The sequence below is a fragment of the Bacillus sp. CGMCC 1.16541 genome (assembly GCF_003184905.1).
In the GTDB taxonomy this organism is placed as follows: Bacteria; Bacillota; Bacilli; order Bacillales; family Bacillaceae_H; genus Priestia.
This window is the reverse complement of record NZ_QFRU01000015.1, coordinates 1-56,307: the sequence shown is the minus strand read 5'-3', so window position 1 is coordinate 56,307 and position 56,307 is coordinate 1. Positions and strand designations below refer to the sequence as shown.

The 56,307-nt window shown below is 39.4% G+C and carries 66 protein-coding genes, 4 tRNA genes, 3 rRNA genes and 2 riboswitches (1 of these 75 only partly in view); of the genes, 68 read left to right on the top strand and 5 right to left on the bottom strand.

Annotation, left to right across the window (positions count from 1 at the left end):
• The 45 genes from rpoC to DIS06_RS14335 all read left to right on the top strand — a co-directional run.
• Positions 1-1,947, top strand: the 3' portion of a protein-coding gene (rpoC, locus tag DIS06_RS14560) for a DNA-directed RNA polymerase subunit beta' (protein WP_110113963.1). The gene continues 1,647 nt to the left of window position 1, outside the view; the window shows 1,947 of its 3,594 coding nt (coding positions 1,648-3,594); its start codon lies beyond the left edge, outside the window; its stop codon occupies positions 1,945-1,947.
• A gap of 130 nt (positions 1,948-2,077) precedes the next feature.
• On the top strand, positions 2,078-2,326 hold the full coding sequence (locus tag DIS06_RS14555; protein WP_110113962.1) for a 50S ribosomal protein L7ae-like protein: 249 nt from the start codon (positions 2,078-2,080) through the stop codon (positions 2,324-2,326).
• Between the two features lie 100 nt (positions 2,327-2,426).
• Positions 2,427-2,849, top strand: coding sequence for a 30S ribosomal protein S12 (gene rpsL, locus DIS06_RS14550; protein ID WP_110113961.1), 423 nt, complete (start codon positions 2,427-2,429; stop codon positions 2,847-2,849).
• A gap of 44 nt (positions 2,850-2,893) precedes the next feature.
• A complete protein-coding gene (gene rpsG / locus DIS06_RS14545; RefSeq protein WP_013054923.1) occupies positions 2,894-3,364 on the top strand; it encodes a 30S ribosomal protein S7 in 471 nt (156 codons plus the stop codon).
• 57 nt (positions 3,365-3,421) lie between these two features.
• Positions 3,422-5,500 carry an elongation factor G gene (fusA, locus tag DIS06_RS14540; RefSeq protein ID WP_110113960.1) on the top strand — a complete coding sequence of 693 codons (2,079 nt, stop codon included), beginning with the start codon at positions 3,422-3,424 and terminating at the stop codon, positions 5,498-5,500.
• Between the two features lie 119 nt (positions 5,501-5,619).
• Positions 5,620-6,810: an elongation factor Tu gene (gene tuf, locus DIS06_RS14535; protein WP_110113959.1), complete on the top strand. Its 1,191-nt coding sequence runs from the start codon at positions 5,620-5,622 to the stop codon at positions 6,808-6,810.
• 336 nt (positions 6,811-7,146) lie between these two features.
• Positions 7,147-7,455 (top strand): 30S ribosomal protein S10, encoded by a 309-nt coding sequence (gene rpsJ, locus DIS06_RS14530; RefSeq protein ID WP_110113958.1) that lies wholly within the window; start codon positions 7,147-7,149, stop codon positions 7,453-7,455.
• 40 nt (positions 7,456-7,495) lie between these two features.
• On the top strand, positions 7,496-8,125 hold the full coding sequence (gene rplC / locus DIS06_RS14525; RefSeq protein WP_110113957.1) for a 50S ribosomal protein L3: 630 nt from the start codon (positions 7,496-7,498) through the stop codon (positions 8,123-8,125).
• A gap of 27 nt (positions 8,126-8,152) precedes the next feature.
• On the top strand, positions 8,153-8,776 hold the full coding sequence (gene rplD, locus DIS06_RS14520; protein ID WP_110113956.1) for a 50S ribosomal protein L4: 624 nt from the start codon (positions 8,153-8,155) through the stop codon (positions 8,774-8,776).
• Positions 8,776-9,063 carry a 50S ribosomal protein L23 gene (gene rplW, locus DIS06_RS14515; RefSeq protein ID WP_110113955.1) on the top strand — a complete coding sequence of 96 codons (288 nt, stop codon included), beginning with the start codon at positions 8,776-8,778 and terminating at the stop codon, positions 9,061-9,063. Before rplD ends, rplW begins: the two co-directional genes overlap by 1 nt.
• 27 nt (positions 9,064-9,090) lie before the next feature.
• Positions 9,091-9,921 (top strand): 50S ribosomal protein L2, encoded by an 831-nt coding sequence (gene rplB / locus DIS06_RS14510; RefSeq protein ID WP_110113954.1) that lies wholly within the window; start codon positions 9,091-9,093, stop codon positions 9,919-9,921.
• Positions 9,922-9,978: 57 nt separating this feature from the next.
• Positions 9,979-10,257: a 30S ribosomal protein S19 gene (rpsS, locus tag DIS06_RS14505; RefSeq protein ID WP_110113953.1), complete on the top strand. Its 279-nt coding sequence runs from the start codon at positions 9,979-9,981 to the stop codon at positions 10,255-10,257.
• Between the two features lie 20 nt (positions 10,258-10,277).
• Positions 10,278-10,619, top strand: a complete 342-nt coding sequence (rplV, locus tag DIS06_RS14500; RefSeq protein ID WP_110113952.1) for a 50S ribosomal protein L22 — start codon at positions 10,278-10,280, stop codon at positions 10,617-10,619.
• Between the two features lie 3 nt (positions 10,620-10,622).
• Positions 10,623-11,279 carry a 30S ribosomal protein S3 gene (gene rpsC, locus DIS06_RS14495; RefSeq protein ID WP_110113951.1) on the top strand — a complete coding sequence of 219 codons (657 nt, stop codon included), beginning with the start codon at positions 10,623-10,625 and terminating at the stop codon, positions 11,277-11,279.
• Positions 11,280-11,281: 2 nt separating this feature from the next.
• The gene (rplP, locus tag DIS06_RS14490; RefSeq protein WP_110113950.1) at positions 11,282-11,716 is read left to right on the top strand and encodes a 50S ribosomal protein L16; all 435 of its coding nucleotides are present in this window, start codon (positions 11,282-11,284) and stop codon (positions 11,714-11,716) included.
• A complete protein-coding gene (gene rpmC, locus DIS06_RS14485; protein ID WP_110113949.1) occupies positions 11,706-11,906 on the top strand; it encodes a 50S ribosomal protein L29 in 201 nt (66 codons plus the stop codon). The genes rplP and rpmC overlap by 11 nt, the downstream gene beginning before the upstream one ends.
• 25 nt (positions 11,907-11,931) lie before the next feature.
• A complete protein-coding gene (rpsQ, locus tag DIS06_RS14480; protein ID WP_110113948.1) occupies positions 11,932-12,195 on the top strand; it encodes a 30S ribosomal protein S17 in 264 nt (87 codons plus the stop codon).
• A gap of 55 nt (positions 12,196-12,250) precedes the next feature.
• Positions 12,251-12,619, top strand: a complete 369-nt coding sequence (gene rplN / locus DIS06_RS14475) for a 50S ribosomal protein L14 (protein WP_110113947.1) — start codon at positions 12,251-12,253, stop codon at positions 12,617-12,619.
• Between the two features lie 48 nt (positions 12,620-12,667).
• Positions 12,668-12,979, top strand: coding sequence for a 50S ribosomal protein L24 (gene rplX / locus DIS06_RS14470; RefSeq protein ID WP_110113946.1), 312 nt, complete (start codon positions 12,668-12,670; stop codon positions 12,977-12,979).
• A gap of 31 nt (positions 12,980-13,010) precedes the next feature.
• Positions 13,011-13,550 carry a 50S ribosomal protein L5 gene (rplE, locus tag DIS06_RS14465; protein ID WP_110113945.1) on the top strand — a complete coding sequence of 180 codons (540 nt, stop codon included), beginning with the start codon at positions 13,011-13,013 and terminating at the stop codon, positions 13,548-13,550.
• A gap of 33 nt (positions 13,551-13,583) precedes the next feature.
• The gene (locus DIS06_RS14460; RefSeq protein ID WP_053217608.1) at positions 13,584-13,769 is read left to right on the top strand and encodes a type Z 30S ribosomal protein S14; all 186 of its coding nucleotides are present in this window, start codon (positions 13,584-13,586) and stop codon (positions 13,767-13,769) included.
• A gap of 30 nt (positions 13,770-13,799) precedes the next feature.
• Entirely contained in the window at positions 13,800-14,198 is a 399-nt protein-coding gene (gene rpsH / locus DIS06_RS14455; RefSeq protein ID WP_110113944.1) for a 30S ribosomal protein S8, read from the top strand.
• Between the two features lie 30 nt (positions 14,199-14,228).
• Positions 14,229-14,768 (top strand): 50S ribosomal protein L6, encoded by a 540-nt coding sequence (gene rplF, locus DIS06_RS14450; RefSeq protein ID WP_110113943.1) that lies wholly within the window; start codon positions 14,229-14,231, stop codon positions 14,766-14,768.
• Positions 14,769-14,806: 38 nt separating this feature from the next.
• Positions 14,807-15,169 carry a 50S ribosomal protein L18 gene (gene rplR / locus DIS06_RS14445; protein ID WP_110113942.1) on the top strand — a complete coding sequence of 121 codons (363 nt, stop codon included), beginning with the start codon at positions 14,807-14,809 and terminating at the stop codon, positions 15,167-15,169.
• Positions 15,170-15,189: 20 nt separating this feature from the next.
• Positions 15,190-15,690: a 30S ribosomal protein S5 gene (gene rpsE / locus DIS06_RS14440; protein ID WP_110113941.1), complete on the top strand. Its 501-nt coding sequence runs from the start codon at positions 15,190-15,192 to the stop codon at positions 15,688-15,690.
• A gap of 13 nt (positions 15,691-15,703) precedes the next feature.
• Entirely contained in the window at positions 15,704-15,886 is a 183-nt protein-coding gene (gene rpmD, locus DIS06_RS14435) for a 50S ribosomal protein L30 (RefSeq protein ID WP_110113940.1), read from the top strand.
• Positions 15,887-15,915: 29 nt separating this feature from the next.
• A complete protein-coding gene (gene rplO, locus DIS06_RS14430; RefSeq protein WP_110113939.1) occupies positions 15,916-16,356 on the top strand; it encodes a 50S ribosomal protein L15 in 441 nt (146 codons plus the stop codon).
• Positions 16,356-17,648: a preprotein translocase subunit SecY gene (secY, locus tag DIS06_RS14425; RefSeq protein ID WP_110113938.1), complete on the top strand. Its 1,293-nt coding sequence runs from the start codon at positions 16,356-16,358 to the stop codon at positions 17,646-17,648. The genes rplO and secY overlap by 1 nt, the downstream gene beginning before the upstream one ends.
• A gap of 71 nt (positions 17,649-17,719) precedes the next feature.
• Entirely contained in the window at positions 17,720-18,373 is a 654-nt protein-coding gene (locus tag DIS06_RS14420; protein WP_110113937.1) for an adenylate kinase, read from the top strand.
• Positions 18,370-19,116: a type I methionyl aminopeptidase gene (gene map, locus DIS06_RS14415; RefSeq protein ID WP_110113936.1), complete on the top strand. Its 747-nt coding sequence runs from the start codon at positions 18,370-18,372 to the stop codon at positions 19,114-19,116. Before DIS06_RS14420 ends, map begins: the two co-directional genes overlap by 4 nt.
• 247 nt (positions 19,117-19,363) lie before the next feature.
• Positions 19,364-19,582 carry a translation initiation factor IF-1 gene (gene infA, locus DIS06_RS14410; RefSeq protein ID WP_010285101.1) on the top strand — a complete coding sequence of 73 codons (219 nt, stop codon included), beginning with the start codon at positions 19,364-19,366 and terminating at the stop codon, positions 19,580-19,582.
• 37 nt (positions 19,583-19,619) lie between these two features.
• Entirely contained in the window at positions 19,620-19,733 is a 114-nt protein-coding gene (rpmJ, locus tag DIS06_RS14405; RefSeq protein WP_003156543.1) for a 50S ribosomal protein L36, read from the top strand.
• A 24-nt stretch (positions 19,734-19,757) separates the two neighbouring features.
• On the top strand, positions 19,758-20,123 hold the full coding sequence (gene rpsM, locus DIS06_RS14395) for a 30S ribosomal protein S13 (protein ID WP_110113934.1): 366 nt from the start codon (positions 19,758-19,760) through the stop codon (positions 20,121-20,123).
• 22 nt (positions 20,124-20,145) lie between these two features.
• A complete protein-coding gene (gene rpsK / locus DIS06_RS14390; RefSeq protein WP_110113933.1) occupies positions 20,146-20,535 on the top strand; it encodes a 30S ribosomal protein S11 in 390 nt (129 codons plus the stop codon).
• 180 nt (positions 20,536-20,715) lie between these two features.
• Positions 20,716-21,660, top strand: coding sequence for a DNA-directed RNA polymerase subunit alpha (locus DIS06_RS14385; RefSeq protein WP_110113932.1), 945 nt, complete (start codon positions 20,716-20,718; stop codon positions 21,658-21,660).
• Between the two features lie 52 nt (positions 21,661-21,712).
• Complete coding sequence (gene rplQ, locus DIS06_RS14380; RefSeq protein WP_110113931.1) at positions 21,713-22,075, top strand: 50S ribosomal protein L17; 363 nt, start codon at positions 21,713-21,715, stop codon at positions 22,073-22,075.
• Between the two features lie 172 nt (positions 22,076-22,247).
• Positions 22,248-23,087, top strand: coding sequence for an energy-coupling factor ABC transporter ATP-binding protein (locus tag DIS06_RS14375; RefSeq protein ID WP_110113930.1), 840 nt, complete (start codon positions 22,248-22,250; stop codon positions 23,085-23,087).
• Positions 23,063-23,932: an energy-coupling factor ABC transporter ATP-binding protein gene (locus DIS06_RS14370; protein WP_110113929.1), complete on the top strand. Its 870-nt coding sequence runs from the start codon at positions 23,063-23,065 to the stop codon at positions 23,930-23,932. The genes DIS06_RS14375 and DIS06_RS14370 overlap by 25 nt, the downstream gene beginning before the upstream one ends.
• Positions 23,929-24,726 carry an energy-coupling factor transporter transmembrane component T family protein gene (locus DIS06_RS14365; RefSeq protein WP_110113928.1) on the top strand — a complete coding sequence of 266 codons (798 nt, stop codon included), beginning with the start codon at positions 23,929-23,931 and terminating at the stop codon, positions 24,724-24,726. The genes DIS06_RS14370 and DIS06_RS14365 overlap by 4 nt, the downstream gene beginning before the upstream one ends.
• A 16-nt stretch (positions 24,727-24,742) precedes the next feature.
• A complete protein-coding gene (gene truA / locus DIS06_RS14360; RefSeq protein ID WP_110113927.1) occupies positions 24,743-25,486 on the top strand; it encodes a tRNA pseudouridine(38-40) synthase TruA in 744 nt (247 codons plus the stop codon).
• Between the two features lie 157 nt (positions 25,487-25,643).
• Positions 25,644-26,081, top strand: a complete 438-nt coding sequence (rplM, locus tag DIS06_RS14355; protein WP_110113926.1) for a 50S ribosomal protein L13 — start codon at positions 25,644-25,646, stop codon at positions 26,079-26,081.
• A 20-nt stretch (positions 26,082-26,101) separates the two neighbouring features.
• The gene (gene rpsI / locus DIS06_RS14350) at positions 26,102-26,494 is read left to right on the top strand and encodes a 30S ribosomal protein S9 (RefSeq protein WP_110113925.1); all 393 of its coding nucleotides are present in this window, start codon (positions 26,102-26,104) and stop codon (positions 26,492-26,494) included.
• A gap of 264 nt (positions 26,495-26,758) precedes the next feature.
• Entirely contained in the window at positions 26,759-27,202 is a 444-nt protein-coding gene (locus tag DIS06_RS14345) for a DUF2521 family protein (protein ID WP_110113924.1), read from the top strand.
• A 115-nt stretch (positions 27,203-27,317) separates the two neighbouring features.
• The gene (cwlD, locus tag DIS06_RS14340) at positions 27,318-28,025 is read left to right on the top strand and encodes an N-acetylmuramoyl-L-alanine amidase CwlD (RefSeq protein ID WP_110113923.1); all 708 of its coding nucleotides are present in this window, start codon (positions 27,318-27,320) and stop codon (positions 28,023-28,025) included.
• Positions 28,026-28,168: 143 nt separating this feature from the next.
• Complete coding sequence (locus tag DIS06_RS14335) at positions 28,169-29,236, top strand: Mrp/NBP35 family ATP-binding protein (RefSeq protein ID WP_110113922.1); 1,068 nt, start codon at positions 28,169-28,171, stop codon at positions 29,234-29,236.
• A gap of 77 nt (positions 29,237-29,313) precedes the next feature.
• On the opposite strand, the gene gerD is transcribed toward DIS06_RS14335, so the two are convergent.
• Positions 29,314-29,952, bottom strand: coding sequence for a spore germination lipoprotein GerD (gene gerD, locus DIS06_RS14330; protein WP_110113921.1), 639 nt, complete (start codon positions 29,950-29,952; stop codon positions 29,314-29,316).
• Positions 29,953-30,107: 155 nt separating this feature from the next.
• On the opposite strand from gerD, the gene DIS06_RS14325 reads away from it, so the two are divergent.
• Positions 30,108-30,719 (top strand): KinB-signaling pathway activation protein, encoded by a 612-nt coding sequence (locus DIS06_RS14325; RefSeq protein WP_110113920.1) that lies wholly within the window; start codon positions 30,108-30,110, stop codon positions 30,717-30,719.
• 108 nt (positions 30,720-30,827) lie between these two features.
• Here the strand turns inward: DIS06_RS14325 and pdaB are convergent, their stop codons facing one another.
• Positions 30,828-31,592, bottom strand: coding sequence for a polysaccharide deacetylase family sporulation protein PdaB (pdaB, locus tag DIS06_RS14320; protein ID WP_110113919.1), 765 nt, complete (start codon positions 31,590-31,592; stop codon positions 30,828-30,830).
• Between the two features lie 144 nt (positions 31,593-31,736).
• Between pdaB and DIS06_RS14315 the strand changes: the two genes are divergently transcribed.
• From DIS06_RS14315 to tsaD, 12 genes are all read left to right on the top strand, one after another.
• Positions 31,737-31,976, top strand: a complete 240-nt coding sequence (locus DIS06_RS14315; protein WP_110113918.1) for a hypothetical protein — start codon at positions 31,737-31,739, stop codon at positions 31,974-31,976.
• Between the two features lie 208 nt (positions 31,977-32,184).
• Positions 32,185-33,736, top strand: a 16S ribosomal RNA gene (locus tag DIS06_RS14310).
• A 130-nt stretch (positions 33,737-33,866) separates the two neighbouring features.
• Positions 33,867-33,943, top strand: a tRNA-Ile gene (locus tag DIS06_RS14305).
• A gap of 21 nt (positions 33,944-33,964) precedes the next feature.
• Positions 33,965-34,040, top strand: a tRNA-Ala gene (locus DIS06_RS14300).
• A gap of 126 nt (positions 34,041-34,166) precedes the next feature.
• A 23S ribosomal RNA gene (locus DIS06_RS14295) occupies positions 34,167-37,102 on the top strand.
• Positions 37,103-37,334: 232 nt separating this feature from the next.
• A 5S ribosomal RNA gene (rrf, locus tag DIS06_RS14290) occupies positions 37,335-37,450 on the top strand.
• The 16S, 23S and 5S rRNA genes sit together here with 4 tRNA genes alongside, the layout of an rRNA operon.
• 18 nt (positions 37,451-37,468) lie before the next feature.
• A tRNA-Met gene (locus DIS06_RS14285) sits at positions 37,469-37,545 on the top strand.
• A gap of 4 nt (positions 37,546-37,549) precedes the next feature.
• A tRNA-Asp gene (locus DIS06_RS14280) sits at positions 37,550-37,625 on the top strand.
• A gap of 231 nt (positions 37,626-37,856) precedes the next feature.
• A complete protein-coding gene (gene tsaE / locus DIS06_RS14275; RefSeq protein ID WP_110114005.1) occupies positions 37,857-38,342 on the top strand; it encodes a tRNA (adenosine(37)-N6)-threonylcarbamoyltransferase complex ATPase subunit type 1 TsaE in 486 nt (161 codons plus the stop codon).
• Positions 38,323-39,024, top strand: a complete 702-nt coding sequence (tsaB, locus tag DIS06_RS14270; RefSeq protein WP_110113917.1) for a tRNA (adenosine(37)-N6)-threonylcarbamoyltransferase complex dimerization subunit type 1 TsaB — start codon at positions 38,323-38,325, stop codon at positions 39,022-39,024. The genes tsaE and tsaB overlap by 20 nt, the downstream gene beginning before the upstream one ends.
• Before the next feature lie 11 nt (positions 39,025-39,035).
• Positions 39,036-39,485: a ribosomal protein S18-alanine N-acetyltransferase gene (gene rimI / locus DIS06_RS14265; protein WP_110113916.1), complete on the top strand. Its 450-nt coding sequence runs from the start codon at positions 39,036-39,038 to the stop codon at positions 39,483-39,485.
• A complete protein-coding gene (tsaD, locus tag DIS06_RS14260) occupies positions 39,485-40,498 on the top strand; it encodes a tRNA (adenosine(37)-N6)-threonylcarbamoyltransferase complex transferase subunit TsaD (RefSeq protein ID WP_110113915.1) in 1,014 nt (337 codons plus the stop codon). The genes rimI and tsaD overlap by 1 nt, the downstream gene beginning before the upstream one ends.
• A gap of 202 nt (positions 40,499-40,700) precedes the next feature.
• Here the strand turns inward: tsaD and DIS06_RS14255 are convergent, their stop codons facing one another.
• Positions 40,701-42,644: an ABC-F family ATP-binding cassette domain-containing protein gene (locus DIS06_RS14255; protein ID WP_110113914.1), complete on the bottom strand. Its 1,944-nt coding sequence runs from the start codon at positions 42,642-42,644 to the stop codon at positions 40,701-40,703.
• 351 nt (positions 42,645-42,995) lie between these two features.
• Between DIS06_RS14255 and DIS06_RS14250 the strand changes: the two genes are divergently transcribed.
• Genes DIS06_RS14250 through tatC form a run of 3 tightly spaced genes read left to right on the top strand, consistent with a single transcriptional unit; the run spans position 42,996 to position 44,630 of the window.
• Complete coding sequence (locus DIS06_RS14250; protein WP_481746869.1) at positions 42,996-43,628, top strand: redox-sensing transcriptional repressor Rex; 633 nt, start codon at positions 42,996-42,998, stop codon at positions 43,626-43,628.
• Positions 43,629-43,688: 60 nt separating this feature from the next.
• On the top strand, positions 43,689-43,865 hold the full coding sequence (locus DIS06_RS14245) for a twin-arginine translocase TatA/TatE family subunit (protein WP_110113912.1): 177 nt from the start codon (positions 43,689-43,691) through the stop codon (positions 43,863-43,865).
• 18 nt (positions 43,866-43,883) lie between these two features.
• Positions 43,884-44,630: a twin-arginine translocase subunit TatC gene (gene tatC, locus DIS06_RS14240; RefSeq protein ID WP_110113911.1), complete on the top strand. Its 747-nt coding sequence runs from the start codon at positions 43,884-43,886 to the stop codon at positions 44,628-44,630.
• Between the two features lie 26 nt (positions 44,631-44,656).
• On the opposite strand, the gene DIS06_RS14235 is transcribed toward tatC, so the two are convergent.
• Together DIS06_RS14235 and DIS06_RS14230 are read right to left on the bottom strand one after the other, a co-directional pair.
• Positions 44,657-44,872, bottom strand: coding sequence for a YdiK family protein (locus tag DIS06_RS14235; protein WP_110113910.1), 216 nt, complete (start codon positions 44,870-44,872; stop codon positions 44,657-44,659).
• Between the two features lie 2 nt (positions 44,873-44,874).
• Positions 44,875-45,600, bottom strand: coding sequence for a CPBP family intramembrane glutamic endopeptidase (locus DIS06_RS14230; RefSeq protein WP_110113909.1), 726 nt, complete (start codon positions 45,598-45,600; stop codon positions 44,875-44,877).
• A gap of 343 nt (positions 45,601-45,943) precedes the next feature.
• On the opposite strand from DIS06_RS14230, the gene groES reads away from it, so the two are divergent.
• The 7 genes from groES to DIS06_RS14195 all read left to right on the top strand — a co-directional run bounded on the left by groES (position 45,944) and on the right by DIS06_RS14195 (position 55,946).
• Positions 45,944-46,228, top strand: coding sequence for a co-chaperone GroES (gene groES, locus DIS06_RS14225; RefSeq protein WP_110113908.1), 285 nt, complete (start codon positions 45,944-45,946; stop codon positions 46,226-46,228).
• A gap of 115 nt (positions 46,229-46,343) precedes the next feature.
• Positions 46,344-47,975 (top strand): chaperonin GroEL, encoded by a 1,632-nt coding sequence (gene groL / locus DIS06_RS14220; RefSeq protein ID WP_110113907.1) that lies wholly within the window; start codon positions 46,344-46,346, stop codon positions 47,973-47,975.
• A gap of 176 nt (positions 47,976-48,151) precedes the next feature.
• On the top strand, positions 48,152-49,102 hold the full coding sequence (locus tag DIS06_RS14215; protein WP_239422069.1) for an AAA family ATPase: 951 nt from the start codon (positions 48,152-48,154) through the stop codon (positions 49,100-49,102).
• Between the two features lie 9 nt (positions 49,103-49,111).
• On the top strand, positions 49,112-50,323 hold the full coding sequence (locus DIS06_RS14210) for a DUF58 domain-containing protein (RefSeq protein WP_110113906.1): 1,212 nt from the start codon (positions 49,112-49,114) through the stop codon (positions 50,321-50,323).
• Positions 50,320-52,503 carry a transglutaminase TgpA family protein gene (locus DIS06_RS14205; RefSeq protein WP_110113905.1) on the top strand — a complete coding sequence of 728 codons (2,184 nt, stop codon included), beginning with the start codon at positions 50,320-50,322 and terminating at the stop codon, positions 52,501-52,503. Before DIS06_RS14210 ends, DIS06_RS14205 begins: the two co-directional genes overlap by 4 nt.
• A 38-nt stretch (positions 52,504-52,541) precedes the next feature.
• A riboswitch (purine riboswitch) is annotated at positions 52,542-52,643 on the top strand.
• A gap of 124 nt (positions 52,644-52,767) precedes the next feature.
• Positions 52,768-54,297 carry a glutamine-hydrolyzing GMP synthase gene (gene guaA / locus DIS06_RS14200; RefSeq protein ID WP_110113904.1) on the top strand — a complete coding sequence of 510 codons (1,530 nt, stop codon included), beginning with the start codon at positions 52,768-52,770 and terminating at the stop codon, positions 54,295-54,297.
• Between the two features lie 90 nt (positions 54,298-54,387).
• Positions 54,388-54,489, top strand: a riboswitch (purine riboswitch).
• A gap of 131 nt (positions 54,490-54,620) precedes the next feature.
• Complete coding sequence (locus tag DIS06_RS14195; protein ID WP_110113903.1) at positions 54,621-55,946, top strand: NCS2 family permease; 1,326 nt, start codon at positions 54,621-54,623, stop codon at positions 55,944-55,946.
• Positions 55,947-56,307: the final 361 nt, after the last annotated feature.

The following is a 56,307-nucleotide window of genomic DNA, read 5'->3' as shown; positions in this document are numbered from 1 at the left end:
ACTGATGAGCAAAACAAGCAATTGCTTGTGACAACAGTAGGTAAGTTAGTGTTTAACGAGATTTTACCAAAATCATTCCCTTACATTAACGAACCAACAAAACAAAACCTAGAAGTACAAACACCGCTTCAGTACTTCGTAGATAAAGGTGCAGACGTAAAGGCGTTCATTAAAGAACAACCAATCATTGCACCATTTAAAAAGAAAATCCTTGGAAACATCATTGCAGAAGTATTCAAACGCTTCAAGATTACTGAAACGTCTAAAATGCTTGATCGTATGAAAAACTTAGGATTTAGATATTCAACTAAAGCAGGTATTACAGTTGGTGTAGCTGATATCGTAGTTTTAGGTGAAAAAGAAGTAATTTTACAAGAAGCACAAGCGAAAGTTGATAATGTATTAAAACAATTCCGTCGTGGTTTAATCACTGAAGACGAGCGTTATGATCGCGTTATCTCTATCTGGAGTGCTGCAAAAGATGTAATTCAAGGTAAACTAATGGCGTCATTAGATAAGCGAAATCCAATTTTCATGATGAGTGACTCAGGTGCCCGTGGTAACGCGTCAAACTTCACTCAGCTTGCTGGTATGCGTGGACTAATGGCTAACCCATCTGGTCGTATTATTGAATTACCAATCAAATCAAGTTTCCGTGAAGGTTTAACAGTATTAGAATACTTCATCTCAACGCATGGTGCGCGTAAAGGTCTTGCCGATACAGCCCTTAAAACAGCTGACTCAGGTTACCTTACTCGTCGTCTTGTTGATGTTGCACAGGATGTTATCGTACGTGATGACGATTGTGGAACAGACAGAGGTATCCTTGCCGTTGCGATTAAAGAAGGAACAGAAGAGATTGAAAAACTTGATGAGCGTTTAATCGGTCGTTATGCTCGTAAAGCTGTTGTTCATCCTGAAACAAACGAAGTGTTAGTTGGTGAAAACGAACTAATCACAGAAGATATTGCTACAACAATTGTTGAAGCTGGTATCGAACAAGTTTGGATTCGTTCAGCGTTTACGTGTAACACACGCCACGGTGTATGTAAAAAATGTTACGGACGTAACTTGGCAACTGGTTCAGAAGTTGAAGTGGGTGAAGCTGTTGGTATTATTGCTGCTCAATCAATCGGTGAGCCAGGTACACAGTTAACGATGCGTACATTCCATACAGGTGGGGTAGCCGGAGACGATATCACACAAGGTTTACCGCGTATCCAAGAGATTTTCGAAGCGCGTAACCCTAAAGGTCAAGCTGTTATTACAGAGATTAACGGTACTGTTACTTCTATTACAGAAGGACGTGACCGTCAACATGAAATTACAGTTCAAGGTGAAATTGAAAGTCGCTCGTACACAGCGCCTTACAGTGCACGCCTAAAAGTTACAGAAGGCCAACAAGTAGTCAATGGTCAAGAGTTAACAGAAGGTTCAATTGATCCAAAAGAATTACTAAAAGTAAAAGACATGACGTCTGTTCAAGAATACTTACTACGTGAAGTTCAAAAAGTATACCGTATGCAAGGGGTAGAAATTGGAGATAAACACGTAGAGGTAATGGTGCGTCAGATGCTTCGTAAAGTACGTGTTATCGATGCTGGAGACACAGATGTATTACCTGGTTCTCTTCTTGATGTACATCAATTTACAGATGCAAATGAGAAAGTTCTACTAGAAGGGAAACGTCCTGCTACAGGTCGTCCAATCCTACTTGGTATTACAAAAGCATCGCTTGAAACAGATTCATTCTTATCTGCAGCATCATTCCAAGAAACAACACGTGTTCTTACAGATGCAGCAATTAAAGGTAAGCGTGATGAATTACTTGGTCTTAAAGAGAATGTTATCATTGGTAAGCTAGTTCCTGCTGGTACAGGTATGACTCGCTATCGTTTAACAGAACCTGTTGCGAAAGAGTCGGAAGAAGTTGTAACAGTAGACTAATTACTTTAAAATCATTTATCTAGAATGGGTGCCTATAAAAATATTTTTTCATAGTTGACATCCATTCTAGAGAATGATACTATATCAAAGGTGCTCCTATAAAACACCTGTTGCTTTGGAGGATATGAAAATGTCTTATGAAAAAGTATCACAGGCTAACAACATTGTTGTAGGAACTAAGCAAACAGTAAAGGCTCTTAAAAAAGGTATTGTTAAAGAAATCTTTATAGCAGAAGATGCTGATCCTCGTGTTACTCAAGTAGTAATTGAAACGGCACATGCGTTAAAGGCAAACTTAACATATGTTGATTCTACAAAAAAGCTTGGTAAAGCTTGTAAAATAGAAGTTGGAGCTTCATCTGTTGCAATTATACGTTAAAATGTTTTTGAGATTATTTGTTTCAAAAACTTTGTTTTTTGCTTAAAAATGAACCACCTGGATGTGTGGTCTTAAAAAAGCTCGAAAGGAGGAAAATGAAATGCCTACTATTAACCAATTAGTGCGCAAGGGTCGCGTGAGTAAAATCCAAAAGTCTGACTCTCCTGCGTTAAACAAAGGTTACAACAGCTTCAAAAAAGCTCAAACAAACCAATCTTCTCCACAAAAGCGTGGTGTTTGTACTCGTGTAGGTACAATGACACCGAAGAAGCCTAACTCAGCGCTTCGTAAATACGCTCGTGTGCGTTTAACAAATGGTATTGAGGTAACAGCTTATATCCCAGGTATCGGTCATAACTTACAAGAACACAGCGTGGTACTAATCCGCGGTGGACGTGTAAAAGATTTACCAGGGGTACGTTATCACATCGTACGTGGTGCATTAGATACTGCGGGTGTTGATGGACGTATGCAAGGTCGTTCTAAGTATGGTACGAAGAGACCTAAAGCAGCTAAAAAATAATTTTTAAAAAAATAAATGAATGATAGTGAAAGGAGGAAATCAGAATGCCACGTAAAGGACCTGTTGCAAAAAGAGATGTATTACCAGATCCAATTTATAATTCAAAGCTTGTTAGTCGTCTTATCAACAAGATGATGCTTGACGGTAAGCGCGGTAAATCACAAGCTATTCTATATAGAGCATTCGATCTAGTACAAGAGCGCAGTGGTAAAGAAGCTATGGAAGTATTCGACCAAGCTCTTAAAAACATCATGCCTGTATTAGAAGTTAGAGCACGCCGTGTAGGGGGTTCTAACTACCAAGTACCTGTGGAAGTACGTCCAGAGCGTCGTACAACATTAGGTCTTCGTTGGTTAGTAAACTACGCTCGTCTTCGTGGAGAAAAAACGATGGAAGAGCGTTTAGCTAACGAAATTTTAGATGCAGCTAACAACACTGGTGCAGCTGTTAAGAAACGTGAAGATACTCACAAAATGGCAGAAGCTAACAAAGCATTTGCTCATTATCGTTGGTAATTCTTTAACAAACTATACAATTAATCTAATTCAAATTAGGAAGGAGAAATACCGAACATGGCAAGAGAGTTCTCCTTAGAAAACACTCGTAATATTGGTATCATGGCTCACATTGATGCTGGTAAAACAACTACGACTGAGCGTGTACTTTATTATACTGGTCGTATCCATAAGATCGGTGAAACTCATGAAGGAGCTTCACAAATGGACTGGATGGAGCAGGAGCAAGAGCGTGGTATTACAATCACATCTGCTGCAACAACTGCTCAATGGAAAGGTCACCGCGTTAACATCATCGATACTCCTGGACACGTAGACTTCACTGTAGAAGTTGAACGTTCACTTCGTGTACTTGATGGTGCGGTGGCAGTTCTTGATGCTCAATCTGGTGTTGAGCCGCAAACTGAAACTGTATGGCGTCAAGCGACAACATACGGAGTTCCACGTGTTGTATTCGTTAATAAAATGGATAAAATCGGTGCGGACTTCTTATATTCAGTTAAAACAATGCATGATCGTTTAGGTGCAAATGCGCACCCAATTCAGTTACCAATCGGTGCTGAAGATCAATTCGAAGGTATCATCGACTTAGTAGAAATGGTTGCATATTTCTATGAAGATGATTTAGGTACTCGTACTGAAGCAAAAGAAATTCCTGAAGAGTACAAGGAATTAGCTGAAGAGTACCATGCAAAGTTAGTTGAAGCTGCTGCTGAGCTTGATGAAGAATTAATGATGAAATATCTTGAGGAAGGCGAGCTTACAAAAGAAGAATTGAAAGCTGCTATCCGTCAAGGTACAATCGACGTTAACTTCTACCCAGTTCTATGTGGTTCAGCATTCAAAAACAAAGGCGTTCAGCTTATGATTGATGCTGTTATCGACTACTTACCTTCACCATTAGATGTACCTGCTATCAAAGGTATCACTCCTGATACTGATGAGGAAGTTACACGTGAGTCTAGCGACGCTGCGCCATTCTCGGCACTAGCATTTAAAGTTATGACTGACCCTTACGTTGGTAAGTTAACGTTCTTCCGTGTATATTCAGGTAAATTATCTTCTGGTTCTTATGTACAAAACTCAACAAAAGGCAAGCGTGAACGTGTAGGACGTATCCTACAAATGCATGCTAACAGCCGTGAAGAGATCTCTGAAGTTTACGCTGGAGATATCGCAGCAGCTGTAGGTCTAAAAGATACAACAACTGGTGATACTCTATGTGACGACAAGAACCTTGTAATTCTTGAGTCAATGGAATTCCCAGAGCCAGTTATCTCTTTATCTGTTGAGCCTAAGTCAAAAGCTGACCAAGATAAAATGACAACTGCTCTTCAAAAGTTACAAGAAGAAGATCCAACTTTCCGTGCGGAAACTAATACAGAGACTGGACAAATCATCATCTCTGGTATGGGTGAGCTTCACCTTGACATCATCGTTGACCGTATGCGTCGCGAGTTCAAAGTAGAAGCAAACGTTGGTGCTCCTCAAGTAGCATACCGTGAAACTTTCCGCGCTGGTGCGAAAGTTGAAGGTAAGTTCGCACGTCAATCTGGTGGTCGTGGACAATTCGGTCACGTTTGGATTGAGTTCGAACCTAACGAAGAAGGTAAAGGTTTTGAGTTTGAAAACAAAATCGTTGGTGGTGTAGTACCGCGTGAATACATCCCTGCAGTACAAGCTGGTCTTGAAGATGCTCTTCAAAACGGTGTATTAGCTGGTTACCCATTAATCGATATCAAAGCTGCTTTAGTTGACGGATCATACCATGATGTTGACTCAAGTGAGATGGCGTTTAAAATTGCTGCTTCTATGGCTCTTAAAAACGCAGTATCAAAATGTAACCCAGCAATCCTTGAGCCTATGATGAAGGTTGAAGTTGTTATTCCTGATGAGTATCTAGGGGATATCATGGGTGACATCACTTCTCGTCGTGGACGTGTAGAAGGTATGGAAGCGCGCGGTAACGCTCAAGTTGTACGTGCATTCGTTCCACTTTCAGAGATGTTTGGTTATGCAACTGCATTACGTTCAAACACTCAAGGTCGTGGTACTTATTCTATGCACTTCGATCACTATGAAGAAGTTCCTAAAGCAATCTCTGAAGAGATTATCAAAAAAAATAAAGGTGAATAATTGATTTTCATCCTTTAATCAAGTATAACTACTTATGTAGGCTGTGAAAGTGGAGATTTATCTACCCTTTCACGGCATTATCATACTTAAACTAACTGAATTTCAAGGAGGATTTTCAAATGGCTAAAGAAAAATTCGACCGTTCGAAAACGCATGCCAATATTGGTACAATTGGTCACGTTGACCATGGTAAAACTACTTTAACAGCTGCTATCACAACTGTACTTGCTAAGCGCAGTGGTAAAGGTGCAGCTATGGCTTATGATATGATCGACGCTGCTCCAGAAGAGCGCGAGCGTGGTATCACAATCTCAACTGCACACGTTGAGTACGAAACTGAAACTCGTCACTATGCACACGTTGACTGCCCAGGACATGCTGACTACGTTAAGAACATGATCACTGGTGCTGCTCAAATGGATGGCGGTATCTTAGTAGTATCTGCTGCTGATGGTCCAATGCCACAAACTCGTGAGCACATCCTTCTTTCTCGTCAAGTAGGTGTACCTTACCTAGTTGTATTCTTAAACAAATGTGACATGGTAGACGACGAAGAGTTACTTGAATTAGTAGAAATGGAAGTTCGTGACCTTCTTTCTGAATACGACTTCCCTGGTGACGATGTACCAGTAATCAAAGGTTCTGCTCTTAAAGCTCTTGAAGGCGACGCTGCTTGGGAAGAGAAAATTGTTGAGCTAATGAACGCTGTTGATGAGTACATCCCAACTCCAGAGCGTGACACTGAAAAGCCATTCATGATGCCAGTTGAGGACGTATTCTCAATCACTGGTCGTGGTACAGTTGCTACAGGTCGTGTAGAGCGTGGACAAGTTAAAGTTGGTGACGTAATCGAAATCATCGGTTTAACTGAAGAGCCAAAATCTACTACTGTAACTGGTGTAGAAATGTTCCGTAAGCTTCTTGATTATGCTGAAGCTGGAGACAACATCGGTGCTTTACTTCGTGGGGTAGCTCGTGAAGATATCCAACGTGGACAAGTATTAGCTAAGCCAGGCTCAATCACTCCACACACAAAGTTCAAAGCTGAAGTTTATGTTCTTTCTAAAGAAGAGGGTGGACGTCACACTCCATTCTTCACAAACTACCGTCCTCAGTTCTACTTCCGTACAACTGACGTAACTGGTATTTGTCAACTTCCAGAAGGTGTAGAAATGGTTATGCCTGGAGACAACATCGAAATGACTGTTGAACTTATCGCTCCAATCGCGATTGAAGAAGGTACTAAATTCTCAATCCGTGAAGGTGGACGTACAGTAGGCGCTGGTGTAGTAGCTACTATCACTGAGTAATAGCCTTTTGAAAAGCAAGGATCCCATGATCCTTGCTTTTTTATTTGCGTGTTTCTTCTATATATAATAGAAAGAAAAGGAAACAAATCTTTTTGAAGCTTCTTCTTGCAAATAGTAGTCTTTTTATATATAATGAAAAAAGTGCGCAACAGTAAAAGAAAAATAATTTTATTGTTGCATTGAGAGCCCATTTTTAGTATAATAAAAATGTTGGTCTTTGACTGCGATGAAGTGGAAGGTTACCGACACACACGGCCGCTTTGCCATGGCGAGTGTGAGGAAAATTTCCACGGAGAATGTCTATTTATAAAAGTAGGCGAAAAAGGAGGGAAAATAATGGCAAAAGAAAAAATTCGCATTCGTTTAAAAGCGTACGATCATAGAATTCTTGATCAATCTGCTGAGAAAATCGTAGATACTGCAAAGCGTTCTGGTGCGACTGTTTCAGGTCCGATTCCATTACCAACTGAGAAGTCAGTTTACACAATTCTACGTGCGGTACACAAGTACAAAGATTCTCGTGAGCAGTTTGAAATGCGTACTCACAAACGCTTAATTGATATCGTGAATCCAACTCCACAAACAGTTGATTCATTAATGCGTTTAGACTTACCATCTGGTGTAGATATCGAAATTAAACTTTAATTAAAATAAAAATTATAGATTTATATAGGAGGTGTGACTTATGACCAAAGGAATCTTAGGAAGAAAAATCGGTATGACTCAAGTATTCGCAGAGAACGGTGAATTAATCCCTGTAACAGTTATTGAAGCTACTCCAAACGTGGTACTTCAAGTAAAAAATGCTGAAACAGACGGTTATGAAGCGATCCAATTAGGTTTCGAAGATACTCGTGAAAAATTATCTAACAAACCAGCTAAAGGACACGTTGCAAAAGCGAACACTGCTCCTAAGCGCTTCATTCGCGAATTACGTGATGTGAGCGTTTCGGAATACGAAGTTGGTCAAGAAGTCAAAGTTGATATTTTCGCGGAAGGCGACACAATCGATGTAACAGGAATTTCAAAAGGTAAAGGTTTCCAAGGTGTTATCAAACGCCACGGACAATCTCGTGGACCTATGTCTCACGGTTCTCGTTATCACCGTCGTCCAGGTTCAATGGGACCTGTAGCTCCAAACCGCGTATTTAAAGGTAAAGCTCTTGCTGGTCGCATGGGTGGAGATCGCGTAACAGTTCAAAACTTAACAATTGTTAAAGTTGATACTGAGCGTAATCTTTTACTAGTAAAAGGTAACGTACCTGGTGCTAGAAAAGCATTAGTATCTGTTAAGAGTGCGGTTAAATCTAAATAACTCTTATAGGAAAGGAGGAAACAACCAATGCCAAAAGTAGCATTGTTTAACCAAAACGGTCAAAACGTTGGAGAAATCGAACTAAACGCTGCCGTTTTCGGTATCGAACCAAACGAAAGCGTACTTTTTGATGCGGTAGTGATGCAACGTGCAGCTATGCGTCAAGGTACATCTAAAGTAAAGAATCGTTCTGAAGTAAGGGGCGGAGGACGCAAACCATGGCGTCAAAAAGGTACTGGACGTGCTCGTCAAGGATCTATCCGTTCACCACAATGGCGTGGCGGTGGTGTAGTATTCGGTCCAGTTCCACGAAGCTACAGCTACAAATTACCTAAGAAAGTTCGTCGCTTAGCGATTAAATCTGCATTATCTTCAAAAGTACTAGAAAACAGCATCGTTGTTGTTGAAGGTTTAACTTTCGAAGCACCAAAGACTAAGGAAATGGTGGCAGTTCTTAAAAACCTTTCAGTAGATCGTAAAGCATTAGTAGTAACTGCTGACCTAGATGGAAACGTTGCTTTATCAGCACGTAACATTCCTGGTGTAACTGTAGTTGCAGCTAACGGTTTAAGCGTACTAGACGTTATGAACCACGATAAGCTTGTAATTACTAAAGAAGCAGTTGAAAAAGTAGAGGAGGTGCTTGCATAATGAAAGATCCTCGTGATATTATTAAGCGCCCCGTAATTACAGAACGTTCAACAGACTTAATGGTCGATAAAAAATATACGTTTGAAGTTAGCGTGAAAGCTAATAAAACTGAAGTTAAAGATGCTATCGAAAAAATCTTTGACGTAAAAGTTGAAAAAGTTAACATCATGAACTACAAAGGTAAATTCAAACGTGTAGGTCGCTACAGTGGTCTTACAAACCGTCGTCGTAAAGCGGTTGTGACACTAACTCAAGACAGCAAAGAAATCGAATTCTTTGAAGCTTAAGTTTAATAGAAAAGGAGGGAAATTGAGATGGCGATTAAAAAGTATAAACCAACCTCAAATGGTCGTCGTGGTATGTCAGTATCTGACTTTGCTGAAATCACAACGAACCAACCTGAGAAATCATTACTTGCACCTTTAAAGAAAAAAGGTGGACGTAATAACCAAGGTAAAATGACAGTTCGTCACCAAGGTGGTGGACATAAGCGTCAATACCGTATCATCGATTTCAAACGTGATAAAGATGGAATACCTGGACGCGTTGCTACAATCGAGTATGATCCAAACCGTTCTGCTAATATCGCGTTAGTAAACTATGCAGATGGAGAAAAACGTTACATCCTAGCTCCTAAAAACCTAGAAGTAGGTATGGAAGTTATGTCTGGCCCAGAAGCCGACATTAAAGTAGGTAACGCTTTACCATTAGCAAACATTCCAGTGGGTACTGTAATCCACAACATCGAATTGAAACCTGGTAAAGGTGGACAATTAGTTCGTTCTGCTGGTACATCAGCTCAAGTACTTGGTAAAGAAGGTAAATACGTATTAGTACGTTTAACTTCTGGTGAAGTACGCATGATTCTAGCAACTTGCCGCGCTTCTGTTGGTCAAGTAGGTAACGAACAACATGAGTTAATCAACATTGGTAAAGCTGGACGCTCTCGTTGGTTAGGTATCCGTCCAACAGTTCGTGGTTCTGTAATGAACCCTAATGATCACCCACACGGTGGTGGTGAAGGACGCTCTCCTATCGGACGTAAGTCTCCTATGACTCCTTGGGGTAAACCAACTCTTGGTTACAAAACTCGCAAGAAGAAAAATAAGTCTGATAAATTTATCGTTCGTCGTCGTAAAAAATAACGGGATTGAGCTACGGTTCAAACGAACCGTAGAACAATCACGAAGGGAGGTTCACCTATGGGTCGCAGCTTAAAGAAAGGACCTTTTGTAGATGGTCATTTAATGAACAAAATTGAGAAGTTAAATGAAACTGATAAGAAGCAGGTTGTTAAAACTTGGTCTCGTCGTTCTACTATCTTCCCTCAATTTATTGGTCATACTATCGCTGTATATGACGGTCGTAAACATGTACCAGTATACGTTACTGAAGATATGGTAGGTCACAAGCTTGGTGAGTTCGCACCAACTCGTACTTACAAAGGTCACGCAAGTGACGATAAGAAAACAAGACGCTAATATGAGAGGAGGCTTTCTATATGCAAGCTAAAGCTGTTGCAAGAACAGTACGTATTGCTCCTCGTAAAGTTCGTTTAGTTGTTGATTTAATTCGAGGAAAGCAAGTAGGTGAAGCAGTAGCGATTTTAAATCTTACTCCAAAAGCTGCTTCTCCAGTTGTAGAGAAAGTATTAAAATCTGCAGTTGCAAACGCAGAGCATAATTATGAAATGGACGCTAACAACTTAGTGATTACAGAAGCTTTTGTTGACGAAGGTCCAACTTTAAAACGTTTCCGTCCACGCGCTATGGGACGTGCTAGCCAAATTAACAAGCGCACAAGCCACATCACTATCGTGGTATCAGAAAAGAAGGAGGGATAATTCGTGGGTCAAAAAGTTAATCCGATTGGTTTGCGTGTCGGCGTTATCCGTGATTGGGAATCAAAGTGGTACGCTGGTAAAGACTATGCAGATCTATTACATGAAGACTTAAAAGTTCGTGAATACATCGCAAAACGTTTAAACGATGCTGCTGTATCTAAAGTTGAGATCGAGCGTGCTGCTAACCGTTTAAATGTTACGATCCACACTGCGAAGCCTGGTATGGTAATTGGTAAAGGTGGTACAGAAGTAGAAGCACTTCGTAAAGCTTTAAACCAATTAACAGGTAAACGTGTACACATCAACATTCTTGAAATTAAGAGAGCTGACTTAGATGCTAAGCTAGTTGCTGAAAACATCGCACGTCAACTTGAAAATCGTGTGTCATTCCGTCGTGCTCAAAAACAAGCGATCCAACGTACAATCCGTTCTGGTGCACAAGGTATCAAAACAATGGTATCTGGTCGTTTAGGCGGAGCTGATATCGCTCGTTCAGAACAATACAGTGAAGGTACAGTTCCACTTCATACACTTCGCGCTGATATTGACTATGCTCACGCTGAAGCAGATACTACTTATGGTAAACTTGGCGTAAAAGTATGGATCTATCGTGGAGAAGTTCTTCCTACTAAAAAGAAAAATGAGGAAGGAGGAAAATAATTATGTTATTACCAAAACGCGTTAAATATCGTCGCGAACACCGCGGGAAAATGCGTGGACGTGCAAAAGGTGGTACTGAAGTACATTTCGGTGAGTTCGGTTTACAAGCTACAGAAGCTTCTTGGATTACAAACCGTCAAATCGAATCTGCTCGTATCGCAATGACACGTTACATGAAACGTGGCGGTAAAGTATGGATTAAAATCTTCCCTTCTAAGCCTTATACAGCAAAACCGTTAGAGGTGCGCATGGGTTCCGGTAAAGGTGCGCCTGAAGGTTGGGTAGCAGTTGTTAAACCTGGTAAAGTTATGTTCGAAATCTCAGGTGTATCTGAAGAAATCGCTCGTGAAGCATTACGTTTAGCATCTCACAAGTTACCTGTAAAATGTAAGTTTGTAAAACGTGAAGAAATTGGTGGTGAATCTAATGAAAGCTAATGAAATTCGTGATCTTACCACTGCTGAGATTGAACAAAAAGTAAAAGCATTAAAAGAAGAGTTATTTAACCTTCGCTTCCAATTAGCGACTGGACAATTAGAGAATACTGCACGTATTCGTGAAGTACGTAAAGCAATCGCTCGTATGAAAACTGTTGTTCGCGAAAGAGAGATTGCAGCTAATAAATAATTAAGTCTGAGAGGAGGCTTTCAGAATGAGTGAACGTAACCAACGTAAAGTTTACACTGGCCGCGTAGTTTCTGACAAAATGGATAAGACTGTTACTGTTCTTGTAGAAACGTACAAAAAGCATTCGCTTTATGGCAAGCGTGTAAAATACTCGAAGAAGTTTAAAGCTCACGATGAGCAAAACCAAGCTAAAGTGGGCGATATCGTGAAAATCATGGAAACTCGTCCGTTATCAGCTACTAAGCGTTTCCGTCTAGTAGAAGTTGTAGAAAAAGCTGTTATTATCTAATAGTTAAAGAGTTAAGATCGGATAAAGATGATTCATCCGAAGGGAGGTTTCGTACATGATTCAACAAGAATCTCGTTTGAAAGTTGCAGACAACTCTGGTGCTCGTGAAGTATTAACAATCAAAGTATTAGGTGGATCTGGTCGTAAGACAGCAAACATTGGTGATGTTATCGTTTGTACGGTGAAACAAGCAACACCAGGAGGCGTTGTTAAAAAAGGTGACGTTGTTAAAGCGGTTATCGTTCGTACAAAACGCGGTGTTCGTCGTAATGATGGTTCATATATTCGCTTTGATGAGAATGCTTGCGTAATCATCAAGGACGATAAGAGTCCACGTGGTACTCGTATCTTTGGACCTGTTGCTCGTGAATTACGTGATAACAACTACATGAAGATCGTATCATTAGCTCCAGAAGTTATCTAATTTGTATTAATAAATCTAAAGAAGGCCTTTTAAGGAGGTGCGACTCGGATGCATGTTAAAAAAGGTGACAAAGTGATGGTTATCTCTGGCAAAGACAAAGGTAAGCAAGGTGAAGTAATTGCAGCTTACCCTAAGAAAGATCGTGTACTTGTTGAAGGTATTAATATTGTGAAAAAACACTCTAAACCTTCTCAAGTAAATCCACAAGGTGGAATTATCAGCCAAGAGGCACCTATCCATGTATCTAACGTAATGCCATTAGACCCTAAGTCTGGTGAGCCAACTCGTGTTGGTTACAAAGTTGTCGATGGCAAGAAGGTACGTGTAGCAACAAAATCTGGTGAAGTATTAGATAAATAATAATTGAGATGTGAAGGGAGGTATAATTCACATGAACCGCTTAAAAGAGAAATACGTAAAAGAAATTACTCCTGCTTTAACAAGCAAGTTTAATTATAAATCTGTAATGCAAGCTCCAAAGCTTGAGAAAATCGTTATTAACATGGGTATCGGTGATGCTGTACAAAACGCAAAAGCACTAGATACTGCTGTTGAGGAATTAGCAGCAATTACAGGTCAAAAACCAGTCGTAACTCGCGCGAAAAAGTCTATCGCAGGTTTCCGTCTTCGTGAAGGTATGCCAATTGGTGCGAAAGTAACTTTACGCGGTGAGCGTATGTATGAGTTCTTCGATAAGTTAGTTTCTGTTTCACTTCCACGTGTACGTGACTTCCGTGGTGTGTCTAAGAAATCTTTCGATGGACGCGGTAACTACACATTAGGTGTTAAAGAGCAATTGATCTTCCCTGAGATCGATTATGATAAAGTATCAAAAGTTCGTGGTATGGACATCGTTATTGTTACAACGGCTAACACTGACGAAGAAGCTAGAGAGTTATTAACTCAATTCGGTTTCCCGTTCCAAAAGTAATAACTGCCAACGTTAAGCAGAGGAGGCGAAAATGTGGCTAAAAAATCAATGATTGCGAAACAAAAGCGCAAGCAAAAATTCCAAGTACAAGAGTATACACGTTGCGAACGTTGCGGACGTCCTCACTCAGTACTACGTAAATTCAAGCTTTGCCGTATTTGTTTCCGTGAACTTGCTTATAAAGGTCAAATTCCTGGTGTTAAAAAAGCTAGTTGGTAAACCCCAAGAATGGGAAGGAGGTAAAATCATATGGTAATGACTGATCCAATTGCAGATTTGCTTACTCGCATCCGTAACGCAAACATGGTACGCCATGAGAAACTTGAAGTACCTGCTTCAAACATCAAGAAGCAAATTGCTGAAATTCTTAAGCGTGAAGGTTTCGTACGCGATGTTGAATATATTGAAGACAACAAACAAGGTATTATCCGTATCTTCTTAAAGTACGGTGCTAACAACGAACGTGTAATCACTGGTCTAAAACGTATCAGTAAACCTGGTTTACGTGTATACGCTAAAACTGACGAAGTACCACGTGTACTTAACGGTTTAGGTATTGCGATCGTTTCAACTTCACAAGGTGTTTTAACTGACAAAGAAGCTCGTCAAAAACAAACTGGTGGAGAAGTATTAGCTTACGTTTGGTAATAATTTTTTGAAGTGAATGGAGGTGTAGTTATGTCACGTGTTGGTAAAAAGCCTTTAGAAATTCCAGCAGGTGTTACAGTTACTAACGAAAACAACGTTGTAACTGTAAAGGGCCCAAAGGGTGAATTAACTCGTACGTTCCACCCTGATATCGAAATTAAAGTTGAAGATAACGTAGTTACAGTTAGTCGTCCAAGTGATGCAAAGGAGCACCGTGCTCTTCATGGAACTACTCGTAGTCTTTTAGGTAATATGGTTGAAGGTGTATCAAAAGGATATGAAAGAGGTTTAGAGCTTATCGGTGTCGGTTACCGTGCTCAAAAATCTGGTAGCAAGCTTGTATTAAGCGTTGGTTACTCTCATCCTGTAGAAATCACACCTGAGCAAGGAATTGAAGTTGAAGTTCCTACTCAAACGAAAATTGTTGTTAAAGGTATCGACAAAGAACGTGTTGGTGCATTAGCTGCAAACATTCGTGACGTTCGTCCGCCAGAGCCTTACAAAGGTAAAGGTATCCGTTACGAAGGCGAATATGTGCGTCGTAAAGAAGGTAAAACTGCTAAGAAGTAATGCCGCGTAGGCATAGGTAAAGGAAAGGAGTGACCTAGATGATTACGAAGCTTGACAAGAATAAAGTTCGTAAAAAGAGACATGCTCGTGTACGTGCGAAATTATTCGGAACAGCTACTCGTCCTCGTTTAAACGTGTTCCGTTCAAATAAACACATTTATGCACAAATTATCGATGATACGAATTCAGTAACAATTGCAAGTGCTTCTACTTTAGATAAAGATTTATCTTTAGAAAGTACTAGCAATGTTGATGCAGCTCAAAAGATCGGTGAATTAGTTGCAAAGCGTGCAGTTGAAAAAGGCGTTAAAGAAGTTGTATTCGATCGTGGCGGTTATTTATATCATGGTCGTGTAAAAGCTCTAGCTGACGCTGCTCGTGAAGCTGGCTTACAATTCTAATTGTAAAAGGAGGGAAAATCATGCGTCGTGTTGATCCAAATAAATTAGAGCTTGAAGAGCGTGTTGTTACCGTTAACCGTGTAGCTAAAGTTGTAAAAGGTGGACGTCGTTTCCGTTTTGCTGCATTAGTAGTGGTTGGTGACAAAAATGGTCATGTTGGATTTGGTACAGGTAAAGCTCAAGAGGTACCAGATGCAATTCGTAAAGCAATTGAAGATGCAAAGAAAAACTTAGTTACTGTACCAATGGTTGGAACTACAATTCCACACGAAATTCTTGGTCGATTTGGTGCTGGCGAAATCTTCTTGAAGCCTGCTTCTGAAGGTACAGGAGTTATCGCTGGTGGTCCGGTGCGTGCGGTATTAGAACTTGCTGGTGTAAGTGATATCTTATCTAAGTCATTAGGTTCAAATACTCCAATTAATATGGTACGTGCAACAATCAACGGCTTAAGCGAATTAAAGCGTGCTGAAGATGTTGCAAAGCTACGTGGTAAGACTGTAGAAGAACTGTTAGGATAAGGAGGGAACAAGAATGGCAAAGAAATTAGCAATTACCCTCACTCGCAGTGTAATTGGTCGCCCAGAAGACCAACGTGTGACTGTACGTACACTTGGCTTACGTAAGTTAAACCAAACTGTCGTTCATGACGACAATCCTGCTATTCGCGGAATGGTTAACAAAGTAGCTCACCTTGTTACAGTAAAAGAGCAATAATAAATTGTCACTCTAAGGAGGTGCTCCGAATGAAACTTCATGAATTAAAACCTACTGAAGGTTCACGTAAAGAACGTAACCGTGTTGGTCGTGGTACTGGTTCTGGTAACGGCAAAACTTCAGGTAAAGGTCATAAAGGGCAAAACGCTCGTTCTGGCGGTGGCGTAAGACCTGGATTTGAAGGTGGTCAAACTCCTTTATTCCGTCGTCTTCCAAAGCGTGGATTTACAAATATCAACCGTAAAGAGTATGCTGTTGTAAATCTTGAAACGTTAAACCGTTTTGAAGATGCTACTGAAGTAACACCAGAATTATTAATCGAAACTGGCTTAGTAAGTAAAGCTAAAGCTGGAATTAAGATCCTTGGCAACGGTACATTAAACAAAAAGCTAACTGTAAAAGCTTCTAAATTCTCCTCAGCTGCCAAAGAAGCGATCGAAGCTGCAGGCGGTACAACTGAGGTGATCTAATGTTTCAAACAATCTCCAATTTCATGCGCGTAGGTGATATAAGAAACAAGATCCTTTTCACGTTATTAATGCTAATTGTTTTCAGGATTGGAACATTCATTCCTGTACCAAGTGTCAACACTGATGTATTAAGATTGCAAGATGAATTAAATGTATTTGGTGTCTTAAACACATTTGGTGGCGGTGCATTACAAAACTTCTCAATCCTTGCAATGGGTATTATGCCTTATATCACAGCATCCATCATTGTACAGTTACTACAGATGGATGTTGTGCCTAAGTTTACAGAATGGTCAAAGCAAGGTGAAGTAGGGCGCCGTAAATTAGCCCAAGTTACTCGTTATGGGACAATTGTGCTTGGATTTATCCAAGCTTTGGGTATGTCTATAGGGTTTAACAACTTATCTAATGGACAGCTAATCCAAAATCCTGGGCCTACTACGTATCTTCTGATTGCTACGGTGCTTACTGCAGGTACAGCATTCTTAATGTGGTTAGGAGAGCAAATTACTTCTAAAGGTGTTGGTAATGGAATTTCCATCCTAATCTTTGCAGGTATTGCTGCTGGTATTCCAACAACATTAAATCAAATATATGCGCAACAGTTTGAAGATGTTGGGGATCAATTATTTATCCGAATCGTAACAGTCGTTTTAATTGCTCTTGCAGTTTTAGCTATCATCGTGGGTGTTATTTACATCCAACAAGCGTTGAGAAAAATTCCGATTCAATATGCAAAACGTTTAGCTGGTCGTAATCCTGTTGGAGGACAATCAACTCATTTACCTTTAAAAGTAAATGCAGCTGGTGTAATCCCTGTTATCTTTGCGGTTTCATTTATCATTACTCCACCAACTATTGCATCGTTCTTTGGTTCGAATGATGTAACAGATTGGATTCAGAAGACATTTGACTATACCCAACCAATTGGTATGATTGTGTATGTAGCTTTAATCATTGCTTTCTCTTATTTCTATACATTTGTTCAGGTTAATCCAGAACAAGTAGCAGAAAATTTGAAGAAGCAAGGTGGTTACATTCCGGGTATACGTCCTGGTAAGAACACTCAAGAGTACTTGACGAAGGTGCTTTACCGACTTACTTTAGTTGGTTCACTTTTTCTTGCAGCTATCTCTGTTCTTCCTGTTTTCTTTATCAAATTTGCTGATTTACCACCATCTGCTCAGATTGGTGGAACAAGTTTGCTAATCGTTGTTGGTGTTGCTCTTGAAACAATGAAACAGCTGGAGAGTCAGTTAGTGAAACGCCACTATAAAGGATTTATTAAATAAAGAGTTGGTTAACAAACGGGAAGCAATTGCTTTCCCGTATTAACCACATAAGAGACTGAGGGGGAAATGAAATGAATTTGGTGTTAATGGGCCTTCCTGGTGCTGGGAAAGGAACACAAGCAGAACGAATCGTTGAAACTTATGATATCCCTCATATCTCAACAGGAGATATGTTCCGAGCTGCAATTAAAGAAGGAACACAACTAGGCTTAAAAGCAAAATCTTTCATGGATCAAGGTGCACTTGTTCCTGATGAAGTAACAATTGGCATTGTACGTGAAAGATTGAATAAAGAAGATTGTCAAACTGGTTTCCTACTTGACGGCTTCCCAAGAACGGTTGCTCAAGCAGAGGCTCTTGAAGCAATCTTAGAAGAACTTAATAAGAAAATGACTTACGTGATTAATATTGATGTAGATCAAAGTATTTTGATGGAACGTTTAACGGGTCGTCGTATTTGTAAAGACTGTGGATCTACGTATCACCTTGTTTTCAATCCTCCAACGAAAGAAGGAGTGTGTGACAAGTGTGGTGGTGAATTGTATCAGCGTGCTGATGACAATGAAGAAACAGTTGCAAATCGTCTCGAAGTTAACGTGAAGCAATCTCAACCACTTCTTTCATTTTATGAAGAGAGAGGTTACCTACGCAATATTAATGGCGATCAAGATATCAACAATGTATTTGATGATATCCGCAACTTGCTTGGGGGCATCAATAAATGATTATTTGTAAAACCCCACGTGAAATAGCAATAATGCGTGAAGCTGGAAGAATTGTTGCTTTAACTCATCAAGAGCTAAAAAAACATGTTCAGCCAGGCATTACAACGAAAGAATTGGATGCAATTGCTGAAAAATTTATTCGTCAACATGATGCAATTCCATCTTTTAAAGGGTATAATGGGTTTCGCGGAAGTATATGTGCCTCAGTTAATGAAGAACTAGTACATGGGATACCTGGAAATCGAAAACTTAATGAAGGTGACGTTATCAGCATTGACATTGGTGCAAAATACAATGGCTACCATGGTGACTCTGCTTGGACATATGCAGTTGGTGCTATCTCTGATGAGACGCAACAGCTACTAGATGTTACTGAGCAGTCTTTATACAAAGGTTTAGAGCAAGCTAAACCTGGTGATCGACTTTCTAATATCTCGCATGCTATTCAAACTCATGTAGAAGCACATAACTTTTCTGTTGTTAGAGAGTATGTAGGTCATGGCGTTGGTCAAGATTTACATGAAGATCCACAGATTCCCCATTATGGTCCACCAAATAAAGGACCTCGTTTACGTCCAGGCATGGTATTGGCGATTGAGCCAATGGTGAATGCCGGTACACGATATGTGAAAACATTGCCTGATAATTGGACAGTTGTAACAGTTGATGGAAAAATGTGCGCTCACTTTGAGCATACAATTGCAATTACTGAGACAGGCTATGAGATCTTAACTGTATTATAAATAGAAGGTTGATGTATCTTAAATATAGTCTCTATCCATTCCTCGTTTAATGCACTGGACAGTATAAGTAATTATCTAAATTCACGATGATCGTTCAGTCTGATTTGCTGTTAAAATGGTAAAGATGTTTATACATTCGTGTTTCATCTTGAATTTAATGATTACAATCTCCGAATGTTCAGAACAGGTTTTGTTTTAGTTGTTTATTGATAGCTTGTTACTGTTTCAAAGAAAGGAGAGCAATTTAATGGCAAAAGACGATGTAATTGAAGTGGAAGGTACAGTCGCTGAGACTTTACCTAACGCAATGTTCAAGGTAGAATTAGAAAATGGTCATACAGTGTTAGCTCATGTTTCTGGTAAAATTCGTATGCACTTCATTCGTATCTTACCAGGTGACAAAGTAACTGTAGAACTATCACCTTATGATTTAACTCGCGGTAGAATTACGTACCGATTCAAATAAAACCTATGCACTCCGTACTATCAAGGAGGTATGAAACATGAAAGTTAGACCATCGGTAAAGCCGATCTGCGAAAAGTGTAAAGTTATCCGCAGAAAAGGTAAAGTAATGGTTATTTGTGAAAACCCTAAGCATAAACAAAAACAAGGCTAATAAACAAGGAGGTGCACTGTTCTTATGGCACGTATTGCTGGTGTAGATATTCCTCGTGACAAGCGCGTGGTTATCTCTTTAACATACATTTTCGGTATTGGTCGCCCAACAGCTGAAAAAATCCTAGCAGAAGCAGGAGTTTCTGAAGATACTCGTGTTCGTGATTTAACAGAAGAAGAATTAGGTAAGATTCGTGACATTATCGACAGCTACAAAGTAGAAGGAGATCTTCGTCGTGAAGTTTCTTTAAACATCAAACGCCTAATCGAAATCGGTTCATTCCGTGGTATTCGTCATCGCCGTGGCTTACCAGTTCGCGGTCAGAATACGAAAAACAACGCTCGCACACGTAAAGGCCCTCGCCGTACGGTAGCGAACAAAAAGAAATAATTAGTAAAGGAGGTACTAACACATGGCACGTAAAACTAATACTCGTAAACGCCGCGTGAAAAAGAATATTGAAGCTGGTATCGCTCATATCCGCTCAACTTTCAACAATACGATCGTAACGATTACAGATGTTCACGGTAACGCTATTGCTTGGTCTAGTGCTGGTGCACTTGGCTTCAGAGGTTCTCGTAAATCAACTCCATTTGCTGCTCAAATGGCTGCTGAAACTGCAGCTAAAGCATCTCAAGAGCACGGTTTAAAAACTCTTGAAGTTACAGTAAAAGGTCCTGGTGCTGGTCGTGAAGCTGCAATTCGTTCACTTCAAGCTGCAGGTCTTGAAGTAACAGCTATTAAAGATGTTACTCCTGTACCTCATAATGGATGCCGTCCGCCAAAACGTCGTCGTGTATAATTAATGTGTATAAGTTCTGTATGTTTGTCTATAATGGATATGGTACAGAATTTATTCATGCAGATAAATGCTTTTCCATTTGTTGTGCACATTCGGGAACTGTCTAATAGGGAATTTCGGTTAGTCAATGATTGCCATTGCTCTAACCGAGGTTTCGACGTTTTGAAGGAGGGTTTATAAGTGATAGAGATTGAAAAGCCAAAAATCGAAACGGTAGAAATCAGCGATGATAGAAAGTACGGTAAATTCGTCGTCGAGCCACTTGAGCGTGGATATGGTACTACTTTGGGTAACTCCTTACGTCGTATCCTATTATCCTCACTCCCTGGTGCCGCTGTAACATCTATTCAAATAGATGGTGTACTACATGAGTTTTCAACAATACCTGGTGTTGTTGAAGATGTAACAAACATCATTTTAAACGTTAAGAAATTAGCGCTAAAGATCTATTCCGAAGAAGAAAAAACTTTAGAGATTGATGTTCAGGGTCAAGGTGCTGTAACAGCTGCTGATATTCAAGGTGATAGCGATGTTGAGATTTTAAACCCAGATCTTCATATTGCTACATTAGAGTCAGATGCTCACTTCCGTATGAGATTAACAGCTAGAACAGGTCGAGGCTATACTCCTGCAGATGCAAACAAGCGTGAAGATCAACCGATTGGTGTATTACCAATTGATTCGATTTACACTCCGGTGACACGCGTTGCATATTTCGTGGAAAATACACGTGTAGGACAAATGACAAATTATGATAAGTTAACATTAGATGTTTGGACTGATGGTAGCATCGAGCCAGAAAAAGCAGTAGCTTTAGGTGCAAAGATCTTAACTGAGCACTTAAATATCTTTGTTAATTTAACAGACGAAGCTCAAAAAGCAGAGATTATGGTTGAGAAAGAAGAAGATCAGAAAGAAAAAGTTTTAGAGATGACGATTGAAGAACTTGATTTATCTGTTCGCTCATATAACTGCTTAAAACGTGCTGGTATTAATACCGTACAAGAGCTTGCTAATAAGACTGAAGAAGATATGATGAAAGTACGTAACCTAGGACGTAAATCTCTAGAAGAGGTAAAAGCGAAACTAGAAGAATTAGGTTTAGGCTTACGTAAAGATGATTGATAGATAACTAAGTACGTTTAGTTTGATTATTCAACAAAGGAGGGGACCTCACATGTCATACCGTAAATTAGGTCGCACAAGCGCACAACGCAAAGCGCTTCTTCGTGATTTAACAACTGATTTAATTATCAACGAGCGTATCGAAACAACTGAAGCACGTGCGAAAGAACTACGTTCAACTGTTGAGAAAATGATTACTTTAGGTAAACGTGGTGACTTACACGCTCGTCGTCAAGCTGCAGCTTACGTACGTAACGAAGTAGCTAACGAAGAGTCTGGTCAAAACGCATTACAAAAACTATTCAGCGATATCGCAACTCGCTACGAAGACCGCCAAGGTGGTTACACTCGTATCTTAAAAGTTGGACCTCGCCGTGGTGACGGTGCTCCAATCGTTATCATTGAATTAGTTTAATATTTATACATGGAGAAAAGGGCGTGACAGTGTGGAACTAGTCGATGCCCTTTTTTTTGCATATAAAGAAACATGAGTCTTATTAATATCGGATGAATGAACTTGGAAGTCTAATGGAATCGATCTATAGCGTGAATAATAAAGTAGAAGAGATGAGAGGAGGTTAGGTGATGTGATGGAGACAGCATTAAGTATAAAAGAATTAAGTTTTCGTTATCACGAAGATTTACCTCTTGTGCTAGATCATGTATCTTTTAATGTGTATAAGGGAGAATGGTTAGCCATTGCGGGTCATAACGGTTCAGGAAAATCTACTTTAGCAAAAATACTAAATGGACTTCTTTTACCTCAAAGTGGCAGTGTGACTATTATGGATAGAGAGTTATCTGAAGAAACAATTTGGGACATTCGTAAAGATATTGGAATGGTCTTTCAAAATCCAGATAATCAGTTCGTAGGCTCAACCGTACAAGACGATGTCGCTTTTGGGCTAGAAAATAACGGAGTAAGCGTTGAAGAGATGCGTAAACGTATTCCAGAAGCCATTAAATTAGTCAATATGGAAGAGTTTATCGAACAAGAGCCTCACCACTTATCAGGCGGTCAAAAACAACGTGTAGCCATTGCAGGTATTATTGCAGCACAACCATCTATCATTGTGTTAGACGAGGCAACGTCAATGCTAGATCCTAGTGGAAGGATGGAAGTACTTAAAACTGTCCGAAAATTACAAGAAGATAAAAAAATTACGATTATCTCAATTACACATGATTTAGACGAAGTTGCGATGGCAGACAGAGTCATCGTGATGAATAAAGGAACTGTATTTGCTGAGGGAACGCCTGACGAAGTTTTTCAGTTAGGACCGAAGTTATCTGATATAGGGTTAGATTTGCCTTTTGCTGTGAAATTAAGTCAAGCTCTAAAGAATGAAGGCATCACAATGTCAAAAATTCATCTAACAAATGAGGATTTGGTGGACGAACTATGGAAATTATACTCAAACAAGTAGAACATCGCTATCAACCTAACACGCCATTTGAACGTTTAGCTTTATATGATTTGAACTTACACATTCCGTCTAGTACATTTCTAGCTATTATTGGCCATACTGGTTCAGGTAAGTCAACAATTATTCAGCATTTTAATGCCCTTTTAAAGCCTACATCTGGCCAAATTACAATTGGTCATCGTACAATTGAAGCAAATCGCAAAGAAAAAGAATTAAAGGCAATACGTAAAAAAGTAGGCGTTGTTTTTCAGTTTCCTGAACATCAGCTTTTTGATGAAACAATCGAAAAAGATATTTGTTTTGGTCCTATGAATTTTGGTGTACCAGAAGAAGAAGCAAAAAAGAAAGCCCGAGAGTTAATTAAACTTGTCGGTTTATCAGAAGACCTACTGCAACGTTCACCGTTTGATCTAAGTGGTGGACAAATGAGAAGAGTAGCTATTGCTGGAATCTTAGCTATGGAGCCAGAGGTATTAATCTTAGATGAGCCAACAGCTGGGCTTGATCCTAGAGGACGAAAAGAGATTATGGAGATGATTTATACTCTTCATAAGGAAAAGAACTTAACAACTATCCTTGTGACACACAGCATGGAGGATGCTGCTCATTATGCAGACAAAGTGGTTGTCATGAATAAAGGGACCATTGCGATGAAAGGAACCCCTAAAGACATCTTTTCTCAATACGGGGAGTTAAAGAAGTATGGATTAGATGTACCTGAATCATTGCTATTTATGTTAAAAGTACAAGAGAGATTTGGGGTACAGGTATCCGATCCTGCTTTAACTGTTGAGGAAGTAATCTCGCAAGTGAAAGCATTAATGTCAGAAGGTGATGGTACATGATGAACTCCATGATTGTTGGGAAGTATGTACCTGGTGAGTCATTTGTTCATAAAATGGATCCTCGAGCTAAACTACTGCTTGTTTTCTTCTACGTCATGATTGTGTTTTTAGCAAATAATGCATATGGGTACGCTTTGTTAGGGGCATATACGGCTTTAATTGTTATCATGAGCCGTGTTCCATTCTCATTTATCTTAAAAGGCTTAAAGCCTGTTTTATTCATTGTCATATTTACTTTTATCCTTCATATTCTCATGACAAAAGAGGGAGAGGTTTTACTAGACATTGGCTGGTTGTCTATTCATAAAGGGGGACTCATTCAGGGGATTTTTATTTCATTGCGGTTTTTCTTTCTAATTTTAATGACAACATTATTAACCTTAACAACAACTCCTATTCAAGTCACAGACGGAATGGAAAGTTTGTTGCACCCATTAAAGAGGTTTAAGTTTCCTGTTCATGAATTAGCGCTAATGATGTCAATTTCTTTAAGGTTCATTCCAACCTTGATGGATGAAACTGATAAGATTATGAAAGCTCAAACAGCTAGAGGTGTTGATTTCTCAAGTGGACCGATAAAAGATCGGTTAAAAGCCATTGTCCCTCTCTTAGTTCCTTTGTTTATTAATTCATTTAAACGCGCGGAGGAGCTTGCGGTTGCGATGGAAGCAAGAGGATATCGCGGTGGGGAAGAAAGGACAAAGTATAGACAACTAATCTGGAAATCTAGTGATACACTAATGTTAATTTTGTTAGCACTAATGGCAGCTATATTACTGATTATGAGATCGTGAAAATTTGGTGAAAAATATGAGACGAATAAAATGTACAATCTCTTATGATGGTAGTGGATTTTCTGGCTACCAAGTACAGCCTAATAAACGAACTGTACAAAGTGAATTTGAGCAAGTGTTAGCTAAAATGCATAACAGAAACGATATAAAAGTACATGCTTCAGGTCGAACAGACGCCAATGTTCATGCCTATGGACAAGTCTTACATTTTGATACATCACTAACTATCCCACCATCAAGATGGATGAAGGCATTAAATTCTCTTTTACCAGATGATATTGTTGTAAAACATGTACAAGAGGTGGATGAAGAGTTTCATGCCAGGTTTAGTGTTGTATCTAAAGAGTATCGCTATAAAATATCACGCCAATCAGAGCGGGATGTATTCAGTCGCCACTTCGCTTATCACTATCCCTACGAATTAAATAAAGAGCGAATGAAAGAGGCGGCTCAATATTTAATAGGAACTCATGACTTTACAAGCTTTTGTTCTTCAAAAACAGAAATCGAAGATCGTGTAAGGACCATCTATAAAATTGAAATTTCTCAATATGAGAATGAATTACTTATGAAGTTTGTTGGGAATGGATTTCTGTATAATATGGTTCGTATTCTAGTAGGGACACTAATTGAAGTAGGTCAAGAAAAAATTTTTCCAGCTCAAATAAAAGAAATTTTAGCAAAGAAATCTCGCATATATGCTGGAAAAACCGCACCAGCTCACGGATTGTATTTATGGAAAGTAAACTATGACAACTAAACCTGGTGTAACATTTTCTTGACATTGGGATTACAAAGCGATATTATATCCTATGGTATGTATTTTAACCCCGCGATTAGCCCCGGAAATTAATCGTGTTGAAATAGAAGGTTGAAATAATTCATTTTTTAATGATTGATAATTAGGAGGGAAACTCATGCGTACAACTTTCATGGCGAAAGCAAACGAAGTAGAGCGTAAATGGTACGTTGTCGATGCTGAAGGTCAAACTTTAGGTCGTCTAGCAAGTGAAATTGCTACAATCTTACGCGGTAAACATAAACCAACTTATACACCAAACGTTGACACTGGTGATCACGTAATCATCATCAACGCATCAAAAATCGAATTAACAGGTAAAAAATTAACAGACAAGATTTATTACCGTCACACTATGCATCCAGGTGGTTTAAAGCAACGTACAGCATTAGAAATGCGTACTAACTACTCTGAAAAGATGCTTGAACTAGCAATCAAAGGTATGCTTCCAAAAGGTAGCCTAGGTCGTCAAATGTTCAAAAAATTAAATGTGTATGCTGGTAACACACATCCACATGAAGCTCAAAAACCAGAAGTTTACGAACTTCGCGGATAATTTAAAAGGAGGTTATTATCTTGGCACAGGTACAATATTACGGAACTGGCCGTCGTAAAAGCTCTGTTGCTCGTGTACGTTTAGTACCAGGTAACGGTAGCATTACAATTAACGGTCGTAAAATCGAAGAATATATCCCATTCGCTGCATTACGTGAAGTGGTAAAACAACCACTTGCTTTAACTGAAACATTAGGTAACTATGACGTATTAGTAAACGTTGATGGTGGAGGCTATGCTGGTCAAGCTGGAGCTATCCGTCATGGTATCTCTCGTGCTTTATTAGAAGCAGATCCAGAATACCGCGTAACACTAAAACGCGCTGGTTTATTAACTCGTGACGCACGTATGAAAGAGCGTAAAAAATACGGTCTTAAAGGTGCTCGTCGTGCTCCTCAGTTCTCAAAACGTTAATTATTACGTTTCAAAAAACTCTCAAGTTGTTGCTTGAGAGTTTTTTTATGCTTAAAAATGAGTATCATTCAATTTTCTACTCGATCAAATTGACCGAATAAATTGCTCCCACATTTGTCTTTCACTCATAATTTCATTCTTCAACTGAATATAGTAGGAGTATCCTCATTTCTATTCAATATTTGGAAGTCGCCGTTCATATTCTTTACGCATGAGAAGAGTTGATGTGCAAACAATATGTAAAAAGGGGGCGTAAAGATTGTTATGAACGTAATTATGAGCTTGAAAGAAAAAAGATTAGAGAAACAAATGGTATATGAGCGAAAAATGCTTCGTGAGTTATCTGTTGATACGCTTCGTGATCGCATTGAAACATACTTTGAACCTTTGTTTATTCGGAAAGATTATATTACATCTTCAATTGAAGAAGGTTGTATGGATATTGCAATTGAATCTTATTTGCTAGGAGCAAGGTTTAGTCGATTTGGTTATTACGGTGAACCAGAAAATGATGTAAAAGTAAGGTGCGCATTAGAAGAGAAAATGCTCATTGATGCTTTATATGATTATCTAAATTTTTGGTCCCCATTAGGAGAAGAAGACCTTTATCAGGAAAGTATTTATTATATATGTGAACAATACGTGCACGACTGTTGGACAGACGGCTTTCAAAAGGGTGAAAAAAGGTATCGCCTCCGTTTAAAGTAATAGCAGGAGAGCAGTTTTAGAACGACGTAACCAAAGTGAGGTAGTGAAAAATCATTCATAAATCTCAGCATTGTCCCATATAGAGTAAGTAGATAGGACTGGCTGGAGGGATTGGATGACTAAAGTAAAATGGATTTGTGCTATTATAGCGGCTGTAAGTTTGTTGTTTGTTATTCAGTATCAATTTGTAGATAAAAATTCGTGGAAGTCATGGAACCTACCTCTAAGTGGAAGAATTATTATTTTAGATCCAGGACACGGTGGTGTGGACGGTGGAGCAATTGGTGGAAAGACATTGGAGAAAGATATTACACTTACTATTACGCTACTACTTAGAGATTATCTACAAGAACAAGGGGCGCTTGTCCTTTTAACAAGAGAAGGTGACTATGACTTAGCTGAAGAAGAAACAAAAGGATATAGCAGACGAAAAGTAGAGGATTTGAAAAAAAGATTACAAATGATTAATGAATCAGATGCAGATCTTTACCTAAGCTTACACTTAAACGCTATCCCTTCTCCAAATTGGAGAGGCGCACAAACGTTTTATCATGGTTCTTTTGAGGAGAACAAGCGTGTATCAAAGTTTATTCAAGATGAACTTCGTAAAAACTTAAGCAACACGTCTCGTGAAGCAAAAGCGATTCAAAGTCTTTATTTATTAAAAAACGCAAAAGTACCTGGCGCTTTAGTAGAGGTAGGCTTTTTATCTAATCCGAGTGAGCGAGAGCTATTGGAGAAAAAGAAGTATCAAAGACAAATTGCAGAATCGATATATAAAGGTGTAAATCGATATTTTACAGACGAGCAGAGTATAAATTAAATAAGGATAAGAGAAATAAGAGAAAGGTAACGTAATGGATTGCATTCTCCTTTCTCTTATTTTTGTATATTTGTGAAAAGTCATATATTTATAAGTGTGTTATAATTAAAAATGAAAACGATTTTATAATGGTGGTGGGAGATATGTTAACAGAAGAAAGAGTAAAGCAAATTTTAAGTGAATTAAAAGATCCTTTCTTACATAAAACGTTAGGGGAAACGAACGCGGTTAAAGAAATTAAAATTAAAGAGGACAAGCAGCATGTAAGTGTTAAAATAGCGGTAGCTAAAACGGGTTCAAGTGAACAGTTAAAGCTACAAAATGTCATTGTTGATGCATTAAAAGAAGCAGGAGCTCATACAGTAGGTCTTCGCTTTGTAGAATTTTCTCCTGAGGAGTTGGCTCCGTTCCAAGCGAGTACAAGTTCAAACCCAGGGAATTTACTGACGAATCAATCTTCAACACAATTTATAGCAATTGCAAGCGGTAAAGGTGGGGTAGGGAAGTCTACAGTATCAGTAAACTTAGCTGTATCATTAGCGCGTTTAGGAAAGAAAGTGGGTTTAATTGACGCTGATATATATGGATTTAGTGTACCCGATATGATGGGTATCACAAAGCGTCCAGTTGTAAGAGGGGAAAAGATTATACCTGTTGAGCGTTTTGGGGTAAAAGTTATTTCAATGGGCTTTTTCGTAGAAGATAATTCTCCAGTTATCTGGAGAGGTCCGATGTTAGGGAAAATGCTAACAAGCTTTTTTACAGAAGTTGAGTGGGGAGACTTAGACTATCTCTTACTGGATTTACCTCCGGGTACGGGAGATGTCGCGTTAGACGTGCATTCAATGTTACCGGCTTGTAAAGAGGTTATTGTAACCACTCCACATCCGACTGCAGCCTTTGTAGCAGCAAGAGCGGGGGCTATGGCTATTAAAACGGATCATGAAGTAATTGGCGTTGTTGAAAACATGGCTTACTTTGAAAGTAAGTTAACAGGTGAAAAAGAGTATGTATTCGGAAAAGGTGGAGGGGAGAAGTTGGCAGAAGAACTTCAAACTGAAATCCTTGGAAAGCTTCCACTGAGACAGCCTGATTGGAATGATGACGATTTTGCTCCGGCTATCTATGACCAAAATCATCAATTAGGTAAAATCTATCTTGAAATAGGAGAGAAGATCACCAAAAAGTGTGAGGAATCTGTTTTGAGTTAAGCCATTTATAAACCCCTGTTAACGTACTACGTTAACAGGGGTTTATAAATCTATAAGGTTACAAAAAATGATCACGCTTATCCTTGCTCTTGCTCGGATGCATTACCTTCACTATCTCCTGAATCTCCAGATTCTGCTTCACTACTTTCTTTTGAAGAATCTTGACCTTGCTCAGATGCAGCTTTCATTAGCAAATCTTGAATTTTTGCTTGATAGAGAGGGCTTTGAAACGTTTCGGTCATCACTTTTTGTAAATGAGCTCTAAATTCTTGTCCTTTTAACACTTCGGTTACTTGCTTCTCCATCTCCGGATTTTTTAAGATTTCCATTAACGATGATTGATACTCAGGATCTTTCATAAGTTTTTTCATTAATTCTTCTTGTTCTTTTTGTACACTTTTTGCAAACGTCTCAGCAAACTTCGGGTCACTAAATGTTTGTTTCCAAAAATCAATGCCCTTTTCTGAAGTTAACGTGCTAGAGATCGTCTCTTTTACAACGGTTTGATCCATAACCAAATCTTTTTTTACTTCTTCATCTTTTAATACTTCTTGAATGGCTTTTTTACCATCGTCTGTTTTAAGGATATCAACAACCATTTTTTTCGTTTGGTCGTAATCCATGCTGTTCCCTTCTTCATCTTGAGGGGCACAGGCGCTTAAAAATAGAGCACATGTTGTTGCATAAAGGAGGAGCAACAAGGGTTTTTTTAACATGAGTTAAGCTCCTTTCAATTGTACACTTATTTTTAATATGAGAGATTTTTCAAATTTTATTCACGATTGATTGTAGGACAAGCCTAGATTTTTCAAGGTGTCGTTGGTACAATTTATGAAGCAATGGATTTTATCGGAATTTGGGGGATCTAGCATTGAATAGTCGTAATTGGGTTCGTTTATTCTTGTCTACTCTACTATTGGGTGGAGTAAGCACTGGGATTGTTGGTTTTGCGGTTAAATGGGATGAGTATGAATCACTTTTTTTTGCATTTGATATTGTTGAAATTCTATCAATTTTATTTTGGCTAGTTGGGGTGGGTTTTATCTTTAGTATTATTAGCCAAATGGGGTTCTTTGCTTATTTAACCATTCATCGCTTTGGGTTAGGAATTTTTAAATCGGTTTCATTATGGAATGCGGTTCAACTTGTATTAATTGGTTTTGTCGTTTTTGATCTTATTTATTTCCGCTATCGAGCGTTTGCTACAGAGGGTGACAGTGTAACACCATACATTGTCTTAGCAATGTATGTGTTAATTGTAGGTTTGATTGTAGCTTATTTTAAAATGAAGCAAACCAATAAAGAAGCGTTTATTCCAGCTCTATTTTTTATTGTTGTAGTAACAACAGCAGAATGGTTTCCTGCGTTACGTATTAATGAAGAGGGATGGGTGTATTTAATGTTGTTTCCTCTCTTAATCTGTAACACATATCAGTTACTTATTTTACCTAAGTTAATTAATACCAAACAAAAAAATGATTAAATCAAAGTTTTAGTTTCTAAGTAGCTTCATGAATTATCTGTCAGCTTCTAAAAGGTAACAGATAATTCATGAAGTGCACTTAGTGGTTAACCAATGATTTAATCGTTTTTAGTTTACTTCTTTTGTTTTTTTCTTTGTGTTTGCCACAAGCTCTGAGACTTTTGCGTTCGCAATTTGTTTCTTCTTCATCTCTTGCGTAATAAGTGGTAATGCTTTTAAAGTTTGTTGAGCTGAGTCAGATGCGTGCAGTAAAATAATATCACCACCGTCCATCTCCTCTGTGGTGTTTTCAACAATTCTATCCACTCCAGGATTTGTCCAATCCTTAGAATCAATACTCCAGTGAACAACTGTGTAACCAGACGAATTTAAAATATTTAATATGTTCTTGTCAAAGTGACCGTTCGGTGGACGAATGAGTGTGACTTTTTTCAAGCCTAATGAGTCGAACACTTTCTTTGATTTAGCTAGATCTTGTTTGATTTTAGTGCTCTCCATAGAAGTGTAAGATTTATACTCATAGCCCATTGTCCCAATTTCGTGACCGTCTTTCTTAATACGTTCTACAACATCTGGGTGTCGTTCAGCCCAAGATGCAGAAAGAAAAAATGTTGCGTTTTTTAATCCTTGGCGTTTAAGTTCATCTAAAATAGGGATTGCGTTCTCATCTCCCCAGCTGATATTAAACGTAAGAGCGAGTTGATCTTTTTGGTCTTCCGCTTTTGAAATGGCTTTTGGACCACTATCGGTTGAGAAGACAGGAAAGTTTAAAAGGCTTTGTGCGTACAGAAAAAAACTAGTGAAAAAAGCAGCGATTACTATAATGGACAACTTCTTGAGTTTTTGAGCTCGAATAGTATAAAAGAAATTCATACTTCTCCCCCTTGGATAAGCTATTCTTGTCTAATCTTTATGCCTTATCTGATAAATAAATAACAAAACAAATGAGAATAAAGGAATTTTATTTGCAGAAAAAGGTTAAATTAGGAAAATAAAGTGATATCTAAGGGGTGTATTATGCGAGGGTTATTAGTTAATGAAAAAGAAATAAAAGAATTAGAATACGTTATAAAGCGAGAATTAGAAGAGTTATTATTTGATTTTACGGATAATCGTATTGATCATCTTGTAAAAAGAAGCATGGAAGAAAGGTATGATCTCCTCTTTAAACTTTTCTGTCGTGTAGCAAGTCCTAGAGAATGCTCCAAATATATTCGCTCTAAACAAAAAAATATAAAAAAGAGTATTGACTCATGATAATAAACTGTGATAGATTATTACTTGTCGCTAACGAGCGATAACAAATGAAAGAAATTAAAATAAAAAAGTTGTTGACATGAATCGGACAACTTGGTATGATAATAAAGTCGCTCATGAAGCGGCGGTTGAACTTTGAAAACTGAACAAAGCGACAAACGTCAACGTTAATTAAGTTTTAAACTATTTTATGAGCAAGTCAAACATTTCTTCGGAGAGTTTGATCCTGGCTCAGGACGAACGCTGGCGGCGTGCCTAATACATGCAAGTCGAGCGGACTTTTTAAAAGCTTGCTTTTAAAAAGTCAGCGGCGGACGGGTGAGTAACACGTGGGCAACCTACCTGTAAGACTGGGATAACTTCGGGAAACCGGAGCTAATACCGGGTAATACTTAACCTCACATGAGGTTAAGTTGAAAGATGGTTTCGGCTATCACTTACAGATGGGCCCGCGGCGCATTAGCTAGTTGGTGAGGTAACGGCTCACCAAGGCGACGATGCGTAGCCGACCTGAGAGGGTGATCGGCCACACTGGGACTGAGACACGGCCCAGACTCCTACGGGAGGCAGCAGTAGGGAATCTTCCGCAATGGACGAAAGTCTGACGGAGCAACGCCGCGTGAACGATGAAGGCCTTCGGGTCGTAAAGTTCTGTTGTTAGAGAAGAACAAGTACGAGAGTAACTGCTCGTACCTTGACGGTACCTAACCAGAAAGCCACGGCTAACTACGTGCCAGCAGCCGCGGTAATACGTAGGTGGCAAGCGTTGTCCGGAATTATTGGGCGTAAAGCGCGCGCAGGCGGTTCCTTAAGTCTGATGTGAAAGCCCACGGCTCAACCGTGGAGGGTCATTGGAAACTGGGGAACTTGAGTGCAGAAGAGAAGAGCGGAATTCCACGTGTAGCGGTGAAATGCGTAGAGATGTGGAGGAACACCAGTGGCGAAGGCGGCTCTTTGGTCTGTAACTGACGCTGAGGCGCGAAAGCGTGGGGAGCAAACAGGATTAGATACCCTGGTAGTCCACGCCGTAAACGATGAGTGCTAAGTGTTAGAGGGTTTCCGCCCTTTAGTGCTGCAGCTAACGCATTAAGCACTCCGCCTGGGGAGTACGGTCGCAAGACTGAAACTCAAAGGAATTGACGGGGGCCCGCACAAGCGGTGGAGCATGTGGTTTAATTCGAAGCAACGCGAAGAACCTTACCAGGTCTTGACATCCTCTGACAACCCTAGAGATAGGGCGTTCCCCTTCGGGGGACAGAGTGACAGGTGGTGCATGGTTGTCGTCAGCTCGTGTCGTGAGATGTTGGGTTAAGTCCCGCAACGAGCGCAACCCTTGATCTTAGTTGCCAGCATTAAGTTGGGCACTCTAAGGTGACTGCCGGTGACAAACCGGAGGAAGGTGGGGATGACGTCAAATCATCATGCCCCTTATGACCTGGGCTACACACGTGCTACAATGGATGGTACAAAGGGCTGCAAGACCGCGAGGTTTAGCCAATCCCATAAAACCATTCTCAGTTCGGATTGTAGGCTGCAACTCGCCTACATGAAGCTGGAATCGCTAGTAATCGCGGATCAGCATGCCGCGGTGAATACGTTCCCGGGCCTTGTACACACCGCCCGTCACACCACGAGAGTTTGTAACACCCGAAGTCGGTGGGGTAACCGTAAGGAGCCAGCCGCCTAAGGTGGGACAGATGATTGGGGTGAAGTCGTAACAAGGTAGCCGTATCGGAAGGTGCGGCTGGATCACCTCCTTTCTAAGGATTATACGAAAAGCAAAGGCGACTGTTCAATCTTGAGAGGAGCCGTAGCTAGACATCGTAAAAACGTGACTTTGTTTGTTTTTGTTCAGTTTTGAGAGAATTCTCTCATGAAATAAAATAATATGGGCCTATAGCTCAGCTGGTTAGAGCGCACGCCTGATAAGCGTGAGGTCGGTGGTTCGAGTCCACTTAGGCCCACCATATTATTTTTATCATTTATTTGGGGCCTTAGCTCAGCTGGGAGAGCGCCTGCCTTGCACGCAGGAGGTCAGCGGTTCGATCCCGCTAGGCTCCACCAAGCACACTTGTGCTTTTATTGTTCTTTGAAAACTAGATAGCAAGTAAAGCTGAGGAAAGTGTAAAAACTTTTCTAAACTATACACTGCAACATTCGTTGCATAAATCAATCTTACGATTGATCTTAGGTTAAGTTAGAAAGGGCGCACGGTGAATGCCTTGGCACTAGGAGCCGAAGAAGGACGGGACTAACACCGATATGCTTTGGGGAGCTGTAAGTGAGCTTTGATCCAGAGATTTCCGAATGGGGAAACCCACTGTTCGTAATGGAACAGTATCCTTACTTGAATACATAGAGTATGGAAGGCAGACCCGGGGAACTGAAACATCTAAGTACCCGGAGGAAGAGAAAGCAAATGCGATTTCCTGAGTAGCGGCGAGCGAAACGGAAGAAGCCCAAACCAAGAGGCTTGCCTCTTGGGGTTGTAGGACACTCTATACGGAGTTACAAAAGAACGAGGTAGATGAAGCGACCTGGAAAGGTCCATCGAAGAAGGTAAAAATCCTGTAGTCGAAACTTCGTTCTCTCTTGAGTGGATCCTGAGTACGGCGGGACACGTGAAATCCCGTCGGAAGCTGGGAGGACCATCTCCCAAGGCTAAATACTCCCTAGTGACCGATAGTGAACCAGTACCGTGAGGGAAAGGTGAAAAGCACCCCGGAAGGGGAGTGAAAAAGATCCTGAAACCGTGTGCCTACAAGTAGTCAGAGCCCGTTAACGGGTGATGGCGTGCCTTTTGTAGAATGAACCGGCGAGTTACGATCCCGTGCAAGGTTAAGTCGAAAAGACGGAGCCGCAGCGAAAGCGAGTCTGAATAGGGCGACATAGTACGTGGTCGTAGACCCGAAACCAGGTGATCTACCCATGTCCAGGGTGAAGTTCAGGTAACACTGAATGGAGGCCCGAACCCACGCACGTTGAAAAGTGCGGGGATGAGGTGTGGGTAGCGGAGAAATTCCAATCGAACCTGGAGATAGCTGGTTCTCTCCGAAATAGCTTTAGGGCTAGCCTCGAGATGAGAGTATTGGAGGTAGAGCACTGATTGGACTAGGGGCCCCCAACGGGTTACCGAATTCAGTCAAACTCCGAATGCCAAATACTTATTCTCGGGAGTCAGACTGCGAGTGATAAGATCCGTAGTCAAGAGGGAAACAGCCCAGACCACCAGCTAAGGTCCCAAAGTATACGTTAAGTGGAAAAGGATGTGGAGTTGCTTAGACAACCAGGATGTTGGCTTAGAAGCAGCCACCATTTAAAGAGTGCGTAATAGCTCACTGGTCGAGTGACTCTGCGCCGAAAATGTACCGGGGCTAAACGTATCACCGAAGCTGTGGATTGACATCGATGATGTCAGTGGTAGGAGAGCGTTCTAAGGGCGTTGAAGCTAGACCGTAAGGACTGGTGGAGCGCTTAGAAGTGAGAATGCCGGTATGAGTAGCGAAAGACAAGTGAGAATCTTGTCCACCGAATGCCTAAGGTTTCCTGAGGAAGGCTCGTCCGCTCAGGGTTAGTCGGGACCTAAGCCGAGGCCGAAAGGCGTAGGCGATGGCCAACAGGTTGATATTCCTGTACTACCTCCCCACCGTTTGAGCAATGGGGGGACGCAGGAGGATAGGGTAAGCACGCTGCTGGATATGCGTGTCTAAGCAGTTAGGCTGATGAGTAGGCAAATCCGCTCATCGTGAAGGCTGAGCTGTGATGGCGAAGGGGCCAAGGCCCCGAAGTTCCTGATTCCACACTGCCAAGAAAAGCCTCTAGCGAGGTGGGAGGTACCCGTACCGCAAACCGACACAGGTAGGCGAGGAGAGAATCCTAAGGTGATCGAGAGAACTCTCGTTAAGGAACTCGGCAAAATGACCCCGTAACTTCGGGAGAAGGGGTGCTCTGTTAGGGTGTTAAAGCCCGAGAGAGCCGCAGTGAATAGGCCCAGGCGACTGTTTAGCAAAAACACAGGTCTCTGCGAAGCCGTAAGGCGAAGTATAGGGGCTGACGCCTGCCCGGTGCTGGAAGGTTAAGAGGAGGGGTTATCCTTTGGGAGAAGCTCTGAATCGAAGCCCCAGTAAACGGCGGCCGTAACTATAACGGTCCTAAGGTAGCGAAATTCCTTGTCGGGTAAGTTCCGACCCGCACGAAAGGCGTAACGATCTGGGCACTGTCTCAACGAGAGACTCGGTGAAATTATATTACCTGTGAAGATGCAGGTTACCCGCGACAGGACGGAAAGACCCCGTGGAGCTTTACTGTAGCCTGATATTGAATTTTGGTACAGCTTGTACAGGATAGGTAGGAGCCTGAGAAGCCGGAGCGCTAGCTTCGGTGGAGGCGTCGGTGGGATACTACCCTGGCTGTATTGAAATTCTAACCCGCAGCCCTTATCGGGCTGGGAGACAGTGTCAGGTGGGCAGTTTGACTGGGGCGGTCGCCTCCTAAAATGTAACGGAGGCGCCCAAAGGTTCCCTCAGAATGGTTGGAAATCATTCGTAGAGTGTAAAGGCACAAGGGAGCTTGACTGCGAGACCTACAAGTCGAGCAGGGACGAAAGTCGGGCTTAGTGATCCGGTGGTTCCGCATGGAAGGGCCATCGCTCAACGGATAAAAGCTACCCCGGGGATAACAGGCTTATCTCCCCCAAGAGTCCACATCGACGGGGAGGTTTGGCACCTCGATGTCGGCTCATCGCATCCTGGGGCTGTAGTCGGTCCCAAGGGTTGGGCTGTTCGCCCATTAAAGCGGTACGCGAGCTGGGTTCAGAACGTCGTGAGACAGTTCGGTCCCTATCCGTCGTGGGCGCAGGAAATTTGAGAGGAGCTGTCCTTAGTACGAGAGGACCGGGATGGACGCACCGCTGGTGTACCAGTTGTCTTGCCAAAGGCATCGCTGGGTAGCTATGTGCGGACGGGATAAATGCTGAAAGCATCTAAGCATGAAGCCCCCCTCAAGATGAGATTTCCCATAGCGCAAGCTAGTAAGACCCCTGAAAGATGATCAGGTTGATAGGTCAGAGGTGGAAGCATGGTGACATGTGTAGCTGACTGATACTAATCGGTCGAGGACTTAACCACTTAAGAAAAGCGAAGGCGACTGTTCACCTTTGAGAGACATTGGAGCTTTTGACAGGGAAACTGTTCTGTAGTTTCATTGGCAAAAGTGAAATGCCCGAAAAGGTAGGAGCCATAGCTAGACAATCAGAAAAGCGTATGCTTTTCCTCAGCAAATTGTTATCTAGTTTTGAGAGAACAATCTCTTAATTGAATACGTTGCATTTCTCTAGAAGATTGTTATAATAGAATAGTGTCTGGTGGCGATAGCAGAGAGGTCACACCCGTTCCCATGCCGAACACGGAAGTTAAGTTCTCTAGCGCCGATGGTAGTTGGGACTTTGTCCCTGTGAGAGTAGGACGTTGCCAGGCAGTATTTATTTTTATTATCGCGGGGTGGAGCAGTCTGGTAGCTCGTCGGGCTCATAACCCGAAGGTCGCAGGTTCAAATCCTGTCCCCGCAACCAAATAGGTCCCGTGGTGTAGCGGTTAACATGCCTGCCTGTCACGCAGGAGATCGCGGGTTCGATTCCCGTCGGGACCGCCATTATTACTATAAGTAATCTGATAACGAAACAAATGTTTCGTCTTTTTTATTTATTCCTTTGTTGAACTATTTTACATTACTATTTGCTGTCCTTAGGAGAAATCCTAGGGTCTTTTTTATATCTACAGAAAAACTTTAGCTTATTAGGCACAGTTTCAACTTATTGGTGGATATGTTATCCACGGTGCGTTTAAAATAGATATATATTGACTGAAGTGAGGTTCTAAAATGATGGAGCAATCTCGAAATTATTCTTTCTTTTCAAACTCAGCTGAGCAAACAATGAATTTTGCTTCTACGTTAAGTAAATACCTAGAGGAAAAGTCTGTTTTATTATTAGAAGGAGATTTAGGCGCTGGCAAGACAACCTTTACAAAAGGATTGGCAAGAGGATTAAAAATTGAACGAAATGTAAATAGCCCGACCTTTACTATTATTAAAGAATATATAGGCGGTCGCTTACCTCTATATCATATGGATGTTTATCGCTTAGCTGATAGCTTTGAAGATCTCGGTTTTGATGAGTATTTTGAAGGAAATGGTGTAACGGTTGTGGAGTGGGCACATTTAATTGAAGATCAACTACCACTTGCTTATTTAAAAATTAATCTTTATCATGCAGATGAGAACAAAAGAAAAATTGAATTAGAGGCTGTAGGACAACGTTATATTGATATTTGTGAGGAGCTTTTTAACCATGAAAACGTTAGCGATTGACACATCGAATTTAGTTATGGGCATTGCTGTTGTGGATGATAGTCAGGTAATTGGAGAGGTTATTACTAATTTAAAGAAAAATCATTCTGTACGTTTAATGCCAGCAATTGAAACTTTATTAAAAGAGTGTAGCGTAAATGCAAAAGATCTTGAGCGAATCGTTGTCGCACAAGGACCTGGTTCTTACACAGGTGTACGAATAGGTGTTACGATTGCGAAGACATTAGCATGGACGTTAAATATTCCATTAATAGGCGTATCAAGTCTAGAAGTGTTAGCAGCGAATGGGCGTTACTTTGAAGGATTTGTATGTCCACTTTTTGATGCTCGAAGACAGCAAATTTTCACTGGATTGTATCAGTATCAAGCAGATGGAACATTCGTAAAAAAAGTAGAAGATCAGCTTGTTATTAATGTTGATTGGTTGCAAAAAATTAAACAATACAATCAAAAAGTACTTTTTTTAGGAAACGACGTAAAAGTGCATGAAGAAATTATTAAAAGGGAGCTAGGAGATTTAGCTGTCATTGCTCCGTATACACAGCATAATCCTCGTCCAAGTCAGCTAGCTTTAATAGGTATGCAAAAGGAAGCAACACCTTTACATGCATTTGTCCCTAATTATGCGCGATTAGCAGAAGCAGAAGCTAACTGGTTAGCTTCTCAGAATCAAAACTCTTGAGGAATTGAATGATGAAGGTAACCATTAAATTTCGTCTGATGGAGATAAAAGATATTGATGAAGTAGTTAAAATTGAGGAGCAATCGTTTGCGACACCGTGGAGCAGAGAAGCGTTTTATAATGAATTAACTAACAACCAATTTTCTACTTATATTGTGATGGAAGAGAATGAACAAATAATTGGGTATTGTGGAACATGGATTATTGTTGATGAGGTACATATTACAAACATTGCACTTCTTCCTTCATATCGAGGTAAAGGTTTAGGAGAGTTACTTCTACGTAATGTAATAAATGTAGTAAAGGAAATGGGTGCTCAATCAATGACACTTGAAGTAAGAGTTTCAAATTATACTGCTCAATCATTGTACCGAAAGTTAGGTTTTCAACCGGGTGGTACTCGAAGAAACTACTATTCGGATAACAATGAGGATGCTTTAGTAATGTGGGTGAATTTATAATGACAAAAGAACAATTTATTCTAGCAATCGAAACGAGCTGTGATGAAACAGCTGTAGCTATTATTAAAAATGGAACTGAGATTGTATCCAATGTAGTCGCTTCTCAAATTGAAAGTCATAAACGATTTGGCGGTGTTGTACCGGAAATTGCCTCTAGACATCATGTTGAACAAGTAACCATTGTGTTAGAAGAAGCGTTAAATGAAGCAAAGATGAGCATGGAAGAGATTGATGCTGTTGCAGTAACAGAAGGTCCTGGATTAGTGGGAGCGTTATTAATTGGAGTAAATGCTGCTAAAGCTATTGCTTTTGCACATAATAAACCACTTGTAGGTGTTCATCATATCGCTGGTCATATTTATGCTAATCGTCTTTTAAAAGAGATGAAGTTTCCTTTGCTATCTTTAGTAGTATCAGGAGGACATACTGAGTTGGTCTTGATGGAAGAGCACGGTAAGTTTAAAGTAATAGGGGAAACAAGAGATGATGCAGCTGGTGAGGCTTATGATAAAGTTGCTCGGACGTTAAACTTGCCTTATCCAGGAGGACCTCATATTGACCGCCTTGCTCATGAGGGAGAGCCAACATATAAATTACCAAGAGCGTGGATAGAAGGAACATATGACTTTAGTTTTAGTGGATTAAAGTCTGCAGTTATCAACACAATCCACAATGCAGCTCAAAAGGGTGAAGAGATTAATCCACAGAATATGGCTGCGAGCTTTCAAGAAAGTGTTGTAGAAGTATTAGTAACAAAGACCAAACAAGCTGCAAAGGAATATGATGTTCAACAAGTACTATTAGCTGGAGGAGTGGCTGCAAATAAAGGCTTACGTTCAGCGCTTGAACAAGCTTTCGAAGAAATTCCAGAAGTGGAACTAATTATTCCTCCACTTTCATTATGTACAGATAATGCAGCAATGATTGGTGCTGTAGGAAGTGTGATGTTTGAAAATGGAAAGCGATCTGGAATGGATTTAAATGCAAACCCTGGATTAGATTTAGAACAATAATGTGGATAAATATATTGATATCCACAATTTTCAATCATTTTCGAATAATTTGTGGATAATAATGTGGAAAAGTGGCGAGCTGATTGAAGACTCGCCATTTTTTTATCATTTCAGTCGAGAAGACCCCCACCTCAAGGAATGAGAAGGGCCAAGCCCAATGAGTAGGTGGGGGATGAATCGCCTTCGGACAAGGGATGGTTTACTATTCTTCTAATAACAATTGGAGAGATTCCCATTCTTCCATTAATGATGTTAATTGTTGTTCACACATATCATTATTTTCATTAATTTCTTGTACCTTTTCATGATTTTGATAAATAGCAGGATCACAAAGAAGCTCTTCATTCTCTTGCATTTTCTTTTCGATGTTATTAATTTCTAGCTCAATTTCTTCAATTCGACGCTTACGCTGTCGCATCAGCTTTTTTGTTTCTTTATCTTGGTGATAAGATGATTTGTCATTTTTAGGTTGGGCAGAGGGAGATTCTTCTACCGTTTCGCGTCTGTCTAGCTCTGCAATTTCTTGTATCTCAGCTTTTTTTGTTGAATAATAGTCGTAATCACCTAAAAATTCTGTGGCGCCGTTCTTATCTAACTCAACAATTTTACTAGCTAAGCGATTAATAAAATAACGGTCATGAGATACAAATAAAATCGTTCCAGGATAATCAATTAAGGCATTTTCTAATACTTGTTTACTATCTAAATCTAAGTGGTTGGTAGGCTCATCTAGTACAAGGAAGTTAGCTTTTTGTAACATTAGTTTAGCAAGCGCTAGACGTGCTTTTTCACCACCACTTAAGGTAGATACAACCTTTAATACATCATTGCCTGAAAAGAGGAAGTTACCAAGGGTTGTGCGAATTTCTTTCTCAGGTTTTGAAGGATAGTCATCCCACAGCTCTTGAAGTACAGTCTTATTAGAGGTAAGGTTTGCTTGCTCTTGATCGTAATAACCAATGCTCACGTTTGACCCTAATGAAATATCTCCACTTAATAGAGGGATTTTATTCGTTAATGCTTTAAGTAATGTTGACTTTCCAATCCCATTAGGTCCGACTAACGCAAGACTTTCTCCCCTCGTAATACGAATGTCAACATGTTGAATAATTGGTTTCCCCAGTTCATAAGCAATGGCTACATCGTCTATCTTTACCACTTCATTTCCACTTTGACGCTCAATATCGAATAAAAATGAAGCTGACTTTTCGTCCCCACTTGGTCTCGTCATTACTTCCATACGATCTAACTGTTTTCTTCGGCTTTGTGCTCGTTTTGTTGTCGAGGCTCTAGCGATATTACGTTGAATAAAGTCATTCAGTTTTGCAATTTCATCTTGTTGCTTTTCGTATTGTTTTAACTCTCTCTCATATCGTTCAGCTTTTTCTTCTAGATAGTGAGAGTAATTCCCCACATATTTTGTAGTTGTTTTTTGTGAGACTTCGTAGACTTGATTGACTACTTTATCAAGGAAATAACGGTCATGCGAAACGATCACAATCGCACCAGAATAACTTTGTAGAAATTGTTCAAGCCATGAAAGAGTTTCAATATCTAAATGGTTGGTAGGCTCATCGAGAATGAGTAGGTCAGGTTTCGTTAAGAGTAGCTTTGCTAATGCTAGACGTGTTTTTTGTCCACCGCTTAGTGTTGAAATAGATGTTTCATAGTCAAAGTCGCTGAAACGAAAACCGTGTAAAATCGAACGGATGTCTGCCTCATATTGATAGCCCCCTTGATCTTTAAAACGAACTTGAAGTTCGTCATATTCTTTTAAGAGCTTTTCGTACTGAGTTTGATTGTTAAAATAAGCAGGGTCCCCCATTTTGCGTTCAAGCTCTCTCAGGTCATGTTCCATTTCCTTTAATGGTTGGAAAACGGTGAGCATCTCATTCCAAATTGATAAATTAGACTCTAGCACCGTATCTTGTCCCATATAATCAATCGTTACATCTTTTGGCTTAATAATCTCTCCGTGGTCATAAGAAATTTCACCAGAAATAATTTTTAAAAGAGTAGATTTCCCAGCTCCGTTTCGACCAACTAATGCGATACGATCTTTTGTTTGTACTTCTAATTTTATATTTTGTAAAATGGGTTCGGCTCCATAATACTTTGTGACACCGTTTAATTGTAAAATGATCATTTTGTCTTTTCACCTCTACTCGTATATCCATAGTCTATTTTATCATAAATAGGTGAGAAGACCGCTATCCTAGCTAATTCATTAGTATGATAAGTTAACATCGTCACGAATATCGACTGTTAGCGACATGGAGAGACAGATTTTACAAATTAGTGTATAGTCATAGGTGAAGCAGAAAAATATTCTTATTCATGTTAAAATAGAGAGAGAAATGAATATTCAAAAAAAGTAACTAAGAAACGAGTTATATGATAGCGTTTTCATTATATTTGGATAAAACCATCTACGTATTGGCTCGCAATAACTTGATATAGCTTGTATGTATGTTTAAATGAGGGGGATAAAGTGAGTATGGAACAACTTAAAATACCACAGGCCACTGCTAAGCGTTTACCACTTTATTATCGATTTTTGAAAAACTTACATTCTTCAGGAAAACAAAGGGTATCGTCTGCTGAGTTAAGTGAAGCAGTGAAAGTAGATTCTGCAACCATTCGTCGAGACTTTTCTTATTTCGGTGCGCTTGGGAAAAAAGGATATGGGTATAACGTAAACTATTTACTCTCTTTTTTTAGAAAGACATTAGACCAAGACGAAGTTACAAAAGTAGCACTGATTGGTGTAGGTAATTTAGGAACAGCATTCTTAAATTATAATTTTATTAAGAACAACAACACGAAAATTGAAATGGGCTTTGATGTAGATGAGGATAAAGTAGGGAAAAGCGTAGGAGATGTACCTATTTATCATATGGATCAGTTAGAAGAAGTGTTAAATGGAGAAATTACTGTTGCTATTTTAACAGTACCCGCTACCGCTGCTCAACAAATTACGGATCGATTGATTCAACGAGGAATCAAAGGGATTTTGAATTTCACGCCAGCAAGAATTAACGTTCCAGATAAGGTTCGTTTGCATCATATTGATTTAGCAGTAGAACTTCAGTCACTTGTTTATTTCTTGAAGAACTATCCAAACGAGTGAAGAAGTATATTGCGCTTAATTGCGCTTTTCACTATTATGAGATGAGGAGGTGATTGGACGATGAATCTAGGTGTTGGAAGTATCATACTAATTGTTTTTGTTGCTTTACTAATCTTTGGTCCAAAAAAATTACCTGAGTTAGGCAAAGCGGCAGGAAATACATTAAAAGAATTTAAGAATGCAACGAAAGGCTTAGCTGACGACGATGACGACAGTAAAAAGCGCGAGGTAAAATAACGTAAGGATGAATTTTACATGAAACAACAAGAAATGTCTGTTTACGAACATATAGGGGAATTACGGAAACGTTTAATTTTCGTTGTCTTTCTATTTATGATCGCAACCATCGGAGGCTTTTTTTTAGCAGAGCCAATTATTGTGTACTTACAGCATGCAGATGAAGCTAAAGAGCTAACGATGAATGCTTTTCGATTAACGGATCCTGTGAAAATTTATATGCAGTTTGCGTTTATCATCGGTTGTGTGTTAACAGCTCCTGTTGCGCTTTACCATCTATGGGCATTTGTTAGCCCTGGCTTGTACGAGAAAGAACGTAAAGTAACCTTAAGTTACATTCCACTTTCAGCTATTTTATTTTTAAGTGGTATCGCATTTTCATATTTTATTTTATTTCCATTCGTAGTCGATTTCATGACTCGCATTGCCGATCGTTTAGATGTGAATCAGGTGATTGGTATCAACGAATATTTTCAGTTTTTATTACAGTTAACCGTTCCGTTTGGCCTTTTATTTCAGTTACCCGTTGTCATTATGTTTTTAACAAGATTAGGAATGGTTACACCAATGCTGCTAGCACATGTGCGTAAGTATGCGTACTTTGTATTACTAGTCATTGCAGCATTTATCACACCTCCAGAATTACTTTCTCACCTCATGGTGACTGTTCCGCTATTATTTTTATATGAAATTAGTATTGTAATTTCTCGTTTCTCTTATAGAAAAGTGTTGAAGGCTGAGGAAGAAGCATTAAAAAATGAATAAAAAAGAGGCTTCCATATTGGACAGCCTCATTTTTTTTGTTCGTTTTGTATTCTTTTGATTTTTTGATGTAATAAAAACACACGTACAGCCACACTAAAGTCAAATGTAGCGACTAGCACAAGTACAATCGTTGTGAAGTTCCAAATATCCTCACTATTTTGGGCACTTTGAATCGCTAAATACGTAAACAGTGCCCCCATAATTGTATAAATAAATCCCATAAATAGGGGTGTTCGTTTCATGATTAAAAGCCTCCAAAAATAAACTGCATCTGTTCTGCTTGTTTTTGTAGCTCCGCAATTTTATCGGCAAAAACTGTTTGCATGAGAACAACAAGTGTGTTCATCGACACATGAGCAATAATGGGAACAAGAATTGTCTTTGTTCTTGCATATAAAAATGCAAAAACAAATCCCATCGCTGTATAGATTAAAATATGAACGAAGTCCATATGAACAGCTGCAAAGATTAATGAGCTAATTAAAGCGGATAAAAAGAAATTAAATCGCTTGTGTAATGTTCCAAAAATAATTTTACGGAAAATAATCTCTTCTAAGATTGGACCAATGACAGATGTCACCAAGATAAGTAAAGGTGATATCCGAACTAAATCCACAATGAATTCTGTGTTCTCAGATCCAGGTTTAATACCGAATACTTTCATTTCAATTAATCCAGCCATAGACTGGGCAAACATGGCCAAAAAGATTCCACCTATTGACCAAAAAACGGCTTGAGGAATGTGAACTTTCTCTGTACGCATGTTCATTTCCTTACGTAACAATAATAATGTAATGACTAATGCGACAGAGAAGCTAAAAATGGTCCAGTAAATCATGGCATACTGCGACGCTTCCTGCATAGGTTTATCGTCAAAAAAGCCGAGCGCTAATAAAAGCCTTATCCCTAAGATTCCCGAAAGCTGCATAAGAATGTAAGTTAAAATAATGTACCAATAATGCTTTTTCAATCTGTCATACTCCTTTACAGAGGTTTTTCCTACCCGATGTAGAACATAATGGTTATAGTAGTATCTTTTCGTATTGTAACATAGTCCTAATCGAATAAAGAAAAGAATGATTGTTGAGTGAATAAATTGATTAGATAAATGAGGTGTAGATTTAGGTAGGTTAGGTATAATGTAGAAGGATAGCTCCCTTTTTATGACTTTATAGTGGAAGTATTTTAAATTTTTTTTGTAATTAATACTTGCAAAAAAAAGTCAGTTTATTTAATATAATAATTGTGTTAGCACTCATAGTGGTTGAGTGCTAATAAAGATGTAAACATATCATTTGAGGAGGTTGTTTCACTTGTTAAAACCATTAGGTGATCGCGTAGTCATTGAACTTTTAAAATCAGAAGAAAAAACTGCAAGCGGTATCGTATTACCAGACACTGCAAAAGAAAAGCCTCAAGAAGGTAAGATTGTAGCTGTTGGAACAGGTCGCGTACTAGACAATGGTGAGCGTGTAGCTCTAGAAGTGTCAGAAGGCGATCGTATCATCTTCTCAAAATATGCAGGTACTGAAGTAAAATACGAAGGTGCTGAATACTTAATTTTACGTGAAAGTGATATCTTGGCTATTATTGGCTAATCATGATGCACGGACACGTCATTTGAATTATTCTTTGTTTTGAATAATCCTATGTTGAAGAAAGATATATCATAACGTTTTTATATAGATCGATAATTTGAGGAGGTCTAGAAAGATGGCAAAAGATATTAAATTTAGTGAAGAAGCACGTCGTTCAATGTTACGTGGTGTAGATACGTTAGCAAACGCTGTAAAAGTAACACTAGGACCAAAAGGTCGTAACGTTGTGTTAGAGAAAAAGTTTGGTTCCCCATTAATTACAAATGATGGTGTAACAATTGCAAAAGAAATCGAATTAGAAGATGCATTTGAAAACATGGGTGCAAAATTAGTAGCGGAAGTTGCAAGTAAAACAAATGATGTTGCTGGTGACGGTACAACGACTGCAACTGTTTTAGCACAAGCGATGATTCGTGAAGGCTTGAAAAACGTAACAGCTGGTGCAAATCCAATGGGTATCCGTAAAGGAATTGAAAAAGCAGTTACGGTAGCGATTGAAGAGCTAAAAGCAATCTCTAAACCAATCGAAGGTAAGTCTTCTATTGCACAAGTAGCGGCTATTTCTGCTGCTGATAACGAAGTTGGTGAGCTTATTGCAGAAGCAATGGAGCGCGTAGGTAACGACGGCGTTATTACACTAGAAGAGTCTAAAGGATTCTCAACAGAACTAGAAGTAGTAGAAGGTATGCAATTTGACCGTGGATATGCTTCTCCTTACATGGTAACAGATTCTGATAAAATGGAAGCTGTTTTAGATAACCCATATATCTTAATTACAGATAAGAAAATTAACAATATCCAAGAAATTTTACCTGTATTAGAGCAAGTTGTGCAACAAGGTAAACCACTATTATTAATTGCTGAAGATGTAGAAGGTGAAGCGTTAGCTACATTAGTAGTAAACAAATTACGTGGTACGTTCACAGCAGTAGCGGTTAAAGCTCCTGGATTCGGTGACCGTCGTAAAGCAATGCTTCAAGATATTGCGATCTTAACTGGTGGTGAAGTAATCACTGAAGAGCTTGGTTTGGATCTTAAATCAGCAAACATCACACAATTAGGCCGCGCTTCTAAGATTGTTGTGACAAAAGAAAACACAACAATCGTAAACGGCGAAGGTAACCCAGAAGAAATTTCTGCACGTGTTGGCCAAATTAAAGCTCAACTTGAAGAAACAACTTCTGAGTTTGACCGTGAAAAATTACAAGAGCGCTTAGCTAAATTAGCTGGTGGTGTAGCAGTTATCAAAGTTGGTGCTGCAACTGAAACAGAATTAAAAGAGCGTAAATTACGTATTGAGGATGCACTTAACTCTACACGTGCGGCGGTTGAAGAAGGTATCGTGGCTGGTGGTGGTACGGCATTAGTCAATATCTATAATAAAGTAGCAACAATTGAAGCAGAAGGCGACGAAGCAACTGGTATCAACATCGTTCTACGTGCGATTGAAGAGCCTGTACGTCAAATCGCTCATAACGCTGGTTTAGAAGGTTCAGTTATTGTTGAACGTCTAAAAGGTGAAGCTGTTGGAACTGGTTTCAATGCAGCAACTGGTGAGTGGGTAAACATGCTTGAAGCTGGTATCGTTGACCCAACAAAAGTAACTCGTTCTGCACTTCAAAACGCAGCATCTGTAGCAGCTATGTTCTTAACAACTGAAGCTGTTGTAGCTGACAAGCCAGAAGAAAATGCTGGTGGTCCTGCAATGCCTGACATGGGCGGCATGGGCATGGGCGGTATGATGTAATTTCATACTTTATCCAAAAGACTTGTATCACTTTTGATACAAGTCTTTTTTTAATTCCTAATATTAGTAGAAAGTGGTATAAAGGTGATAAGGTTCATTAAAACATAGAAGTTAGCAAACTGTTGTCACTTAGTATAAAGTAAATATAAGAATTAAAAATAATAGGGGTGAGTAGGTTGGAACAATTACAGGAAATTCAAGACAAGCTGGAGCTTGTTTTATCAAATATTAATCGTGTTGTGATTGGAAAACGAGAAGTCGTTACATTAAGTTTAGTTGCACTTTTAGCAGAAGGACATGTCTTACTAGAAGACGTTCCGGGTGTTGGGAAGACGATGATGGTAAAAGCGTTAGCGAAATCGATTAATACGGATTTTAAGCGAATACAGTTTACTCCTGATTTATTGCCTTCCGATGTAACAGGTGTATCGGTTTATAATCCAAAGGATCTTGAATTTCATTATCGACCTGGACCTGTGATGAGTCATTTCGTTTTAGCAGATGAAATTAATCGGACCTCTCCCAAAACACAGTCAGCATTATTAGAAGCGATGGAAGAGAGTAGTGTCACAACTGATGGCATAACAAGAGCGTTGCCAAAGCCGTTTTTTGTCATGGCTACACAGAACCCAATTGAGTTTGATGGCACTTATCAATTACCAGAAGCTCAATTAGACCGCTTTTTATTTCGGTTAAAAATGGGGTATCCGACAATAGGTGAAGAAGTTGATATTTTAAATCGTCTAGCCAACGGGTCACCTATCGATGAATTAAAGCCTGTTATTCAGATACAAGATGTGCAAACGATTCAAGCAAAAGTTAGAAATGTATATGTTGATGATACAGTAAAGCGGTACATTGTAGAGATTGTAGATCGTACCCGTAACCACCCCGATATCGACCTTGGCGTAAGTCCTCGTGGTTCAGTTGCACTTATGAAGGCAACCCAAGCGTACTCTTTATTGCAAGGTCGTGATTATTGCATTCCAGACGATGTGCAGTATTTAGCTCCTTATGTACTATCTCACCGGATGACGCTGCGACCAGAAGCGAAGTATGAGCGTAAACAAACAGACGAGATTGTGAAACAGATTTTAGCAAAAGTATATGTCCCAATTAAAAGGTAGTGAACAATCGTGAAAAATAGGCTAAAAAGTATGATTCAAAAAAGCTTGAAATTTACTTTGCTCCTGAGTTTATTGGCGTTAACATTTGTTTATGCGATGTTTCAAGGAGGATTTGTTAGTTGGTTTTTATTTTATAGTTTCTTGCCGTTTGCTTTGTACAGCCTGATGTTGATGATGTATCCAATGAGTCGATTAGAGGTAGAGAGAAGGGTTGAAAAAAAGAGTGATGAATCCTTAGTAGGTCACATTACAATCAAAAGAAAGATTCCTTTTCCACTCTTATTTTTAATGGTTGAAGATGTTCTACCTAAACAACTTGCTTATTACTATGGGATGGATACTTGTAAAATCATGGTCTATCCTTTATTTCGAAGGAGCATCTCCATCCAATATGAATTAGAAGAAGTTCCTAGAGGAGAACATATTTTTCAAGAAATTCGTCTACAAACGAGTGATTTTTTAGGATTCGTTAATCGAGAGTGTCAATACCAAAGAGAGAATACGTATCTTGTTTATCCTAAAATAGTAGAAATAAAGCCTTATAGACTCACGTCTACGTTTGAAAGTGGTGAGCTCAACTCTGCCTTTTCGGTTCAACAAGAGCATGTATTTATGTCAGGTATACGTGAGTATCAAGCGGGAGATCAGCTTTCCTGGATTGATTGGAAGGCAACAGCTCGTAAAGATGTACTTATTTCAAAGGAGTTTGAGAGTAAGCAAACTAATACGTTATGTGTCGTATTAGATGGTATGACAAGAGAAGGGTTTGAAGAGCGAGTCATATTTGGCGCATCTCTGGCGGCTGCTTATGAAAAATTAGGTGTAGACAACCAGTTTTTAACCGTTGATACAGCATCAATTAGTGAAAAGTCCTACCACAGGGACCATTCGCTCTATACTACGTTGCATCAATTAGCCAAAATACAACCAGATGATGAGGCTCATTTTAGTTATGCTTTGCGTAACCCTCTCATTCAGTTTGACGAAGTTGGATTGGTGATTGTTGTGATATCTACCTTAACAAATGACTTGATCACAGCTCTTCAGCAAACATTTCACTCTCGAGTTAAAGTTATTTTGTGTGTTATTAAGGAAAATAGTGTGTCTCTCACAAAGGAAGAAAAAGCGATAGAGTGGGAATTAAATAGACAGCGATATTACGTCTCTACACTGCATAAAAAGGATTTTGCAAATGCTTTAATTGAGGTGAGTAGAAGATGAAACAATACTCATTGCACGTAAATAAATGGGTTAGTGTTCTATTGTACGTAGGTTCATTTCTGTTGTTATGGGAGTGGTTAAAGCCTTTAAGAGTCTTAACAGATACAGGTCAAATTCAATACTTTGTTATCTTTCTTGGTTTAAGTTTTTTGTTGCTTATGTTTTCCGTTCCCTTTTACATTCAATTGCCCGTTAAGATTACGTTTATCTTATACACCATTCACTCTTTATATAAAGAAGGCTCTTTTTTTTCTTCTGGGTGGATGGGTGATTTTTTAAGCTTGATTCAACAAGACCTTCAGCGCTTTTTTACGTTTCAAATCTATGATTTTTCAAATGAATTTCGAAGTCTATTGTTCTTTATTTTACTATGGCTCATGGCTTACCTAGTGTACTTCTGGATTTTCTATCAAAAGAGAATTTTTGTCTTCATTGCACTCACCGTTATTTATGTAGCTATCGTCGATACATTTTCTCCTTATGATGCCACGTATGCAATTATGCGTGTGGTCACAATAGGCTTTCTATTACTAGGTTTTCTTCATGCCGAGCGTTTAAAGAGTAAAGGGTTTAATTTAATGAACGTATCGAGTAAAAATCGCTTTTTTGTCTTTTTTCTACTCTTTACAATGGGATCCATGACGTTTGCATACTTCGCTCCTAAAGCAGCACCGCAGTGGCCAGATCCAGTTCCGTTTCTAAAAGGATATGCTACAGGTGAGGAGGGTGAAGGCAATATAGCGTCAACGGTTCAGAAGGTAGGATATGGCGTAGATGATTCTCAACTGGGAGGCCCTTTTGTAGGAGATGATACGGTTGTTTTTAGAGCTCAAGCTTATGAAGATCACTATTGGAAGATTGAATCAAAGGATATCTATACAGGAAAAGGGTGGGAAGCTACTGAGAATGAACGAAACGTTCCATTGTCAGGAAACGAATCCCGCTTGTCTTCTTATGGGGAGGGTGTCAAGAGCCGCGAATTAAAAGCAACGGTGAGCTTAGAAAGGCCTTCTATGCATTTAATGTATCCATCGCAATTACTAACCATTGAACCATTTGAGTTAGCTTCCATTCGATTTAATCCAATAACAGAAAAGTTGTATCCATACGCAGGGGAACGCTTTACAGAAATAGATGGGTATGAAGTAACGTATCGCTACCCAGAATTTCAAGTGGAAGTATTACAAAGTTCGAATAATCCAGATGCGTTAGAAAATAATCCAGAATTTCAAAAGAGATATACGCAACTTCCAGACGAGTTACCAGGTAGAGTGAAAGAATTGGCGAGAGAGATTACGGAAGGTAAAACGAACCGGTACGACCAAGTAAAAGCAGTAGAACAATACTTTCGTTTGAACTCTTTCGTGTACGATACAAAAGATGTAGCAGTTCCTGAGGAAGGACAAGACTATGTGGATCAGTTTTTATTTGAAACAAAGCGAGGGTATTGTGATAATTTCTCTACTTCTATGATTGTACTATTACGCGCACTTGATATCCCTGCTAGGTGGGTGAAGGGATATACGGATGGAGAAGAGATACAAAGCGGGGCAGGTACAAGAATGTTTGAAGTCACCCAAAATAATGCTCACTCCTGGGTAGAAGTGTATTTCCCGGAAATAGGTTGGATTCCTTTTGAGCCAACAAAAAGCTTTACAAGTCCATATGAATTTACCTATGATCTTTCTTTAGGTGAGAATTCGACTCCAGAGGTAATAGAAGAAGAACGACCTATTACACCGAAAGAACCGTCACAAGAGAAACCGAAACAAGAAAGCGAGACAAGGGAAAATACAGCTGCTGATATAGAATGGTCGTGGAAGAAAACAATTGCAATAATAAGTGGATTATTGATGATTATTTTCATTCTATATGTGACTAGAAACAAATGGTTCCTTCCTCTGCTCATTCATTACTATAAGGCAGAACGAAAGGAACGAACGTTTGAAAAAGCTTATTTTCTGTTGCTCAATCAGTTAGCAAAACAAGGAATTAAAAGAAAAGACAATCAAACATTGCGGGCGTATGCAAAGCAAGTAGACGCTCGTTTTGAAACAAATGATATGACCAGATTAACAGTTAGTTACGAGAAAGTTTTGTATCGAAAAGAAGAGTCTATTGCAGAATGGAATCAGTCCGCTAAATTGTGGGAAAATTTAATTAAAAAAGCGGGTTCTTGACCATTCCCGAATGGATTGATAGAATATTCACGATTATAATAATATTTTTTGTAAACCTTCGTATATCCTCGATAATATGGTTCGAGAGTCTCTACCGGGTCGCCGTAAAGGACCTGACTATGAAGGCAGAATGTTCTATTGGATATGTGTCTTTGTATGCAACTAGAATTCTGCCTTTATTTCTTAAGGCAGAATTCTAGTTTTTTTGTATTTTTCGGGCATACTACTTGCTAAGTATGTACAGATTTTAATGAGGTGAATAGGATGGAAGGCATGATTGTTGTATTAGATTTTGGTAGTCAATATAATCAGTTGATTACACGCCGTATTCGTGAGTTTGGTGTATACAGTGAATTACACCCTCATACAATTACAGCGGAAGAAATAAAAGCGTTAAATCCAAAAGGAATTATTTTCTCTGGTGGCCCAAACAGTGTCTATGGTGAAAATGCTTTTCATTGTGATGAAAACATTTTTGAATTAGGCATTCCTGTACTAGGGATTTGTTATGGTATGCAGCTTATGACGCACCACTTTGGTGGGAAAGTAGAAGCTGCAAGTCATCGTGAGTATGGAAAAGCGACAATTAACGTACAAAACGATTCACTGATGTATCATGATTTACCAAAAGAGCAAGTGGTATGGATGAGCCATGGTGATTTAGTTGTTCAAACACCAGAAGGCTTTGAAGTAGATGCAACAAGCATCTCTTGTCCAATCGCAGGGATGAGCAATAAAGACAAGAAGATGTACGGTGTGCAATTCCACCCAGAAGTTCGTCATTCAGTACATGGTAATGATCTTCTTAAAAACTTCGTGTTTGAGGTTTGTGAAGCAGAAGCAAACTGGTCAATTGAAAACTTTATTGAGATGGAAATGGATAAAATCCGTCAAACAGTTGGAGATAAACAAGTATTATGCGCACTTAGCGGTGGTGTAGACTCTTCTGTTGTAGCGGTACTTATTCATAAAGCGATTGGTGATCAGTTAACATGTATCTTTGTGGATCACGGTTTATTGCGAAAAGGCGAAGCAGATAGCGTTATGAAGACATTCAGCGAAGGTTTCAATATGAATGTTATTAAAGTAGATGCAAGAGAGCGTTTCATGAGTAAGCTAGAAGGTGTTACAGACCCAGAGAAAAAGCGTAAAATTATTGGTAATGAATTTATTTACGTCTTTGATGATGAAGCGACAAAATTAAAAGGTATTGACTACCTTGCTCAAGGTACACTTTATACAGATATTATTGAAAGTGGTACAGCAACTGCACAAACAATTAAATCACACCACAACGTAGGTGGATTACCTGAAGATATGCAGTTTAAATTAATTGAACCTTTAAACACACTCTTTAAAGATGAAGTACGTGCGCTTGGAAGTGAACTTGGTATTCCTGATGAAATCGTATGGCGTCAGCCGTTCCCGGGCCCTGGTTTAGGTATTCGAGTTCTTGGTGCAGTGTCAGAAGAGAAATTAGAGATTGTACGTGAATCAGATGCTATTTTACGTGAAGAAATCAGAAAAGCTGGCTTAGAACGTGATATTTGGCAATATTTCACTGTTTTACCTGATATTCGCAGTGTGGGTGTGATGGGTGATGCTCGTACGTATGACTATACAATTGGAATTCGTGCAGTAACATCAATTGACGGAATGACATCTGATTGGGCGCGTATCCCATGGGATGTATTAGAAGTAATCTCCACACGTATTGTTAATGAAGTGAAACATATTAACCGCGTTGTGTACGATATTACAAGTAAGCCACCAGCAACGATCGAATGGGAATAAAAAACGAACAAAAAACGAATGTTATTTAAATAACGTTCGTTTTTTGTTGACGAAGAACTTGTTTTGGTGGTAGAATCGCACTATAAGTGAATAAATCAATAATTTATACGTCGTATAATATTGGGGATATGGCCCAAAAGTTTCTACCAGGCTACCGTAAATGGCTTGACTACGAGGTATGATGAGGAAAGTAGATAGTCTTTTTAATAGGTTTTATTACTTTCTCGTTAACCTTTATGTCAGCACCTTCACACCTGGTAGAGTGAAGGTGCTTTTTATTTCAACAGCTTAGACTGACAATTGAACATTTAGGGGGAGAAAGTGTGAAAAACTATTTTCAGTTTGAAAAAGCGGGTACAAATTATAAGAAAGAGACTATAGCGGGTATTACTACGTTTCTATCAATGGCTTATATTTTATTTGTGAATCCATCAATTTTATCGTTAAGTACGGTTCCGGACTTACCTGATCACATGCGCATGGATCAAGGAGCTGTTTTTACGGCGACAGCTTTAGCAGCTGCGATTGGTTCTTTGATTATGGGGTTATTAGGAAGATATCCGATTGCGCTAGCTCCAGGTATGGGTTTAAATGCATTCTTTGCGTTTACAGTTGTATTAACAATGGGTATTCCTTGGCAAACAGCACTATCTGGTGTAATGGCTTCTGGTTTAATTTTTATCCTACTTACGTTAGGTGGAATACGTGAAAAGATTATTAATGCCATTCCTCAAGAGTTAAAGCTAGCCGTAGGGGCAGGTATTGGACTTTTTATAACGTTTATTGGCTTACAAAATGCAGGAATCATTGTAGATGATTCAGTGGTACTAGTTGGACTAGGAGATTTAACGAACGGAAACACGTTATTAGCGATCTTTGGTATTGTTATTACGGTTATCTTAATGGTTCTTCGTATAAATGCAGGTGTATTTATTGGGATGGTTGTTACAGCGATTGCGGGTATGGCTGTTGGTCTAATTGATGTGCCAAAAGCAATTGTCGCTCCAATTCCTAGTCTAGAACCTACATTTGGAGTAGCAATTCAACATTTTGGAGATATCTTTACGATTCAAATGCTTGTTGTTATCCTTACGTTTTTATTTGTAGATTTCTTTGACACAGCAGGTACACTAGTTGCGGTAGCAAACCAAGCTGGTTTAATAAAAGACAACAAGTTGCCTCGTGCAGGTAAGGCTCTTTTAGCAGACTCTACAGCAACAGTTGCAGGTGCCATTCTAGGGACGTCTACAACAACTTCTTATGTAGAATCAACAGCAGGTGTAGCAGCAGGGGGTCGAACGGGTTTTACATCTGTCGTAACTGCACTCTTTTTCTTAATTGCCCTGTTTTTCTCACCTTTATTATCAGTGGTTACAGCATCTGTTACGGCTCCAGCCCTTATTATTGTTGGAGCATTAATGGTATCAAATCTAAATAAAATTAAATGGGATGCATTTGAGGTGGCGGTTCCAGCTTTCTTAACAATTATTATGATGCCTTTAACGTACAGTATTGCAACAGGTATTGCGATTGGCTTTATCTTCTATCCTATTACAATGATCTTCAAAGGGAAAAAGAAAGATATTCACCCTATCATGTACGGACTTTTCGTTATCTTTATCCTATACTTTATATTTTTAGTAGAGTAGAAGAATAGAAGGTTGTATTAAAAAGTGAGAGTTTTACTTAAGATGTAGGCTTAGTTAGAAAGGTTACACTGTTAGGTTAATATAGAAAGAACAAGTATAAAGGCAGCGGATGTTCTCTTTCATAGGGAGAACATCCGCTGCCTTTATTATTATTTATCTAAAAAAGTATTGACGTTTAAAATATAAAGTGATAGATTATTAAGAGTCGGTTATGGACGACGGAAAACAACGAAAAAAGTTCTTGAATATTACTATTAAAAATGATAGAGTATTACTTACCGCTTGAGAGAGCGATAAAAAAGAATTTAAAAAAGTTGTTGACATGAAGTTGATAACTTGGTATGATAGTAAAGTCGCTTCT

Coding starts and splice junctions, on each gene's coding strand:
- rpmC (WP_110113949.1), top strand. CDS start 11,706: ATGAAAGCTAATGAAATTCGTGATCTTACCACTGCTGAGATTGAACAA.
- rimI (WP_110113916.1), top strand. CDS start 39,036: ATGAAGGTAACCATTAAATTTCGTCTGATGGAGATAAAAGATATTGAT.
- tsaD (WP_110113915.1), top strand. CDS start 39,485: ATGACAAAAGAACAATTTATTCTAGCAATCGAAACGAGCTGTGATGAA.
- DIS06_RS14335 (WP_110113922.1), top strand. CDS start 28,169: ATGTTAACAGAAGAAAGAGTAAAGCAAATTTTAAGTGAATTAAAAGAT.
- DIS06_RS14420 (WP_110113937.1), top strand. CDS start 17,720: ATGAATTTGGTGTTAATGGGCCTTCCTGGTGCTGGGAAAGGAACACAA.
- infA (WP_010285101.1), top strand. CDS start 19,364: ATGGCAAAAGACGATGTAATTGAAGTGGAAGGTACAGTCGCTGAGACT.
- DIS06_RS14315 (WP_110113918.1), top strand. CDS start 31,737: ATGCGAGGGTTATTAGTTAATGAAAAAGAAATAAAAGAATTAGAATAC.
- rpsM (WP_110113934.1), top strand. CDS start 19,758: ATGGCACGTATTGCTGGTGTAGATATTCCTCGTGACAAGCGCGTGGTT.
- DIS06_RS14255 (WP_110113914.1), bottom strand. CDS start 42,644: ATGATCATTTTACAATTAAACGGTGTCACAAAGTATTATGGAGCCGAA.
- fusA (WP_110113960.1), top strand. CDS start 3,422: ATGGCAAGAGAGTTCTCCTTAGAAAACACTCGTAATATTGGTATCATG.
- secY (WP_110113938.1), top strand. CDS start 16,356: ATGTTTCAAACAATCTCCAATTTCATGCGCGTAGGTGATATAAGAAAC.
- groL (WP_110113907.1), top strand. CDS start 46,344: ATGGCAAAAGATATTAAATTTAGTGAAGAAGCACGTCGTTCAATGTTA.
- pdaB (WP_110113919.1), bottom strand. CDS start 31,592: ATGAATTTCTTTTATACTATTCGAGCTCAAAAACTCAAGAAGTTGTCC.
- tsaB (WP_110113917.1), top strand. CDS start 38,323: ATGAAAACGTTAGCGATTGACACATCGAATTTAGTTATGGGCATTGCT.
- DIS06_RS14235 (WP_110113910.1), bottom strand. CDS start 44,872: ATGAAACGAACACCCCTATTTATGGGATTTATTTATACAATTATGGGG.
- rplO (WP_110113939.1), top strand. CDS start 15,916: ATGAAACTTCATGAATTAAAACCTACTGAAGGTTCACGTAAAGAACGT.
- cwlD (WP_110113923.1), top strand. CDS start 27,318: ATGACTAAAGTAAAATGGATTTGTGCTATTATAGCGGCTGTAAGTTTG.
- map (WP_110113936.1), top strand. CDS start 18,370: ATGATTATTTGTAAAACCCCACGTGAAATAGCAATAATGCGTGAAGCT.
- rpsJ (WP_110113958.1), top strand. CDS start 7,147: ATGGCAAAAGAAAAAATTCGCATTCGTTTAAAAGCGTACGATCATAGA.
- rplD (WP_110113956.1), top strand. CDS start 8,153: ATGCCAAAAGTAGCATTGTTTAACCAAAACGGTCAAAACGTTGGAGAA.
- rpsL (WP_110113961.1), top strand. CDS start 2,427: ATGCCTACTATTAACCAATTAGTGCGCAAGGGTCGCGTGAGTAAAATC.
- tatC (WP_110113911.1), top strand. CDS start 43,884: ATGAAACAACAAGAAATGTCTGTTTACGAACATATAGGGGAATTACGG.
- rplE (WP_110113945.1), top strand. CDS start 13,011: ATGAACCGCTTAAAAGAGAAATACGTAAAAGAAATTACTCCTGCTTTA.
- rplR (WP_110113942.1), top strand. CDS start 14,807: ATGATTACGAAGCTTGACAAGAATAAAGTTCGTAAAAAGAGACATGCT.
- rplN (WP_110113947.1), top strand. CDS start 12,251: ATGATTCAACAAGAATCTCGTTTGAAAGTTGCAGACAACTCTGGTGCT.
- tsaE (WP_110114005.1), top strand. CDS start 37,857: ATGGAGCAATCTCGAAATTATTCTTTCTTTTCAAACTCAGCTGAGCAA.
- rplQ (WP_110113931.1), top strand. CDS start 21,713: ATGTCATACCGTAAATTAGGTCGCACAAGCGCACAACGCAAAGCGCTT.
- truA (WP_110113927.1), top strand. CDS start 24,743: ATGAGACGAATAAAATGTACAATCTCTTATGATGGTAGTGGATTTTCT.
- rplP (WP_110113950.1), top strand. CDS start 11,282: ATGTTATTACCAAAACGCGTTAAATATCGTCGCGAACACCGCGGGAAA.
- tuf (WP_110113959.1), top strand. CDS start 5,620: ATGGCTAAAGAAAAATTCGACCGTTCGAAAACGCATGCCAATATTGGT.
- rpsQ (WP_110113948.1), top strand. CDS start 11,932: ATGAGTGAACGTAACCAACGTAAAGTTTACACTGGCCGCGTAGTTTCT.
- rpsG (WP_013054923.1), top strand. CDS start 2,894: ATGCCACGTAAAGGACCTGTTGCAAAAAGAGATGTATTACCAGATCCA.
- rplB (WP_110113954.1), top strand. CDS start 9,091: ATGGCGATTAAAAAGTATAAACCAACCTCAAATGGTCGTCGTGGTATG.
- DIS06_RS14370 (WP_110113929.1), top strand. CDS start 23,063: ATGGAAATTATACTCAAACAAGTAGAACATCGCTATCAACCTAACACG.
- DIS06_RS14555 (WP_110113962.1), top strand. CDS start 2,078: ATGTCTTATGAAAAAGTATCACAGGCTAACAACATTGTTGTAGGAACT.
- rpsH (WP_110113944.1), top strand. CDS start 13,800: ATGGTAATGACTGATCCAATTGCAGATTTGCTTACTCGCATCCGTAAC.
- rplV (WP_110113952.1), top strand. CDS start 10,278: ATGCAAGCTAAAGCTGTTGCAAGAACAGTACGTATTGCTCCTCGTAAA.
- rpmD (WP_110113940.1), top strand. CDS start 15,704: ATGGCAAAGAAATTAGCAATTACCCTCACTCGCAGTGTAATTGGTCGC.
- DIS06_RS14250 (WP_481746869.1), top strand. CDS start 42,996: ATGGAACAACTTAAAATACCACAGGCCACTGCTAAGCGTTTACCACTT.
- rplF (WP_110113943.1), top strand. CDS start 14,229: ATGTCACGTGTTGGTAAAAAGCCTTTAGAAATTCCAGCAGGTGTTACA.
- DIS06_RS14245 (WP_110113912.1), top strand. CDS start 43,689: ATGAATCTAGGTGTTGGAAGTATCATACTAATTGTTTTTGTTGCTTTA.
- rpsS (WP_110113953.1), top strand. CDS start 9,979: ATGGGTCGCAGCTTAAAGAAAGGACCTTTTGTAGATGGTCATTTAATG.
- rplX (WP_110113946.1), top strand. CDS start 12,668: ATGCATGTTAAAAAAGGTGACAAAGTGATGGTTATCTCTGGCAAAGAC.
- rpsE (WP_110113941.1), top strand. CDS start 15,190: ATGCGTCGTGTTGATCCAAATAAATTAGAGCTTGAAGAGCGTGTTGTT.
- rplC (WP_110113957.1), top strand. CDS start 7,496: ATGACCAAAGGAATCTTAGGAAGAAAAATCGGTATGACTCAAGTATTC.
- DIS06_RS14205 (WP_110113905.1), top strand. CDS start 50,320: ATGAAACAATACTCATTGCACGTAAATAAATGGGTTAGTGTTCTATTG.
- guaA (WP_110113904.1), top strand. CDS start 52,768: ATGGAAGGCATGATTGTTGTATTAGATTTTGGTAGTCAATATAATCAG.
- rplM (WP_110113926.1), top strand. CDS start 25,644: ATGCGTACAACTTTCATGGCGAAAGCAAACGAAGTAGAGCGTAAATGG.
- rpsK (WP_110113933.1), top strand. CDS start 20,146: ATGGCACGTAAAACTAATACTCGTAAACGCCGCGTGAAAAAGAATATT.
- DIS06_RS14345 (WP_110113924.1), top strand. CDS start 26,759: ATGAACGTAATTATGAGCTTGAAAGAAAAAAGATTAGAGAAACAAATG.
- rpmJ (WP_003156543.1), top strand. CDS start 19,620: ATGAAAGTTAGACCATCGGTAAAGCCGATCTGCGAAAAGTGTAAAGTT.
- rplW (WP_110113955.1), top strand. CDS start 8,776: ATGAAAGATCCTCGTGATATTATTAAGCGCCCCGTAATTACAGAACGT.
- gerD (WP_110113921.1), bottom strand. CDS start 29,952: ATGTTAAAAAAACCCTTGTTGCTCCTCCTTTATGCAACAACATGTGCT.
- DIS06_RS14365 (WP_110113928.1), top strand. CDS start 23,929: ATGATGAACTCCATGATTGTTGGGAAGTATGTACCTGGTGAGTCATTT.